The following is a 57,671-nucleotide window of genomic DNA, read 5'->3' on the forward strand; positions in this document are numbered from 1 at the left end:
GCCTTTATCAGCCACTGGGTGGTTACCGGCTTTGGGCCGGAGTTAATTCTTCCGGTTGTATTAATGATCATATTAGTAATCTCTTATTTGCAATTTCAAAAACTTCATGAAGCCAGGCTTGCTCTATGAAACCCAGTCCGTAGTTGAGGTATTTAAGACCAACGTTTCGGATATAAATTCTGCAAATGGGATTAAAGAATTGTTGAAGTCTACTTTTTCAAATTGCCAAGTCAATTTCGATTTAGAAGACTGTGACAATATTCTTCGTTTTGAAGGAAATCCATGTTATATTGAAGGTGTAATATCCACAGTTAGTAACCTGGGACATCAGATTGAAGTCCTTGAAGGATAAATAGGAAGGTTTCGAATCAAACAGAACTGAAATCGAATCTTATTTAAAACCTAAAAATGGGAAAACTAAACGCATTCAATTTCATTGCTCCCTATACACTTGATCAGGGATTAAATGATGGTATTTGTATTCACATCCACACAAAAGAAATCACATCTTTTACAAACTACATTTCGGGTGCCACATTAAAATGCAATGCCCCTCATGGAAGAGTTTGTATGATGTTAACCTCCAATTTAGAAGAATCATGAAGGTAAACATTAAAAACATCATCAAACTCGGACTGATCATCGGCATAGTGGATATCCTTCTTGCATTTACACATGCCTACATTTTTAATGGTGCAGACCCCATCAAGGTATTGCAGTTTGTTGCCAGCGGTGCATTAGGAAGGGATGCATTTGCAGGCGGTATAACCAGTGCTGCCTATGGACTATTATTTCATATGCTTATTGCCATGTGCTGGACATCACTGTTTTATATTCTTTACATGAATGTGAGAATGTTTTTTAAAAACAGATTTCCCTTTGGGCTGTCTTTTGGGTTATTCATTTGGCTGGTAATGAATTTGATAATTGTTCCGTTGTCCAGCACGCCTCCACAACAGGCCAAAGCCATGCTTCCCTTAATGATGATGATTGGCATTCACCTTTTTCTGGGCTATCTCATGGCCTATTTTTCAGGAAGGTTCAATCGGGATTAGAATAAGTGAAAAAATAGTTTTATTTGATTGTAACAAATTGATCAAAGTTGTATCCAAGGGGTAAATAATTGATTATTTACTAACCTCAGAAAATACAACATGAAAAAACTTGAATTAGACACGTTGAGAATTGAGCTCTCTGTTAAAGCTAAAAACGGTATCGATTTTATTATTGCCGCATCAATTATTTGGATTTCAATTGCATTTATTTGGACACTACCCTATACGTCCTACAGCAAAAGTGTATTCACCTTTATGATTGGTGGATTGCTACTTCCTATGGCCTTTATGTTTTCAAAAATGTTTAAAACCGACTGGAAAGTAAAAGACAATCCCCTTCAGCCATTAGGGCTCTGGTTTAATTTTGCACAACTGTTCTACTTCCCTTTTCTAATCTTTACCCTCATCAAATACCCGGACTATTTTGTGATGGCCTATGCCATTATCACTGGTGCACATTTCTTTCCCTACGCCTGGTTTTATATGGAAAAAAGCTATGCAGTTATGGCTGGTCTTATATCGCTAGGTGCACTAATAATGGGATTAAACCTATCTTCAGAATACACTTACCTCATACCTGCCTTGATGAGTATTTGTTTGATTACTTTGGCGGTGATCATCTTTATATCCTACAGAAAGAAAGAATTCAATTATCAGCAATAAATGGGTTATCTTGGTAGGTTGATCATTAATCCTAATAGAAATGAAAAAAATTGCCGTTGTTATTCTATCTGTATTAGTTATTGCTTGTCAGCAAAAAGAGCAGTTACATGAAGAAGTTAGTGAACAAACAACCGAAAGCTGGCATTTTGAGGGCTTCGAAAAGGTTGATAGTATTAATCCGATCTTAAAACCATCCCCCGAGCTGGAATTCACTGATCCCATTACCAAAAATATGGTGAAATGGGAAGAACGCAATGTGCTAAACCCCACCGCTTTGGTAAGGAATGATACTGTTTTTCTGCTTTACAGGGCGCAGGACTTAAACGGCACTTCAAGAATTGGAATGGCCATTAGTACAGATGGTTTACATTTTATAAAACAGCCAGAGCCTATCTTCTACCCTGATAATGATGATATGAAGGTAAATGAGTGGAACTACAAAAAATCAGAAGCCGAGCAGGTAAACTCAGAAGAATGCTATTTCTGCTATTTTGATGGTGTTGAAGACCCAAGAATAGTTATGAGTGAAAGTGGTGAGTATTTTATGACCTACACTTCATATGATGGAAAAACGGCTCGGTTAAGTATTGCCTCATCTAAAGATTTAAAAACATGGACAAAACATGGTTTAGTGCTTAGCAGTGAAGAACATAAAGATACTTGGTCTAAAGCCGGAGCAATTGTTAGTGAATTAAAAGGAAATCAGGTGGTAGCCAAGAAGATTAATGGCCTCTATTGGATGTATTTTGGTGATACCAATTTGTTTATGGCCTCCTCAAAAGATTTAATTAACTGGGATATTGCCGTCAATGAAGAGTCAAAGAAAATGTTTTCAGTTTTGCACCCAAGACCAGGCTATTTTGATAGTCGCCTTGTGGAACCAGGCCCGTATGCACTTTACACAGATATTGGGATATTGCTGATCTACAATGCGAGCAATGCGGCCAATTTTAATGATCCAAGCTTACCAAAATTCACTTACGCAGCAGCGCAGGCTTTGTTTGATAAAGAGGTGCCTTACAAATTAATAGACCGCACAGAGAGTTACTTCATCCATCCTGACAAGGACTATGAAAAAGTGGGTGAAGTAAATGAAGTATGTTTTGTTGAAGGCCTTGTTTATTTCAAAGATCAATGGTTTTTATATTATGGCACTGCCGATTCAAAAATAGCCGTGGCTGTAAGTCAGGATCCTATCAAATAACCAATTTCTATTCTCTGTTTTGGGATATAGTATTGAGCAGATTACCTATCAACTAACCTGGCCAATAAGGCATGAGGTTATGTGGCCAGATAAGGCTGTAGATTATATTAAGCTCCCTGATGATGAAAATGGAATCCATTTTGCTGTTTGGAAAAATAAAGAAATAGTAGCTGTAGTATCTGTATTTATTGAAGGGGACAAAGCACAATTTAGAAAATTGGCTACTCTGGTAAGTGAGCAAGGTAATGGATATGGTTCAGCACTAATTAATCATTTAATAGCACACTTGAAGCATGAAGATGTTTCTCTACTTTGGTGCAATGCGAGAGTTGACAAAACAGGTTTTTATGAAAAATTTGGTTTATCTAAAACCTCTAAGAAATTTAACAGAGGGGAGCAAGAATATGTAATTATGGAAATGAACCTTTAAGCAGTTTCCACTTCAGGTATTTCAAAGGACACTTTAGTTCCCTTACCTTCTTCTGATTCAATATTGATCTTGCCCTTAAGTTTATCTACCGTTTCTTTAACAATATATAAACCTAGCCCGGAGCCTGCACCATCATCAGTGGCACGGTAGAACATATCATAAACTTTGTCAATGTGTTCTTTAGAAATACCCCTGCCATTATCTTCAATCACAAGTTTGGCAGCATGATCCTTTATACTTACGTTAACTTTAATTACCGGATCGCGGCCATTACGATACCTGATGGCATTTGAAAAAATATTATTGAGGATAACCTTAATTCGCCATGCATCACAATAAAAAGGCTGATCTTGTTTTATATTAATGCTCTTTTCAACTTTCTCACCATCAGAAGTGGCATGCTTCAACTGATTAAAAGTCTCATCAATTATCGACTTAAATGATATCTCCTCACGCTTAACTTCAAGCCTCGAGTTTCTGGACTGATCAAGAATCTCCTTAATGAAGTTATCCTGTTGCAAAGCGCTCTTATTGATCATATCCAGATAAGCATCCTTCATGTTCCTATCCTCGTCCCTCTTAGCCAAATTGATAATACCTAAAACCGAGGCAATTGGAGCTCTAAGGTCATGAGAAACGCTATAGACAAAATTATCAAGCTCCACATTTCTCTTACTCAATTCTTCATTGGTGTTTTTAAGCTTATCTTCAGCTTTTTTGCGCGTTTCTATTTGGTCATTAAGCTCTTTGGTTCTGGCCTTAACCATATCTTCCAGGTTCTCATTAAACTTCACAAGCTTATTCTGAACTTCAGTTCTTTCCTTGACTGTGGCTGCCAAAATAATTGTGGATATACTTATCACGCTTACAAAAATTTGCAAGAGAAGCATGGTGCTGCTTGCCGTTTCAAGAACAAACGGCCCCGTATTATTGGCTGTTAAATAGATGGTAACCACTGACACAATAACCACTGCTGAAATGGAAATAATCAATTGAAACCTGAAAGCCAACCACAATAAAAAGGGTATTAAAAGGTATGGCAGGGCTCTGGACATGGTAAAGCTTAGTTCCTCGACCTGAAGCAATAAATATAACCCCACAGCAAGTACAGCGAAGATCACTATCTCTAAAATCTTGTCAGTATGAAATGAAAATTTATGCTTTCGGAATAATGATAAGATAAATGGAGTGAACAACAATATACCTACCACATTACCTACCCACCAACGAAACAAGGCCGTCATAAAGTACCCAGCAGAGATGCGGTCATTAACCCACAAACTAAAAGTGGCAATAGTTGAAGCAACTATCGCAATAACCATTGTTATAAAAAGAAACCTAAAAGTATTTTTTGTGTGATGGAATGGAAAATCATCCCTTACCCAGAGCTTAAGCAAAAAATTTCCTAAAACCGCTTCCAGCGTATTACCTATGGCCATAAAGCTGGAAATAGAAATTACATTTTGTGCTGATAAGTCAGGCGCAGTGGCTTTCATGGCCATGATACTGGCCAAAAGAGCTCCAATGGTAATGCCCGGCCAAGCTTTACGCCCCAGAAGAATAATTAAAGCAAATCCCAGACCTGAGGGAGGCCAGGTAGGTAACGAACTGGCATTTTCAAAAGCTAAAAAATACCCAAACCTTGCCGCCAGATAATATAAGACCGCTACTATTACAATCTTAAAATCCAGGTTATACTTAAGTAAAGGTTTTAGATTCATGTTACAATTAGCTCATTGCCAATTAAATATCAGTAAATAAAGTTATTTTTCTCACTGTATGTAAGGAATTATCGCTATTACGCATTTTTATTCGATGACATGAACCGTGCTCATGACTAAAATGCAGCCCTATTTAACACCTGACACATAAATTGCTTCTGATAAAAAGGTGAAAAATCACAGAATAATGGCTAAATTCCGAACTTGATTAGATTGTAGTTTTTTTTAAAATGAAAGAAGGAAAAAGACCTGTAATACGTATATTTTTTATTTATACTTTCTTTCTCCTAACACTTTCTGCTTTTGCTATAGGCATCTGGCTATTTAATGACATAAAGCGTGATAGATTAAAGGACTTAAACTACTCTAGTGCTGTCATCAAAAGGTATTACGAGTTGAGTTTCAGGCAGTGGAGTAATACGCTATTAAGTTTAGGACAACAATTGGCTGAAGTTAAAGGCGAAAATGCACAGGTTAGAAGGATTGATTTGGCCAGAAAAGCCAATTCCAATTATAAAGAGTTATTAGCCTTTGGCTTTGCGGACACTACAGGTCAAGTTTTAGTTTTTTCTGAGGCGAATGTTGGTGATTCTTTGCCCCACCTCATGCTTTCAGAAAATTCGAAAAGGTCATTTTTGAAAGCAAAACAAGTGGACAATATATCAATTGGGGAAGCATACTATTTTCCAAATGTTGTTGACTGGATACTGCCCATAAGAGTGCCAATACGTGATAGCTTAAATAATCTAATAGCATTAAACACCACAGCCTTACAGTACAATAGTTTAAATCAGGAACTGTTAAGTTTTGGTTTTGATTCCACCTACAGAATTCATCTTATTAATAAAGATTTTAATACTACGCAGCTTTATTACCCTTTACCAGTGAAGGATTATGTTGCTTTACTAAGAAAAGAAGCGTCCATTTACACAGAGCTCTCAGAGAATGAAATTGCGGATGTCAAATATTACAATGGCTTTAATACATTTGAAAACCATGCTTCATTTTTAATTAAAGCTGATTTAATAGGTCTAAATCATGAGTTGGTAGTATCTGTAAATCAAAATGTTTTATGGGCCGAAATGATCCCTTTAACCTGGATCATGCTGGCAATCTACATCTTGCTCAGTGCAATACTTTGGATAACTTATTTCTACACTGATAAAAAAGAAAAACAGTATTTCTTAAATATTGAAAAGGAAAAAAACTTTAGTTCAAATATCATTGATAGCTCTCCAATCATAATTCTAGGGTTGGATAAAAATTATGATTGTTCATTTATTAACCCTGCTGGCAAAGTACTATTAGAATATCAAAAGGATCAAATTAAAAAATCAAACCTGGCCAGCATCTTATTTCCAAATTTGTCGCAAGACAAAATTGAAATCTTTTGGAATACTGGTCTTATCAATAATAAAGACACTTATACTGGTACACTCCTCACATCAAGCGGTCAAGAAAAATCGATTAACTGGCAATTGGTTAAACGTCATGTAAGTGATGAAATTGAAATTCTATTTTTTGGTATAGACGAGACAGATAAAAAAATAGCCCAAAAGCAGCTAATTGAAAGAGAAGCTAATTTAAAAGCCATATTTGAAAGCACTCAGAGCCTGATAGCATTATTTGATAAAAACAAAATGTTGGTTGAGTTTAATCAGCCCTTTGCCCAATATGCTAAAGAGGTGGAGAATATAACCCTTACTAAAGGGATGGATATTTTTGCTGCAATGAACAGCCCTCTAGTAGAGGAATGGAAACGCTTTCAAGACAGAGCCCTTAATGGCGAAAAATTTCAAGAGACAGTAGAATACCCAACTGACACCGACACACTTTATTTCCTGTTCAGCTATAACCCAATCTATCAAAATGGTGAAGTAACAGGATCATCATTGTTTATTGAAGACATCACACTCCTCAAGCAAGCACAGGCTAAATTGGAGCGCTATACTGAAAACTTAGAAGAAATAGTTAAGGAAAGAACAGAAGCATTAGAAGAAAAAAACGTTGAGTTAAAAAAAGGTAATGATGAGTTGGCTAAAGCATTGGAGAATTTAAAAACCACTCAACAGCAACTCTTAAAAGCTGAAAAAATGGCGTCCTTAGGTGTGCTTGCTGCGGGCATCGGTCATGAAATAAACAACCCCCTAAATTTTATTCAAAATGGGCTTTCAGCACTTATTCAAGAGTTGAATAACTCGAAATTGAATAAAGAAATTGAAAACCTAAAGCCGTACATAGATATCATTAACGATGGCGTGAATAGAGCCGGAAAAATAGTTAAAAGCTTAAGTCATTTTAGCAGGCAACAAATGTCTATGGATGAGAAATGTGACCTTCATGAAATTATAGATAACTGCCTGGAAATACTTAAAAATAATCTTAAGCATAAGGTTTCAGTTTCTAAAGAATATCAAGAAGGTAATGCCATAGTTAAGGGCAATGAAGGCAGATTGCATCAGGCCTTTCTTAATATCCTTTCAAATGCTGAACAGGCTATTGAAAAAAGTGGTAATATCAGAATTATTACAAAGCAAAAAGGGGATATCTTAGAAGTAAGTATAATGGATGATGGGTCAGGGATTAGCGAGGAAAACTTATCAAAAATTGGTGATCCTTTCTTCACAACAAAAGATCCTGGAAAAGGAACCGGACTTGGATTATTCATTACAAATTCCATAATTGAAGAACATAACGGGGAAGTCTCTGTTAAATCTGAAATAAACAAAGGCACCACTTTTACAATAAGGTTCCATTAAATTAAAATTTGCTAAGAAAAATATATAAATGGCAAGTGACAAAAATATAACAATCCTTTATGTTGATGACGAGGATATCAACCTATTCTTATTTAAAGCCAATTTTCAATCGAAATTCAACATAATAACCTCGCTATCCGCAACAAAGGCCTTAGAAGAATTGGAAAATCATCATGACGAAATTATTGTGGTGATTAGTGATATGAGGATGCCGGTTATGAATGGAATTGAGTTTATTGAAAAGGCAAAAGAGAAGTATAACAACATATTTTATTATATACTTACCGGGTTTGATTACAACGAAGAAATAGAAAATGCCCTTAAGACCAACCTTATTCAAAAATTCTTCACAAAGCCATTTAATGTTGAAGAAATAGAAAAGGCCATATTTGAAGCGGTTAAAAAATTGAAATAAAATTACGCGCTTCGGTAACGTTTGAAATCACCTGAATTAACGCATCCATTTCTTTTAGAGGTTAACCCTCTCAATCCTTGTTTGCACAACCACTTTCTAAGCATTAGTTTTAATATTTAACTAAAATGTAATTACATGGCTAAGCGACACACTTACGACATGGGTTTAATTGGTAATTGCTCATTTCAAGCTCATATCAATAAAAACACCAGCATCGAATGGATGTGCTGGCCTCGGTTTGACAGCAGCTTCATTTTTGGCAGTCTCCTGGATGATAAAAATGGAGGTAAATTCACTTTACTGCCACATGGAGATATCAAAGAAAGCCATCAATACTATAAAGAAAACACAAACATTCTTTGCACAGAAATAACCTGTGAAGAAGGAAAGTACAGGGTGACTGACTTTGCTCCGCGCTTTTATCAATTTGATAGATATTACAAGCCCCTGATGCTAATAAGAAAGGTGGAACCACTGGAAGGAGCACCTAGAGTAAAGGTTAACTGCCAACCCGTGGGTAACTATGGTAAAATAAAACCTACACAATACGAGGCCAGCAACCATATAGAGTATTTGGGAATGGAAAAGGAATTAAGGTTAACCACTGACTTTCCTCTCTCCTATGTTGTCAATGACCAGGCAATAGTCCTAAACGAATGTAAATATTTAGTGCTGACATATGGTGCTCCTTTAGAAGCATCATTAAAGAGCACTTGCGAAGCGTTCCTTGAAAAAACTACACTTTACTGGCAAGGTTGGGTGAAAAACATGAGCGTAAGCAATTTTCACCAGGCCAAGATTAACAGATCTGCTCTGGCACTTAAAATTCACCAATATGAAGATACTGGTGCCATAATAGCAGCTGGCACTACCAGCTTGCCAGAAGCAGATGGCAGTGGCAGAAACTGGGATTACAGGTATTGTTGGATGCGGGACTCTTACTATACACTTACGGCTTTTAACAACATTGGTCACTTTGAAGAGCTTGAGCGCTATTTTAATTATATAGTCAACATTTCAGTTCAGGTTAAGGACAGGTTTCAGCCACTGTACAGCATTTCGGCCACCTCAAATCTAGATGAAAAAATATTAGACCTACCGGGCTATTTGGGCAATAAACCAGTAAGAATTGGAAATCAAGCTTACACGCATGTTCAAAATGACGTGTACGGACAGGTACTTGTTTCACTGCTTCCACTTTATATTGATAAGCGTTTTATCAATGACGAGCGCTCCGATTCCTTAAAGCTGGTGTTCGACCTTCTTCAAAAAATAGAAAGACTTATGGATGAGCCTGATGCAGGCCTTTGGGAGTTTAGAAACCTTGCCCAATATCATTCATATACCTACTTATTTCATTGGGCCGGAGCATCAGCAGCTAAGAAAATAGGCCGCATGTTTGGTGACAAGAAAATAGAACAGCTGGCCGAAAAATTAATTAAAGCATCCTCTGACAAAATTGAGTCTTGTTTTGACAAAAAAAGAGGCGTTTATACGCAAGCTATTGGAACACAAAACCTTGATGCCAGTGATTTACAACTGATAATGATGAACTACCTTGATGGCAACTCTGATGTAGCTAAAAAGCATCTGGAAGCCTTAGAGAAAGATCTTAAAACCAAAGAAGGACTATTTTTTAGGTACAAACACAAAGATGATTTTGGTGAACCTGAGACAACTTTCCTGATCTGCGCATTTTGGTATGTAGAGGCCCTCACTTGTGTAGGAAGAATGGATGAAGCCATAGAAACCTTTGAGCAGCTTTTAACTTATAGCAACCATTTGGGATTATTGAGTGAAGATGTAGATGCTACAAATGGAAGCATGTGGGGTAATTTCCCTCAGGCGTATAGCCATGTTGGACTAGTTAATGCCGCTTACAGGATCAGCAAAAAACTGGATACCCCTAACTTTCTATAAGGGCAGTTAGTAACTGCCTTACATCTTTGTAGTCTTCAACACTATATTTAGCGGCTGAATGGATACCTCCTACTTTTACAGTGAAGGCTTTATCAGGTAGCGCTTTAAAGGTATCTTCATCTGTCCAGTCGTCACCTAGAGACAGTATGAAATCTGGCTTATTCTTTTGAAGCCATTTAAGTGCGGCTTTTCCCTTATTTACTTCGATATTCTTAATTTCAACTACCTTATTACCCTCAAGCACCTGAAGGTTCATATTAACTGATAAGTACTTAAGGTGGCTAATAATCTCTCTCGCTCGTAATTCACCCAGTCCGGTCTCCACTTTACGGTAGTGCCATACCAGAGAATAGTCCTTTACTTCAATAAATGAACCTGGGGTTTTATTTACATAGATGTCTAATATCTTCTTGATTTCAGCCTTCCAGCGGTTATCAAGACCTTCAGCCATGTTCCAATCACCATCCTTATCTTTGAGCCAGACACCATGCTCGCCAATGAAGTCTACTGGTAAATGTCCAAGCCATTTTTCTAAAGTGCCCCTATCCCTGCCACTTATAATTACTACCCGGTTCTTAGGATTACTGCTCAGTCTGGTAATTATACTTAGCAATTCCTCATCAGGATTTACGGCCATCGGATCACTATGAAAAGGGACTAGTGTTCCATCATAATCAAGAAAAAGCATCCGATTTGCAGCAGCTGTATATTTGCTTACCATCTTCTCTTCCACTTTCTTGTCAAACACTTTAGTAGCAAGTTCATTTCTCTTTTTCGCAACCTCGTCAAGCTTACTCATAAACAGATCTACCCAATGGTGGATATTAAATTTCTTAAGTGTTTTCTGCATTATAGCAGTGTGCCTCACCTGCTCATCCTCCGGCATAGTAAGTGCCCTGTAAATGGCTTTCACCACCTGATGTTTATCATTCGGGTTTACAATCAATGCATCTGAAAGCTCTTTTGACGCACCTGCCATTTCGCTCAGGATAAGCACACCTTTTTGGTCCAATTTACTGGCCAAATATTCCTTGCACACCAGGTTCATGCCATCACGCATTGGTGTTACCATGGCCACATCGGCCATACGATAAAATGCCGATAAATCTTCTAATGGAAATGAGCGATAGAAATAATGTATCGGAGTCCAGTTGACAGTACCATACTTTCCGTTTATTCTGCCTACAAGCAGGTCAACTTCTTCCTTCAAATCCTTGTATTTACCCACTTTATCCCTGGAAGGCACAACCACCATCAGCAATGAAACTTTGCCTATATACTCCGGGTATTTTTCTAAAAATATATCAAAAATCTGAAGCCTTGCCGGAATGCCTTTAGAATAATCCAGCCTGTCAATGGACAAAATCAGCTTTTGGTTTCCCAGGGACGTTCTGTATTGCACTTCCCTGCTTAAAGTTTCAGGATGAGCAGCTTGTTGTGCATACTTATCATAATCAATACCTATAGGAAAAGAGTCAGTGGCAACAGAGCGTCTATCTTTGAGTATCTGTCCGTGTTGATTACTGATATAGCATACACGGCTTACGGCACTTAAAAAATGGCGCATGTCGTCATAGGTGTGAAAGCCTACCAAGTCAGCACCCAGCACTCCATCAAGTAGCTGCCTCCTCCAGGGTAACAATCTGAAAACCTCGAAAGATGGGAATGGAATATGTAGAAAAAAACCAATGCTCACGTCAGGATGAATGTCCCGGATCATTTTAGGCACCAGCATGAGCTGATAGTCGTGCACCCAAACTTTATCGCCAGGCTCAATTACCTTCAATATTTCATCACAAAACTTCTGATTCACCTGTTCATAGGCCTGCCAATAAGACTTTTTATATAATGCATATTGATTGAAATAATGAAATGTAGGCCACAGGGTTTCATTGCTAAAACCTTCATAATAAAGCTTGATCTCCTCCTGGCTTAAAAAAACAGGTGCCATATTCTGTTTTTCCAAAGCCTCTTTAGCTTCTTTCTTCTTTTCCTTATTAGTAAAGTACCTGCCAGGCCATCCCACCCAAAGGTTGTTGCCGCTCTTGTAAATAGAACTTAGTCCTGTGGCAAGCCCACCTTCACTGGGAACATAGCTGAGTTCCCCTTCTTTGTCCTTAAGTACTTTAACTGGTAATCTATTAGAAACTATTATGGTTCTGGGCATGCCAAGAAATTTAATTCAAATTCGATTGATAGCTATAATAACAACTACAAGGCTAATAAGAAAGTTATAGAAGGGTTATTTAATTACTCATCCCGCTCCATAACTCAATAGCCTCAATATAGTCTGGAATAACGATTGAAATTTTATTTAAAATTAATCTAAATAAAGCTTGTTATTATTTTCGAGGCATATAAATTTGTAGTCTATTTTTAATAAGTCTAAATAAGTTATAATGAACAAAGTATTTTTAAGTCTAATTTTTACAACCATACTATTAGCCTCGTGTAGCGATGATAGTGACAATGGCCCATCAATAGATAATCCTGAAACCTACTCATTTGAGAGAAATGGACAAAGTACTGTTTCGTTTACAGGTCAGACTACAAGAATACAAATGGCCGAAGAATTGATATCTGCCATGATGGACTTTTCTACATCAGAAGCATTGCAATTGGAAATGTACAGAAATGAGACTGCTGACGGTGGAGATGCCAATCCCTATTCAGATCCAGCTTTAAACGCGGACAACAAAAATATTAAAAGCAAAGTAGCCGCTTCAAGGGATTTCTTCTTTACCAATACCTCAACATCAAGCATAATAAAGGCTGACTTTGAAGAGTGGATTTCCGGGCAGGTTAACAAGGTTTTTCCTAATGAGAATACCGTGGCAGCTCCCGGTATTGCAGGTCAAATAGCTGATGGAAGTTCAACAAGGTTTGTTAATTCCAAAGGTTTGGAATACAACCAGCTAGTGGCCAAATCATTGATAGGCGCCTTAATGGCAGATCAGATGTTAAACAACTATCTGGGCACCGCAGTCCTTGATGAAGCGGACAATCGTGCAAGTAATGACAGTGAACTGTTGGAAGATGGCACCAACTATACCACCATGGAGCACAAGTGGGATGAAGCCTATGGCTACCTTTATGGCACATCAGCCGACAAAACCAACCCGAATGCCTCTATTGGCTCAGATGACAGCTTCTTAAACAAATATATCGGTCGCGCAGAAAATGATAATGACTTTGCCGGAATTGCAAACGAAATTTTTGAAGCCTTCAAACTTGGCCGTGCGGCCATAGTGGCGGGGGATTATACAATCAGGGACCAGCAAGCTCAAATAATCAGGGAAAAAATATCTGAAGTAATTGCTATCAGGGCTGTACACTACCTTCAGGCTGGCAAAAACGCATTGCCAGATGACCGTGATAACACTGCTTTGTACGGTTCAGCTTTCCATGGTTTATCAGAAGGCTATGGTTTTATTTATAGCCTGCAATTTACACGTCAACTTGGAACAGACCTGCCTTATTTTACCCATAACGAAGTAAATGCCATGCTGGAAAAATTAATGGGGGATGGTGACAATGGATTGTGGGATGTTGAGCCAACAACGCTTGACGAACTGTCCGAAGAAATTGTAGCAAAATTTCAATTTACCATTGATCAGGCAGCTAACTAGAAAAAGTATCACTCCATGTATTTGGATTAAATAGTAATCAATGAAGTTATTGAAGATTTGCACTTTACTGATATCTGGCCTTGTATTTTGGGCATGTTCCTCCGATGAAGAGCCTCAGGTTAACACTGATAACTTTGACAGGGGTGCAATGCTCGCCAACTGGGCCGATAATATTATAATCCCTGGCTATACATCATATACTGCTTCGCTCATTACATTAGATGAAGCCTCTGCTGTATTTGCCGAAACCTCAACTATAGAAAATCTAGAGGGTCTCAGATCTGCATGGCTTGATGCCTACACCCTATGGCAAAAGGTTTCTATGTTTGAAATAGGCAAAGCAGAAGCAATTGCGCTTAGGGATTTTACTAATATTTACCCAACAAATGTAGAAACCATTGAGTCTAACATTTCAACTGGAGATTACAACCTTGAACTCCCCTCCAGCAGAGTGGCTCAGGGATTTCCTGCCATCGATTATTTGATCAACGGGCTGGCTTCCGATGATGCTTTAATCACTGACAAATTCAATCAAGATCCTAAATATGGAACATACCTAAAGGCTTTAACATCACGGCTCAACACCTTGGCCCAAGAAGTGTTGCAAGATTGGGAAACTGGCTATCGCGAAGCTTTTATTTCCAATGACGGCTCAAGTGCAACAAGCTCGGTTAACAAGCTTGTAAATGACTATATGTTCTACTATGAAAAGTTTTTAAGGGCAGGAAAAATTGGTATCCCGGCTGGTGTGTTTTCCAACACCCCACTTAGCGATAATGTTGAAGCGTTTTATAAGAATGATGCTTCTAAAATATTGTTCTCTACTGCACTGGATGCAGCGCAGGGCTTTTTTAATGGCGATTTTTACGATGGATCTGGTTCAGGCATCAGCCTGGACGACTATTTGGAATTCATTCATTCAAATGGTTCCTCAGAGGACTTAAACACTCTTATCAACAATCAGTTTGAGATTTCCAGAAGCAGAAGTCAAATGTTAAACGATAGTTTCTTTCTTCAGATAGAAAATGATAACGCATTAATGCTTAATACTTATGATGCGTTACAAGCCAATGTTGTTTTACTTAAAGTAGACATGTTTCAGGCTTTAAACATTAAAGTTGACTTTGTAGATGCTGACGGGGATTAATGTCAACATTGATAAGTAACTATATCAAAAAAACTACGAGGGCTGCACCATTGGCAGCCTTTCGTATTTTATTTGGTTTGATGATGCTCATCAGCATCATCAGGTTTTGGAGCTATGGGTGGGTAGCCAAGCTTTATATAAATCCAAAATTCCACTTCACATATTATGGCTTTGAATGGGTGCAACCTATTGGGGAGTTCACCTACCTCCTATTTGTTATCTGTGCATTGTCTTCAATAGGTATAGCCCTGGGTTATAAGTACAAAATATCCATCATCACATTCTTTTTAACTTTCACTTACATAGAGTTGATGGATAAGACAACTTACCTAAACCATTACTACTTTATCAGCCTGCTCAGCTTTATCATGATCTTTCTGCCAGCAAGTGCTTATTTCTCTCTTGATGCCAAAAATGATCCGTCCAAAAGGTTTGAATACATTCCACAATGGACTACTGATGCTATAAAACTGCTTTTATGTATAGTCTATTTTTATGCAGGGCTGGCCAAGTTAAATTCGGATTGGCTGATTCATGCAATGCCATTGAAAATCTGGTTACCTGGTAAATATGATTTGCCTATCATAGGTGATCTTTTACATAAAACCTGGGTTATTTATGCCTTTAGCTGGTGTGGCGCTCTTTATGACCTAACTATCCCATTTCTGTTGATATACAAAAGAACAAGGTTAGTTGCCTTCATCCTTGTTGTTATCTTTCATGTGCTTACCAGGGTCTTATTTCCCATTGGCATGTTTCCTTATATCATGATTGTAAGTGCTTTAATTTTCTTTGATGCCTCTGTTCACCAAAAGCTCCTTAATCATTTAGCAAGCCTATTTAAAACAACTACAGGCAAGTTTAACAATGGTGCCACCCTACATTACAAACTGCTAACTTCTAAGCTTAAACTAGGACTGCTATCAATATTCTTTTTTATTCAGCTGACTTTCCCATTTAGGCACCTGGCCTATCCGGGTGAGCTTTTCTGGACTGAAGAAGGCTACAGGTTTTCATGGCGGGTTATGCTCATGGAAAAGGCAGGAATAGCGCAATTTAAGATTGTTGATAGTCAAACAGGGGAAACACAGCATGTTGATAATTTGGAGCACCTTACCGCCTTTCAAGAGAAGCAAATGGCTACACAACCGGATTTTATTTTAGAATACGCTCACTATTTAAAGGACTATTATGCTGCTCAGGGCAAAACTGACCCCAAAGTATATGTAGAGAGCTATGTTGCCCTTAATGGCAGAAGGAGCAAACCTTATATTGACCCAACAGTTAACCTTGTAAAACAACGCGATTCGTTTAAACCCAAGACCTGGATATTACCATTTGAAGATGAGATTAAAGGCTTTTAGCATATCATTAATTTTAATATTGGCTGCGTTTTCAGTGCATGCGCAGTTTACCTTATCTGGAAAAGTGCTTGATGGAGAATTAAGCAAGCCGCTTCAGGATGCCGAGGTTTTTATTAAGGAGACCAGCGATCTGAAAAGGACTTCCTTAAAAGGTGAATTTTCATTTAGCAATCTTTCTCAGGGAAAATACACGGTCATTGTTTTTGCAGCCGGATACAATACCCTGGAGCAGAGTTTTGAGATTGCCGAAAATGTAATCACCCAAATAGAACTTCAGCCTTTCAGCAATGAGTTATCCGAAGTAGTTATCAGCCAAAAAAGAGAAGAAGTGTTTAGTTTAAGTAGACTTAATCCGGTCGAAGGCACATCAATTTATGCAGGAAAAAAATCAGAGGTTATTCTTTTAGATCAGGCCGTGGCCAACATGGCAGCGAATAATGCGAGGCAGATCTATGCTCAAGTGGTGGGACTTAACATTTATGAGAATAATGACGCAGGCCTTCAGCTGAATGTTGGCGGCAGAGGCCTTGACCCCAACAGGACAGCAAATTTCAATACACGGCAGAATGGCTATGATATTAGTGCAGATGTGCTGGGCTATCCTGAAAGCTATTATACACCACCGGCAGAAGCACTATCTGAAATACAGGTAATTAGAGGGGCTGCGTCATTACAATACGGCACCCAGTTTGGTGGCCTCATAAACTTCAAACTAAAAAAGCCCAATGCCACCAAAAAGATAGAACTCACTTCGCGGCAAACAGTTGGGTCATTCAATCTTTTCACAAGTTTCAATAGCCTTTCTGGAACTTTAGGCAAGTTTAGTTATTACTCTTATTTCAACTATAAAAAAGGTGATGGGTTCAGGCCAAATTCAGAGTTTGACTCTAAGAATTTCTTTGCTCAATTGAACTACAATTTTTCAGACAGAACAAGGCTTTCATTCGAAGGCACATACTTGTCATACTTGTCAAAACAACCTGGAGGCCTCACAGACACGCAATTTAATGAAGACATAGAAGTAAGCAATAGGGATAGAAACTGGTTTGAAGTAGATTGGAAATTAGCAGCCCTGAAGTTTGAGCACAAACTATCCAATGCATCAAGTTTCAGCCTCAATCTATTTGGGCTAAATGCCGAAAGAAAAGCCCTGGGCTTTAGAGGTGACCCACAAAGGCCCGAACGTAATCCTATCACAGAGGTTGATGATCCATCGGCTTTTACAAGAGACCTTATCAAAGGCGAATTCGACAATTGGGGCGCAGAGGCTAAATACCTGACCAGATATCAAATTGCAAGTAAAAAGGCCGTTTTTCTTATTGGTTCTAAATACTATAAATCAGAAAATACTTCAATTCAGGGACCTGGCACCAATGGAGTGGATGCTAACTTCACCTTTCAAAATGAACAGTATCCCTCCTACCCAAACCAATCGGACTTCGAATTTCCAAATCAGAATATTGCACTCTTTGCTGAGAACATCATTTTCATCAACGATAATTTATCCATTACTCCGGGTGTAAGGTTTGAACATATAAAAACTGCTTCTGAAGGTAACTATACTGTAGTGCGTTACAACAATGCCGGTAATGAAATTTTCAGGCAAGACACTACCGATAATCGAAGCTTTGAAAGGTCTTTTGTACTTATGGGGCTGGGCATAAGTAATAATTTCAATGACAACCTGGAATTTTATGCTAACATTTCGCAGAACTACCGATCTGTCACTTTCAGTGATATCAGAGTGGTCAACCCTACTTTTATCATCGATCCTGACATTAGGGATGAAAAAGGTTTTACGAGCGATTTTGGTTTTAGAGGAAAATGGCAACAATATTTATCTTTTGATATAGGCGGCTTTATGCTCAATTACAATGACAGGATAGGAACAATACTTGTAGAACAAGGCCCCAACAAAGGTGATCGTGTAAGAAAAAACATAGGTGACGCTTTGATCTATGGAACAGAAATTTTTCTTGACTGGAACTTGGCCTCCTCGCTGGGAATGGATGTTCAAAAATTCAGCCTCAGTCCATTTATAAATCTGGCGGTTACGTCCTCATCCTACCGAAAGTCTGAAGAGAACAATGTGAAAGGTAAAGTTGTTGAGTTTATCCCTTTGGTGAATTTAAAAACAGGTCTGAAATATGGTTTTAAAAACTTACTTGCCAGTGTTCAATTCACTTATCTTTCACAACAATATACAGATGCAGAAAATACTAAAATTCCGGCCTCAGGTGATAGTAGGGAAGGTATTATTGGAGAAATACCCAGCTATGGCATAATGGACATCTCCTTTTCTTACAGGTACAAGTTCTTTAGATTGGAGGCAGGTATCAACAACTTGCTTAATGAAGAGTACTTCACAAGAAGGGCAACAGGGTATCCAGGGCCAGGCATTATCCCATCAGCTACCAGGTCATTTTATACTACCTTGCAGGTGAAACTATAAATCTAATTCTGAGCTGCTATCTGCATGAGCAAGCCACAAAGCCATGCACCATAAGTACCCAAAGCATAACCCATAACTGCCAAAAGTACACCTACCGGAGCCAGTGATGGGTGAAAGGCTGCTGCTAAAACTGGTGCTGAGGCTGCACCGCCAATATTGGCCTTAGAACCAACAGCAAGAAAGAAATAAGGGGCATGCGACAATCTTGCTGCTATGATCATAATGCCAGCATGAATTGCCATCCATATTAATCCCACCACAAAGAACCCAGGGTTCTCAAATATGGCGAGCACATCCATTTTCATACCGATAGTGGCTACCAGAATAAAGATGAATACAGTTCCTATTTTGGAAGCACCGGCACCTTCATACTGCCTTAGTTTAGTAAATGAAACTGCTATTCCAAAGGTCGTTGCCAGCACAATAATCCAAAAGAACTTGCTGTCCAAACTGAATTTGGACAACTGAGGCATACCGTTAGCAATTGCAGGGGCAATCCAATCGGCACCAGCATGTGCCAACCCCGTTATACCAAAACCAATCCCCAAAATCATCATCAGGTCAGTAACGTCAGGGATTTTGGCAATGCTCAAACTGTACGCTTCCATTTTGTCCCTAAGTGTGGCTATTGAACTATTGTCAGCCTTAAAAAATTTATTTATCTGCTCTTTACGCCCAATACCTAATAATAAAATCGCCATCCAAATTTCAGCAACAATAACATCTACCGTAATACTCACAGAATAAAGCTCATCAGAAGGTTTAAATACCTCATACATGGCCGCCTGATTTGCTCCTCCACCTATCCAGCTTCCTGCTATGGTGGACATGCCCCGCCATACCGCATCAGGCCCAATACCACCTACAGCATCGGGACTGATATATGACATTATGAGTATTGCTAATGGCCCACCCAGTATAACACCTATAGTAGCTGCGAAAAACATAATGAGCGCTTTGGGCCCAAGTTTGAAGATCTCTTTGAGGTCGATACTCAGTGTCAGTAACACCAGACATGCAGGCAATAAAAACCTTGATGCTACAAAGTAAAGCTGCGAAGCTTCTGCATCTACGAACCCAAAGGTGTTAAGTAAAGATGGTAGAAAATATGCGAGAAGAATAACAGGAATATAGGTATAGAACTTTTTCCAAAAAGGGGTTTTGAGTGCTGATGTTTTGAAAATTAGTGCCAGTAGAATCATTAATATTCCAAAAATCACAGCATCATTAGTAAGCAAAACCTCTTTATGTTCCATTTTTCAGCTTGGTTAAAAGAACAAACTAATAGATTTAAACATGAAATGACAAATTCATTTATTTTTGAATAGATGGCATACTTACCCGAAGAAATTCAAAAATGGCTGAATACCAGAATTGGAACTATTGATTCATTTCAAACTGTAGGTGGTGGCTGCATTAATTATACCGGGTCAATTATTACAAAAAATACTTCCTACTTTGTAAAATGGAATAAAGTCAAAGACTTTCCGAAAATCTTTCATAAAGAGGCTCTGGGTCTGAAGTTACTCAGCCGGGGCATTCTTCGCATTCCAGAGGTTATAGATAATTATGAAGGCGGAGAGTTTTCATGCTTGTTATTAGAAAACATTAAACCTGCCCCGAAGACAAAGAATTATTGGCAATTGCTAGGTGAAGGCCTGGCTCATCAGCACAAAATCACAAGTCAGAAATATGGGCTGACTCATGATAATTATATGGGTTCTTTACATCAAGACAATTCTCAATCGGAAAATTGGATCGGATTTTTTATTTCAAGCCGACTAAAACCACAGATTAAATTAGCTAGGGACAAAGGCTTAATGGATGAATATATTTCAAAAAGCTTTGATCAACTATATGATCAATTGGACAGCCTATTAGAAATAGAGCGCCCCGCACTTTTACATGGAGATTTGTGGAATGGCAATATTATGACCGATGATAAAGGAAGTCCTGTCCTTATTGATCCTGCAGTATATTTTGGTAATAGAGAAGTAGATCTGGCCATGACGCAATTATTTGGTGGCTTTGATGATGCTTTTTACGAGGCTTATCTTTCAACCTACCCTATCTCAGGTGATTTAGATGCTAGAATTGACATTTATAATTTATACCCGCTTCTTATCCATCTCAATTTATTTGGCCGAGGGTATCTTAGCCAGATTGTTCAAACTGTTAAACTTTTTACTAGCAACTAACACTTACCCGAAGATTCAAAATCAATTATAATTTGCTATTAAATTTTGCCTTTCCTAAATTTAAAACGATTGCAATGTGCCATGAGACACTTTTTACAAAACTAAATATCCCCCATAGTGTGTTAGACCATAGATTATTTTTTAAAGTACATTAGCAATTAAAACTTAAAACCAATTAAATTATATGAAAAAAATTTACAAGCTTACACTAGTGCTTGTCTTAGCCATTGTTAGTCCTTTGGCTTTACAAGCACAGCAGCAAATGAACGTGTCTGGAAAAGTCACGGACAACACGACTGGCGATCCAATTGCCGGTGTAAATGTTGTTATCAAAGGAACCAGTCAAGGTACTATTACTGACATTGAGGGTAACTACTCAATTTCAGCTAATAGCGGAGCTACACTGCTTTTTAGCTTTATTGGATTTCTAACTGAGGAAGTTGTAGTTAGTTCTGCAACCCTAAATATTTCGATGTCAGAAGATGTGACAAGTCTTGAAGAAATTGTTATTAGTGGTCTGGCATCTGGTGTTAAGAGGTCTAATTCTGCAAATGCAGTTGCGTCCATTGATGGAGAGGCCCTGGCAGGTAAAACAGGAATTCAGACTTTAGATGCTGGCTTACAAGGTAAAATTGTTGGCGCAAACATTCTCTCTAATTCTGGTGCTCCAGGTGGTGGTGTTTCAATGAAATTAAGAGGTATAACAACGGTTACAGGTTCTTCTGAACCTCTATATATTGTAGATGGTGTCTACTTTGACAATTCAGTCAACCAACCTGCAACAAATACGGTAACTGCCGCAGGTGGTGGTCTTCCCGCCTCTAATCAGGATAATGGCGCAAATAGAATTGCCGATTTAGATCCTTCAGATATAGAAAGTGTGGAAATATTAAAAGGAGCCTCTGCCTCTGCTATTTATGGATCAAGAGCCAATGCAGGTGTTGTAATTATTACGACCAAAAGAGGATCAACTGGTAAAACCAATATCACTTTTGGACAAGACTTTGGAACAGCTAAAATATTAAATCCTTTAGGAATAAGACCATTCACTTCAGCAAGTGTATTAGCTGATTTTGGTGCCACTGCTCAGTCTCAATTTGATGCTGCAAAGGCTGCAGGAAAGCTCTATAACTATGAAGATGAAATGTATGGCGAAACAGGTCTTTTGCTAAATTCAAGGCTAACTCTTTCTGGTGGAACTGATAAGACCAAATTTTTTATTGCAGCAAGCAGTAAAGATGAGGAAGGCATTATCAAAAACACTGGATTCAAAAGACAGTCTGTAAGAGCAAATATTGATCACAAAATATCTGATATGTTTGACTTTAACATATCAACCAATTACATCAAATCTCAAACAAATAGAGGGGTTACAAATAATGATAATGCTGGCGTTTCTTATGGCGTAGCCTTATCTGCTACACTTCCATGGCACGATCTTTATCCTAATGCACAGGGAATTTACCCAGATCACCCTGCAAACCCTTCTAACCCTTTGCAGACAAGGGATAAATCAGAAATTGGTGATGTTACTAATCGCTTTGTCATTGGAACCGGACTTAATGTTAACTTAATGAATAAGTCCAATTCATTCTTGCAAGTAAAGCTGACAGGTGGTCTTGATTATTATAACAATGAGTCTACTTTATATTTCCCTGAATTTTTACAGTTCACAATAGGAAATCAAGATGGATTATACTCAAGAGGAAATAACGTTACATTCAACACCAATCATTCAGCTTTCTTAGTTTACAATGTAAATGTTGGTTCAGTAAACTTAACATCTTCTGCAGGATACAATAGCATTAACCAAAATCGCGAATTGCTAACTGTTCAAGCTCAACAACTGGTATCTGGCCAAGCTAATCTTGAACAAGCAGGATCTCTAACTGTGTTTAATAGAAAATTAGCTGCCGAAGATTTTGGTTATGCCATCCAACAAGAAGCAAATTGGGATGATAAATTAATTGGAACCGCCAGTGTTCGTTTTGACAAGTCTACTTTGAATGGTGACCCTAATAAAATGTACGCCTTCCCAAAAGTTTCACTTGCAGCAAACATTGCAAACTTCGACTTCTGGTCGTTTACTCAAGTAAACCAATTAAAACTTAGAGCGGCTTATGGTGAAGCTGGTGGGGTACCTAATCCTAATTCAACAACATTGGCTCAGCCTCAATTTACAAGTTTAGGTTCCTTAAATACAGGTGGTTTAACTGGATCAGTGGTCGGGAATACTCAAGGTGACCCAGATATTCAACCAGAAAGATCAAAAGAGTTAGAATTAGGTTTAGACCTAGGGCTATTCTCAAACAGGGTTAGTTTAGCGGCAACCTGGTATAATAAGAAAGTTGAAGACTTAATTTTACAGGCTTCTTTACCTCCCACTTCAGGATTTACTACTCAAGTAACTAACCTTGCAGATTTAGAGAACAGAGGTGTTGAATTGTCCCTTGATGCAACAGTTATCAAAAACTCCAAAGTCACTTGGAATTCCATCCTAAACTGGTGGACAAATGAATCTGAAGTTACAAGATTAGATATTCCTGCATTTAACCCTCCGGGAGGTGGTTTTGGAACGGGTTTAGGAACCATTCGTATTGAAGAAGGAAAATCTTTAACTCAAATAGTTGGAACAAACGGCTCCTCAACACCTGAAGTTCTTGGTAACACAGCTCCTGACTGGGAAATGTCATGGAATAATAGTATCACATTTTTAAAAAATTTCTCATTCTCAATGCTTTGGCACTGGAAAAAGGGTGGTCAAAATGTTAACTTAACTGGTCTATTAACTGACTTCGGAGGTAGCACGTATAATTATGATGACATTCTAGCAGATGGCTCGAGACTAGGTGATGCCCGAATCGCAGCATTCTTTAGCGGTGAAAATGCAGCTATATTTGTTGAAGACTCAGAATACTTAAAGCTCAGAGAACTATCGCTCTATTATTCGATTCCTAGAAGCGTTTTATCTACTGCCTTTAATGGAACTCTTCAAAAAGTAAGAGTTGGGGTGTCAGGAAATAATCTATTACTATTTTCAGACTATACCAGTTATGATCCGGAAGTATCAAATTTCGGTAGTGGAGGAGTATTAGGTGGTGTTGAGGTAACCCCTTTCCCATCATCAAAAAGAATGTTTTTCCACCTTGAAATCGGATTTTAATCGAAAAAAATATAATTATGAAATCTAAATACATATATATAATTACTATGTCGATCGCAATGATATTCTCATCATGCGAACTGGACGAAAAAGTAGATCCTAACCAACCAAGTTTGGATGGTGTGCTCTCAGGTGCGAGTAAAGGGCAACTTAATGAACTTGTTGTTGGAATTTTGGCTAGGGCTAGCACGTCTATGGGAAATTACTATGATGTTGCAGGTGTAATTGGCCGAGATATTTATCGATTTGATGTTTCTGATCCCAGGTGGGTTGGTGACCTGCTTGGAACCGGCAACTTGGATAATAGCGCATTTTATACTGCAACCAATTTTGCTGCCAGATACAATAGCGTGAAAACTGCTAATACTTTAATTACAGCAGCACAAAATACATCAGAATTAACAACTGAGGAGACTAATGGATATTTGGCATTTGCTAAAACCTTTAAGGCCTTTGAGTTATTAAATGTTCTAAATCATCAATATGATAATGGTATAAGAATAGATGTAGAAGATCCTAAAAACTTAGGCCCATTCACTAGTAATGCTGCTGAATCATTAACGGCCATTGCAGGTATTTTAACAGAAGCCGCTGCAGATAATGCTGCTGCTGGATCAGCCTTTGGTTTCGCACTTACCTCAGGGTTTGCCGGATTTGATACTCCAGCTACTTTTGGAACCTTCATCAAGGCCTTACAGGCAAGGGTGGCGGTATACAGAGGCGAATATAACGCTGCATTAACCTTTGTTGATCAGTCATTCTTAGATGAAACAGGAAATTACGATCTTGGTGTGTACAGAGTATTCGCTAATGCCTCAGGAGATAGAGTTAATCCTTTATTCTTCCCACTAAACACAAACGGGACAACCCGGCTAGCTCATCCTGATTGGATTAATGATGCGATTCCTGGTGATGCAAGATTAAGCAAAACTCAATTAAGAGATGCACCAATTACTACAGCTAATTTAACTTCCAATTATGACGCATGGAGATATCAGTCAAATACAGACGATATTGCGATTATCAGAAATGAAGAATTGATTTTAATAAAAGCTGAAGCATTGATTCAAACGGATAAATTGCCTGAAGCCGTTGCATTAATTGATCAAATACGAACTGATGTAGCTGAAGTAGGCCCATATTCTGGTGCCATAAGTAAATCAGCATTAATTGACGAAATGTTACTTCAAAGACGATATTCTCTATGGGATGAAGGACATAGATGGATAGATATGAGAAGGTATAATAAGCTGAATGAAATCAGTACTGATAGAGCTGGAGATACTGTCATCAAACAGCTACCTAGACCCTTTAATGAAATAGGAGTTCAAGGGGGTTGATTTTATAAATCTATTAGATAAAAAAAGGGGCCGATGCCCCTTTTTTTATCTAATTACCTTAACAACATTTAAGAGTGCTTATTAACTTCCACCACATATTAGTATGTTTGTAGGATTGGCCAATTCATAATTTCTTATGCTGAAAATTGACATGCACACCCACATTATTCCAGAGCATATGCCTAACTGGACTGATAAATTTGGGTATGGGGATTTCATCTATTTACAACACCATAAACCCGGTTTTGCCAAAATGATGAAAGGAAATCAATTTTTCAGGGAGATAGAAGCCAATTGTTGGGATCCAGAGCTTAGAATTGAAGAGTATAAGCAATTCAACACTCAGGTTCAGGTGGTTTGTACCATCCCTGTCATGTTTTCTTATTGGGCCAATGCAGATGACTGCCTTGAGCTTAGCAAATTTTTAAATGACCATATTGCAGGTCTTGTTACAAAATATCCTAAGAATTACATCGGGCTTGGCACCATACCAATGCAGGATGCTGATTTGGCAATTGAAGAGCTTGAGAGGTGCAAAGAAATCGGGTTAGTGGGCATCCAGATCGGCTCCAACATAAATGACGAAAATTTAAGCGAGGATCAGTTCTACCCTATTTTTGAAGCTTGTGAAGCTTTAGGAATGGCAGTAATGGTTCACCCATGGAACATGATGGGCTTTAAAAACATGACCAAATACTGGTTGCCATGGCTGGTAGGCATGCCTGCAGAAACCTCTAGGGCAATGTGCTCGATGATCTTCTCAGGCATATTTGAAAGGCTCCCAAATTTAAGGGTGAACTTCGTTCATGCTGGAGGCTCATTCCTTCCGACTATAGGTAGAATAGAGCACGGTTTCAATTGCAGGCCCGATCTGGTAGCCATTGATAACCCTATCAACCCAAGAGAATACCTTTCTAAATTCTGGGTGGACTGTATTACTCATGACCCTAAAATGCTGAACTATGTGCTGGATGTTCAGGGTTCTAAAAAGGTGACGCTGGGTTCTGACTACCCGTTCCCATTAGGGGATTTGGAAATTGGCAAGTTTATTGAAGAAATGCCGTTGTCTAAGGATGTTGTAGAAGATATATTTTGCAATTCAACAATGGAATGGTTGAACTTAGATAAGAAAGATTTTATTCAATGAACAAGATAGTACTTACCCTTTCATTATTGGTGATAGCGATAGCTGTTCGAGCTCAAACTCAGGAAGAGAAAGTGAGGCAGCTTGAGATGGATCAGGTACAGGCTAAAAATGCCGAGATAATGCGAACCATGGATCAGGGAGTTGATCTTATGAATGAAGGCAATTATGAAGAGGCAAATAATAAGTTCAAAGATGTATTGGCAAAAGCCAAAGTTGTACCCTCAGACCTGACCTTTTATTTTGGTAAAAACTCATTCTATATGGGTAAGTACAAACAAAGTATTGACTGGCTAAATAAATATATTCAGTTAAAAGGTACAGCTGGCAGATTTTATGATGAGTGTACCGATTTACTGGAAAAGTCAGAACAAGCCTTTTTACTCGTCAGGGAAGATGACCGTAAAGAAGCACAATCAATACTTACATCCAACTACGAAATAGACTGCGGGCCTTCAGGAAAAGTGTCTTGCCCGGTATGCTCAGGCACTGGTGTTATTATCCAAAAAGGCGCCTTTGGCGATGTGTATAAAACCTGCCCGTATAGCGATGAACACGGATATCTTACATGTGAAGAGTATAACCAACTGCTCAGAGGTGAGTTAAAACCTAAATTTTAGTTAGTTTTGCATGTTTTATAAATCATTCATGCAAAATGATATTACACAACAGAGTTAACAAAGACGTACTCAAGGAGAAGCTCCAAAACAGTACGGAAAAGAGGATCACGCTTTCATTTTACAAATATGTGCACCTCGAAAATCCAGCAGCCTACCGGGATCAATTGTATGCCGACTTTTTCAAGCTAGGTGTTTTTGGCCGTATCTATGTCGCTGAAGAGGGTATTAATGCTCAGATAAGCGTTCCTGATGCCAATTTTGATGCTTTCGAAGAATATGTGGACAATAGCCCCGAACTGAGTGGCGAGAGATTAAATATTGCGATTGATGACAATGGCAAGTCCTTCTTTAAGCTTAAAATTCAGGTGCGTTCAAAAATTGTGGCTGATGGTCTCAATGACTCCACCTTTGATGTAACTGATAGAGGCATTCACCTTAAGGCTGAAGATTTTAATAAACTGGCCAATGATCCTAATACAATCATTGTGGACATGAGAAACCACTATGAAAGTGAAGTGGGCCATTTTGAAAAAGCCATTTGCCCTGATGTGGATACTTTCAGGGAGGCGTTGCCAGTGGTTGAGAGTACCCTTGAAGATAAAAAAGACAAGAATATTGTAATGTATTGCACAGGTGGCATCAGGTGCGAAAAAGCAAGTGCATATTACAAGCATAAAGGTTTTCAGAATGTATTTCAACTTGAAGGGGGTATTATAGAATATGCCCGTCAGGTGAATGCCAAAGGACTTGAAAATAAGTTTAAAGGAAAGAATTTCGTTTTTGATGAAAGGCTAGGTGAACGTATTTCAGATGATGTAATCAGTGTATGCCATCAATGCGGGCAGAAATCTGATTCACATACCAATTGCAAAAATGATGGCTGCCATCTCCTTTTCATCCAATGTGAGAAGTGCGCAGAACAGTACGAAGGATGTTGCTCAAGTGAATGTCAGGAAGTCATACATCTGCCTGAAGAAAAGCAAGCCGAGATAAGAAGAGGGAAAAATTTAGGACGTCAGGTGTTCAAAAAAGGTCGTTCAGAGAAATTAATTTATAAAAGTTAATGGCAGTAGCTAAAATTGGTGTTATCAATGTCTCTGACAGGGCGAGTAAAGGTATTTATGAAGATATTCCTGGTAAAGCCATAGTTGACACTTTAAATGACTACCTTGTTTCTGAGTGGGAAACCGAATACCTGGTATTGCCTGATGAGCAGGATGAATTAGAAGCTGCTATGATAGAGATGGCTGATAAAAAAGGCTGTAGTTTAATAGTAACTTGTGGTGGCACCGGACCTGCTCCAAGGGATGTTACTCCAGAAGCAACTGAAGCCGTATGCAACAAGATGATGCCCGGTTTCGGAGAGCTTATGCGGCAGGAAAGTATGAAGTTTGTACCAACGGCAATACTCTCAAGACAAACTGCAGGTATAAGAAACAAGACACTTATTGTTAATTTACCAGGGAAACCAAAAGCAATACGCGAATGTTTAGATGCAGTATTTCCAGCTATCCCCTATTGCATAGATTTAATAGGTGGGCCATATCTGGAATGCAACGAAGAGGTCATAAAAGCGTTTAGACCTAAGAATAGCTAGTAGATGGCAAGAATAAAATATTATTACGACACTGAGACCTGTAAATACGAACGTGTAAAGGTTAAAACCCAAGATGTTATCCTCAACTTCCTGGGGTTGGCCTCACTTATTATAGCTTGTGCTGTCGGCTTATTGATGCTCTACAACAACTACTTTGAGTCCCCGAAAGAGCTAAAGCTTAAGAATGAGGTAGCCGACCTTCAGCATTATTACAATACATTAAGTGATGATGTCGCTAAAATGGATCAGATCATTACTGCCCTTGAAAACAGGGATGACAATATCTATAGAATTGTGCTTGGTGCTGAGCCTATAGACACTGAAATAAGAAATGCGGGAGTAGGTGGTGCTGAGCGATATGCTGATATCAGGTCATCATCTACAGAGTTTAAAGATGAGATATTAAAGATTGCTGAGAATGTAGACAAGCTAAAGCGACAGATTTATATCCAAAGTAAATCGTATGATGAAATTGTAGAACTGGCAGAAAACAAAGAGAAACTTTTTGCAGCCATACCTGCAATTCAGCCTGTGTCGAATGAAGAGTTGATCAGGCTTGCCTCCGGTTTTGGATATAGGGTTCACCCTGTTTATAAAGTGAAGAAACTTCATACAGGCATCGACTTTTCAGCCCCAATTGGTACGCCAATTTATGCCACTGCCGATGGTACTATTGAAGAAGTTAATGTCTCCTTTAGCGGTTATGGAAAGACATTAATTATCGAACACGGCTTTGGGTTTAAGACCAGATATGCACATATGCATCAGTTTGCTGTAAAGGAAGGAGAAAAAGTTAAACGTGGTCAGGTGATTGGTTATGTTGGTAATACTGGCACATCCACAGCTTCACACCTGCATTATGAAGTGATCAAAAATGGGTCTAAAATTAACCCTGTGCATTATTTCTTCAACGATCTTAATCCTGACGAGTACGAAAAAATTGTCGAGTTAGCAAGTATAGAAAACCAGTCGCTTGGTATGTAATTGTAAATTCTTAACAAATAAATTTTGGATAGTAAATAATTTATATCATACTTTGCCCACGAATGAAATTATTCAGCACAACATATAACCATCATCACCATCATCATGTTAACCACCTGATGCATGGAAGTTATATGTTTTAATTAGAATCAAAATACTATTTATAAACAAAAAGGCTTGTCATGCGACAAGCCTTTTTTCGTTTAAACCCTTTTTAAAAAAATGAGCAAAAAATTAAAAATAGCAATTCAAAAGTCCGGCCGACTCCAAGAGCAGTCCATTAAGATGCTAAAAGAATGTGGGTTGAGTTTCGCCAATGGATCAAGCAGGTTAAAGGCTGAGGTTGACAACTTTCCTGCAGAGATATTATTTCTCCGTGATGATGACATACCTCAATACATTGAAGACAATGTAGCTGATATTGGCATTATTGGTGAAAATGTTTTTATCGAAAAGGAAAAACAGGGGGAAGTAATCCTGAAATTAGGATTTGCAAAATGCAGGTTATCAATAGCTGTTCCTAAGTCAGCAGAATACATAGATGCCAGCACTTTAAACGGAAAGAAAATCGCCACCTCCTACCCTGTTATCGTTCAGCAGTTTTTAGATGAAAATAATGTAAATGCAGAAATTCACGAGATCAGCGGGTCTGTGGAAATTGCACCTGGCATAGGTCTGGCCGAAGCCATTTGTGATATAGTAAGCACCGGCAGTACATTATTGACCAATGGCCTTAAAGAGGTTGAAACTATCATGAAGTCAGAGGCTATTCTAGTCGCTAACAATAATTTGGACGCTGAAAGTAAAGCTATTCTCGACCGTTTAGTTTTTAGAATTAATGCTGTTAATGCTGCTAAGTCAAACAAGTATCTACTTTTGAATGCCCCCAATTCAGCCATTGAAGCTATTACTAAGGTGTTACCCGGAATGAAAAGCCCAACGGTAATTCCACTAAAAGAAGAAGGCTGGTCATCACTACATTCAGTAGTCAATGAAAATGACTTTTGGGGTAAGATTGATGAGCTTAAATCTTTAGGAGCTCAGGGAATATTGGTTATACCTATTGAAAAAATGATCCTTTAAAATCACTGCCATGCAAGTAATTGAAAACATATTCAACAAAGACATTTCGAAAGAACTTAAAAGACCTGAGCTAACAACGGACTTTCTTGAAAGTACTATTAAAAACATACTGCAACGTGTAAAAACATCCGGAGATGATGCATTGCTAAGCCTGACAGAACAATTTGATAAGGTGAAACTTAGCTCACTAAAATTATCTGATAAGGAAATACAAAATGCTGAGCAGCAAATTAGCCCAGAACTAAAAAGAGCAATAGGTGTAGCAAAGGTAAATATTGAAAAATTCCATGCTGCTCAAAAACGCAGCACAGCGGTAATTGAAACCATGCCTGGTGTCAGCTGCTGGAGAAAGTCAGTGGCCATCGAAAAAGTAGGCCTTTATATTCCAGGGGGTTCTGCTCCTTTATTCTCCACAGTATTAATGTTGGGAATTCCTGCAAAAATAGCTGGATGTAAACAAGTTGTCCTTTGCACCCCTCCTGACAAATCCGGCAAAGTTGATCCTGCTATTATTTATACTGCCAGTTTGGTGGGTATTACTGATATTTATACTGTTGGTGGAGCTCAAGCTATTGCCGCAATGGCCTATGGCACGGATACTATCCCTAAAGTAAATAAGGTTTTTGGCCCTGGAAACCAATATGTAACCAAAGCCAAACAAATGATCAACCTGGAAGGTGTGGCCATCGATATGCCAGCTGGTCCATCTGAGGTAGCTATAATAGCAGATGAGACAGCAAACCCTGCATTTATAGCCGCTGACTTACTATCTCAGGCTGAGCATGGGGCAGATAGCCAAGTGGTTTTGATTACCGATAGCAACAACTTGCTTGAGGACGTACTTAAGGCTATCGAGAATCAGGTGAATGACCTGCCAAGGAAGGAGATTGCTAAAGAATGCCTTTTACAAAGCAAAGCAGTGTTGGTTAAGGATATAGAAGAAGCCATTCAGGTCTCAAACATTTATGCCCCTGAACATTTGATAATTAACTGTCATGATGCGGAGTCTGTTGCAGAAAAAATAACTCAGGCAGGTTCCGTATTCATAGGGGCATATACTCCAGAATCGGCTGGTGACTATGCCTCAGGCACTAATCATACTTTACCAACCAATGGAGCTGCAAGTGCTTATAGTGGTGTATCACTGGATTCCTTTGTTAAGGAAATTACCTTTCAAAAAATAACTGAAAACGGCTTAAAAAATTTAGGCCCTATAGTAGAAATAATGGCTGAAGCTGAGCAATTGGTGGCACACAAAAATGCCGTTAGTATCAGGTTAAAAGAACTGCAACCATGAATCTGGAAAAGTTAGTTAGACCAAATATATTGGCCATGAAGGCTTATTCATCCGCTCGCGATGAATTTGAAGTGAACAACGAAGTTGTTTTGCTTGACGCCAATGAAAACCCATTTGCCTCTGATTGGAACAGATATCCTGATCCATATCAGAGAAAATTGAAAAAGGCCATTGCCGAATTAAAAGATATCAATGTCGAAAATATATTTCTTGGCAATGGAAGTGATGAGGCCATCGATTTGATATTTAGAATCTTTTGTGAGCCTGGCAAAGACAATATTATTGTTACTGATCCAACATATGGCATGTATGAGGTTTCTGCTGCCATCCAGAACATTGAAGTTAAAAAGGTACCATTGACTAAAGCCTTTGAGCTAGAAAGCGATAAAGTGCTTTCCGCTGTTAACGAAAATACAAAGTTGATTTTCCTGTGTAACCCCAATAACCCAACTGCCAATTTGCTCGATGAAAAACAGATCAAATATGTAGTTGATAATTTTGAGGGTATCGTGATTTTGGACGAAGCCTACATAGATTTCACTGATATGGAATCAAGTATTCAATGGTTAAATGATTACCCTAACCTGATCGTATTGCAGACTTTTTCCAAAGCATGGGGCATGGCTGGTATGCGATTGGGCATGGCATTTTCCAACCTTGGAATCATTCAGTTTTTCAATAAAGTAAAAGCACCTTACAACTTGAGCATACTCACTCAAAACAAGGCTTTGGAGCTAATCAAAAATAATAAGGAGAAAGTAAAATCGAACCTACAGGTGTTAGTTCAGGAGAGAGCAAAACTGATTGAAGCTCTTAACAAGTTCTCAATGGTAGAGCACATCTACCCTACTTCGACTAACTTTATTTTGGTGAGATTTACCAATCATAGCAGGGTTTTTAAAACCTTAGTTGAGGCAGGGTTAATTGTTAGGGATAGATCGAAAGCCCTGAATTGCGGGAACTGCTTAAGAATAACCGTTGGCACACCAAACGAAAATGAATTGTTAATTGATGTACTTAGTAAAATATGAAGAAGGTATTATTTATTGATAGAGATGGCACCATCATCTTAGAACCAGAAGATGAACAAATTGATAGTCTTGAAAAACTGGACTTCTACTCTGGGGTTATAAATTGGCTCAGGAAGATAATTGATTTGAAAGAATTTGAGATTGTAATGGTCACTAATCAGGATGGTTTGGGTACAGATTCTTTTCCAGAAGACACCTTTTGGCCAGCCCATAATAAAATGCTATCCATCTTAAAAAATGAAGGCATCTCTTTTGATGAAATCTTCATTGACAGATCATTTGAAGCAGATAAATCTCCTGACAGAAAGCCTGGCACCGGTATGCTGACAAAGTACCTCAATGGTTATGATTTGGAAAATTCCTTTGTTATTGGCGATCGACTTTCTGATGTACAATTAGCTAAAAACCTTGGCGCAAAGGGTATTTTGATTGACAATGGAAATAAAGAATTAAATGATTTAGATGAACACACTGCGCTGGTTACTGAAGATTGGTCAGACATCTATAAACTGCTTACTGAAAGAAAAGCTTCGGTTGTTAGAACCACAAAAGAAACAGATATTAAAGTAGCAATTAACCTTGATGGAAAAGGTCAGTCTTCTATAAATACAGGCCTGGCTTTCTTTGATCATATGTTGGACCAGCTCTCAAAGCACGGAATGATTGATCTTGATATAAATGTGAAGGGTGATTTGGAAGTTGATGAACACCATACCATAGAGGATACTGCCATTGCACTCGGTGAAGCATTTTACAAGGCGCTAGGCAATAAAAGAGGGATTTCAAGGTATGGCTTCACCATTCCTATGGATGACAGTCTGGCTCAGGTAGCCATTGATTTTGGAGGTCGTAACTGGATAGTTTGGGATGCGGAATTTAAAAGGGAAATGATAGGCAGCATGCCAACAGAGATGTTCTTTCACTTTTTCAAATCCTTTTCAGATGCCTCGAAAAGCAATTTGAACATTAAAGTAGAAGGCACCAATGAGCACCATAAGATTGAAGCCATATTCAAAGCATTTGCCAGGGCGATAAGAATGGCCATTAAAAGAGAAGAAGGAAATGATCAGTTGCCAACTACAAAGGGAGTTATTTAGAAAATAGACATGAGATTTAAGATATGAGACTTATAAGTTCTTCTAATACTATAGTATCAACATCTCAAATCGACTTTCTTGAGTTTTAGTCTTATGTCTAATTTCTAGCCTCTTACATCTAATTAAAAAATGAAAATAGCAATCATAAAATATAACGCAGGCAATACGCAGTCGGTGATATTTGCATTAAACAGGTTGGGCATTGAGCCAATATTGACTGATGATTTCGAGGAATTAAAGTCAGCTGACAAGGTGATTTTTCCAGGCGTAGGTGAAGCAAGCACAACTATGAAACACCTCAAGGAGCTACACTTGAACGAACTAATACCAGACCTCAAACAACCAGTATTGGGCATCTGCCTTGGCATGCAGTTAATGTGCAAGTACTCAGAAGAGAATGACACCGAATGCCTCGGAATATTTGACGCTCCCGTAGTTAAGTTCAAATCTGAAGATCATAAAATCCCGCATATGGGTTGGAATAATCTTGTTGATGCAGACAATGAGTTGTTCAAAACACTTCCTGACGATCATATGTATTTTGTGCATAGCTACTATGTACCTGTGTCAGCATATACGATAGCCAAAACAGATTACATTAATAACTTTTCAGCGGCCATTAAGAAAGATAATTTCTATGCCGTACAGTTTCACCCAGAGAAATCCGGAGCTCAAGGCTCACAAATTCTCAAGAACTTTATCGAATTATGAGGCTAATACCAGCAATTGATATTATTGATGGGCAGTGTGTCAGACTCTCCCAGGGACGCTATGCTACAAAAAAGGTCTATGAAAACAACCCTGTAGAAGTTGCCAAAAGATTTGAAGACTCAGGTATTAAATACCTGCATTTGGTAGATCTGGATGGTGCCAAAAAAGGGCAAATAACCAATTGGAAAGTATTGGAAAGCGTTGCAAATGAAACCAGCCTGACCATAGATTTTGGAGGTGGCATAAAGACTGATGAAGATATTGCAATTGCTTTTAATGCAGGTGCCGCTCAAATTACCTGTGGCAGTATTGCTGTTAAAAATCCACAGCAGGTGCTGGATTGGATATCAAAATATGGAGCCGATAAACTGATACTCGGTGCTGATGTAAAAGACAGAATGATTGCCACAGGTGGATGGATTGAAACTTCAGCCATTCAACTTGATGATCATATTGCTACATACCTTAAACACGGAATCAAAAGTGTGATTTGCACTGACATTGCCACAGATGGAATGTTGCGAGGGCCTAACCTGAATTTATATCAAGAGCTACTGACTTCATTTCCACAGCTTAAGTTGATAGCCAGTGGTGGGGTAAGTTCTATTGAGGATTTAAAAAACCTGAAAGAGGCCGGCTTATTTGGAGCCATCATAGGTAAGGCTATCTATGAAAATAAGATTAGTTTGAAGGAGTTAACAGATTTCAACAATGCTTAAAAAAAGAATAATTCCCTGCCTCGACATTAAGGATGGTCGCACGGTCAAAGGGGTCAATTTTGTTAACATCAGGGATGCTGGTGACCCTGTTGAGCTAGGTAAGCAATATGCTGAGCAAGGTGCCGATGAGTTGGTGTTTTTGGATATAACCGCCACTAATGAAGGTCGTAAGACCTTCATTGAACTTGTCAGGGACATTGCCAGGAATATTGATATCCCCTTTACAGTTGGTGGCGGAATATCGTCTGTTGAAGATGTTGGGCCATTGCTCACTTCTGGTGCCGATAAGATATCAGTTAATTCATCAGCCGTTAAGAACCCTGAACTCATCAACGAACTTGTAAATGCTTATGGCAGTCAATGCATTGTTGTTGCCATTGATGCTAATTTGATTGATGGTGACTGGGTAGTGCATACACATGGTGGCCGAAAACCAACAGATAAGAAACTCTGCGATTGGGCGAAAGAAGTTGAAAAGCGAGGTGCCGGAGAAATACTATTTACAAGCATGAATAATGACGGCACTAAGCAGGGCTTTGCCGTAGAAGCACTTCGGCAGCTCTCCGAAGTAGTAAGTATACCCATAATCGCATCTGGTGGTGCCGGCACCATGGGGCACTTTACTGAGGCCTTCATTGACGGGAAAGCTGATGCAGCTCTAGCTGCCAGTATCTTTCATTTCGGTGAAATACCTATCCCAAAACTAAAATCATATTTAAAAGAACAAAACATCCCTATCCGATGATTCAAATAAATAAAAAGCCAGATTTTTCAAAAGGACTTCTACCTGCTATTATTCAGGACTACTATTCTAAAAATGTGCTGATGCTTGGCTATATGAATGAAGAATCTTTTCAGCTCACCTTAAAAGAGGAAGTTGTCACCTTCTTTAGTCGCTCAAAAAACAGGCTGTGGAAGAAGGGCGAAACCTCTGGAAATTTCCTAAATGCTATATCTGTTGATATTGATTGCGATGCGGATACTATACTCATTAAAGCTATCCCGGAAGGGCCAACTTGTCACACTGGTACGGATACCTGTTTTGGGGAATTTAAAAATACATCCACCGATCTGGGTTTTCTAGAAAAGACCATTCAGGACAGGAAAAACAACCCTTCCGAAAGTTCATATACCAATAGTCTTCTTCAAAAAGGGATCAATAAAGTGGCCCAAAAGGTAGGTGAAGAAGCCGTTGAATTAGTGATTGAGGCAAAGGATGATAATGATGACCTATTTCTTAATGAGGGTGCTGACCTGATGTATCATTATTTGGTTTTGCTTGCCGCAAAAGGGTTTGAGTTGAATGATGTGATTAGTGTTTTGAGGGAAAGAGAGAAGAATTAGTCTACACTCTCTTCCTGCTGGTCCATAACTAAAACCCTTTAATTCCAAATAAAAACTATGTTTTAATCGATGTTACCTTACTTAAAAAAATAAATATTCCTCAATGAAAAAAACATAGGAATAATGTGCTGAAAATGTATCTACATTTGCAATTGCTTCCATTCTCAAGGAAGTACAAAACCCATGAAACATGTATTGGTCTTAGGACTAAGTCTTGCCATTTCTTTATTAGGATTTTGCCAGGAAAATATCACCATTGCCGGAGGAGAAAAACTTGTTTTTAACGCCTCTTATAGCATGAGTGGTTTGATGACCCAACTTGCGCAGGTAACAATGGAAACAGCTGATATCAAGACATCTTCGGCTACCCTTCTACATTTAAAATGTACAGCCGTTACTTTTAGCAAATGGGATTCCTTCTTTAAAATTCGGGATCTATATGAATCTTATGTAAATCCTAAGAACCTAAAGCCAGTGATGCATAAGCGAGACATTGAAGAAGGCACTTATAAAAAGCAAATGAAATATGTTTTTAATAGCAAGACTGGAACAGTGAAGATCACATCCTCCAAGCCCAATAAGCCAACAAAAGAAACTCAACCGAAAATCACCCCTTCTACTATTGATGTTGTGTCATTGCTTTATCAAGTAAGAACTACTGATTTTTCAGCAATACCCGTTGGCGGCACTAAATCTTTTACCCTTCTTTTCGATGAGAAAGAACTTGCCGTTAACATCAAATTACTTGGGAAAGAGGTGATGAATTCTGGGCCATTAGGCAAAAAGGAATGTTATAAATTATCAGTATCTGCCAAAACCGATAAGCTTAAAGGAAAAGATCAGAACCTGATGTGGTTAACCACTGATAGAAGCAGAATGCCCGTTTATATGAAATTTAATATTCCTGTAGGCACAGGCGAGTTAATACTTAAATCTGTAGCGTCTCCTAAATAAAACTTTACCATCATGAAAAAATTCCTATTCGTTACCAGTATCATTTTTATTGCAATAAGTATTGCATTTTTATACCTGCCATTAGGAACTATAGGCCTTATTCCTTCAATCATAGCACTAATATTAAGTCTGATAGTATTTTTTATCTCTGCAAAAGGTGAAGAACAAAAAAAGCCAAAAGTTTTATTGGCAATATCCATCTTGACTATTGCCATCATTATCGGAAAATCAACATTTATTGAAGAAGAAATAGCTGTTGATAAGGCCTTTGAAGAAAAGATGGAACAATCAGAAGAGGAAAATATCCAAGAATTAGAGAATGAGTTGGAAGACCTTGATCTTGAAGGATTTGACCTTGAAGAAGATAGTCTTGAAATACAAGAGTAATCAGAAAGCCACATTTGTCTCGTCTCTTACAACTTACTTTTTAAAGAAGTCAGTATTATTGTGACATGGCAAAAACTAAGATGATTGATGGCTTTGAATATGAAGCTTATAGCAAAGAAACTTATGATGAAAATGAGTGTGTTGCTAGAAGCAAACGTTTTCTAGATTGGATTGATAAAAGACGGACCGTAAGGGAATTCTCTGACAAGCCCATACCTAAAGAAGTCATTGACAATATCTTAAAATCTGCCTCCACTGCCCCATCTGGAGCGCACAAGCAGCCCTGGACTTTCTGTGTGGTAAGCAACCCTGAACTCAAGCAAAAGATAAGAGAGGCGGCTGAAAAAGAAGAGTTTGATAGCTATAATGGGCGAATGAGCGAAGACTGGCTTAAAGACTTAGAACCGCTTGGCACTGACTGGCACAAACCATTCCTCGAAATTGCCCCTTACCTGATCATAGTTTTTAAGAAAGCCTATGACTTTGATAAAGATGGTAAGAAAAAGAACAACTACTATGTCAATGAGTCAGTTGGTTTGGCTGCTGGGTTTCTACTTACAGCCATTCACGATGCAGGTTTAGTGGCACTTACTCACACGCCAAGTCCCATGAACTTTCTCACTAAACTTTTGGAGCGACCTGAAAATGAAAGGCCCTATTTATTGATACCAGTCGGCTATCCTGTTGAGGAAACCTATGTGCCTAAACTAGGGCGTAAGCCTTTAAAAGATATTGCAGTATTTTATGAGTAATTAGAGGTCCAACAAATCCCCAAACTCCTCAACATCAAACTTGATATCATCTTCACCGATCTGGTCAAATGGATTTTCTAGGTGACCTTGGATATTATCAAGACTTACCAGAATAAAACTGAAAATCACAGGCATTACATATTCAAGTCCGTGAGAGTATTTCTCGGCTACTGAAACAAAGTATGGCGCATAAATAAGTGGGAATGTATATATAAAAACCTTGCTGTAGGCGCGCAGTGTGATTGGTGTTCTATAATGCCAGAAAACCTTGAGATTCTCAACGGATGTTAAAATTTTACTAGAATATTGATTAATCCTCGACATTTCACCAGCCTGCAGGTCATAGTCCCTGAGCTTTTGAAGCAAGGCTGACAGTTCTGACATTTTAATGTAAATGTTCTTCTCTGCGCTATTTTCCTTATCATGTTCAGCAACAAAAAATTCCCTGATAGAGGAATATACATCGAGCAAATGTGCTTTAACATCTGCCTTATAGGCCGCATCGTTAGGTGTCCAGTCTTTTACAGCATGATAAATTGACATGGCATGCGCCTTAAAATCACCCAATAAACCAAGGGCACGCTCCCTCCTTTTATAGGCGCTGTCAATGGAAAACACAACAGGAAAAACTATAGCTATGGCTACAAGTGTTAATGGAAATTCAGCTTCAATGTTATAATAATCACAAAGCCAGGTACCAGCAACAGCTAAAAAAGTAATGATAAAAGTTTTGTAATTAATAATGAGCGCGATGCTCCTGAATACTCTCATAAACCCATTTTTATAGGCGAATATAGAAAATATTGCCATGTTAAGAAATTGTTAAGTTGCTCAAATAAGAGTAAAAAATGGAAATAACTTTATCCTCTACAATAGGCTTACATAAATGAGGGGATTTATATATTTTTGTCGCACATTAAATTTTGATTATGGGAAGAGCATTTGAATATAGAAGAGCTGCAAAAGAAAAGCGTTGGGACAAAATGTCTAAGATATTTCCAAAATTGGCAAAAGCGGTAACTGTTGCTGCCAAAGAAGGTGGAACGGATCCCGACATGAATGCCAAGCTAAGAACTGCTATTCAGAATGCGAAGGCTGAAAACATGCCTAAAGACAATATTGAAGCAGCTATTAAAAGAGCGGAGGGCAAAGATGCAGCAGCTTACCTTGAAATCAACTATGAAGGCAAGGGCCCGCACGGAGTTTTGGTTTTTGTAGAATGCGCCACTGACAACCCAAACAGAACTGTGGCTAATGTAAAGTCTTACTTCAGTAAAGCTGGTGGTGGATTGGTACCTACTGGCTCATTGGAGTTCATGTTCTCAAGAAAAGCTGTATTCGAATTTGATAAACCTGAAGGCATAGACCTTGAAGAACTGGAGCTGGAGCTTATTGATGCCGGAGTGGAAGAAATAGAAGTGGATGGAGAAACTGTTTATGTATATGGAGATTATACTAACTTCGGTAATCTATCTACTGCATTGGAAGAGAAAGGTATAGAGCCAAATAAGTCTACGCTAAAAAGATATGCCAACTCTCCTGTGGAATTCACAGAGGAACAGCTGGAAGAGATTGAAAAGATGATAGACAAAATAGAGGATGATGACGATGTGCAGGCAGCTTATACTAACATAGCCTAACTATGGAAAACTCCTCAGCCAAACAAAAATTTAAAGTAATTCAACTGGTATACATGGCCATGCTGGTGCCCATGATTGTTTTTTCTGGATTTGTCTATTACACCAACTTCACCTCAGGAAATATTGCCAGTCAGGAGCCTGACATCTGGCTTTATCTTCCTTTTGGGCTTATGCTTATTGCAATTCTTATGGCAAGGCCATTATATACAAAAGCCCTTCAGAAGACTGAGGAGAAAACGCTTGATCAGAAACTTTCTGCTTTGATGACGGCACTAATTATAAGAATGGCGCCCTTTGAAGCAGCAGGGTTATTGGCCGCTGTCAGTGCATTTATTACTGGTAACAATACCATACTGCTACTTGTACTGATCATATTAATCCAGTTTTATACTAACAGGCCTACGCTCTTAAAAGTAGAGAATGACTTGAAAATCAGCAGGGAAGAAATAGATAGTATTCGTTAGAAAATTATGTTTTCATAAACCCCTTCACAACAGGTTCTGCATGACAGCTGACCTGTAAGCGCACTTGGCTTAAACATGGATTTACCCATCAGCATTCTCACACATTCCTGAATACCTTCTGTAATGGAAGGATGAGGATGAACACATTCTGCTAATTCTTCAATGCCTTTGTCCATACTTATTAATAATGCCACCGCTTGTATTGCACTGGAGGCGTGATTACCAACCACACGCATACCAAGAATCTTCATATCATCATCATTGGTCACCAGCAGCTTAATAAACCCTTGCGTGTTACGCTTTGCTATAGCCCTGGGTATGCATGAATAATCAAGAGTTACCACTCTGTAAGCTAATTTTTTTTCCTTTGCCTGGTTCTCATTAAGCCCCACCCCGGCAACTTCGGGGTGCAGAAACATGATGGTAGAAATATTCTCATAAACCAGCTTGCGCTGAGGTTTGCCAAATATCTTTTCTACGGCATGGCGTCCTTCCAACTCCCCAACATTAACCAATGCAATATCCGCTGTGATGTCCCCTACCGCAAAAATGTTAGAAACACTGGTTTGGGTTTCATTATCCTCAATCCCCCTTTTGTTCAATGTTATTGGCACTGCATCCGACCAAAGCTTTTCATAGTTTGGCACTCTACCTACCGATACAAGCGCCTTTTCTACATTAAAAACCTCTTTACTGCCATCATCATATTCAAGTTCATACCTTACTCTGCCATCTACAACTTCCATTTTTATAAGCTGCGAATTGCGATGTATGAGCACTCCTTTACTTTCCATATTCCGCTCAATGACACTTACTACATCATCATCCTCAAATGGAAGTATTCTATCCCCTTTATCAATCAGGTGAACTTTTGTTTTACCAAAGCCGGAAAATATAGTAGCGTATTCACAACCGATAACACCAGCACCGAGTATCACCATGCTTTCAGGAAAGTCGTCCATCCTTTCAATACCCTCGCTGGTCAATATTACCTTCTCATCAATAGGTATTTCAGGGAGTTTTCTTGGCCTGCTACCAGTGGCTAGAATTATATAATCGGCATATACTGTTGTTGTGCCATCTTTACTTTCAATTTCAATCTCGTGCTCATTGATTAGCTTAGCACTGCCAATTTTAAATTCTAACAAATCAGCAAATTGTGAGGATTGAATAAGATTCATATGCTCCATGAGCATTGTCTTTCGCTGCTCTACCGCACTGTTGACTTCAGCTTGTATCTCCTTAAAGTTTACATCTGGTGCCTTTAGGTTAAAGTTTTTTAACCGCTTATTAAAAGATTGAGTCTCTCGGGAAATCTCCCACCAGGTTTTAGACGATAATGCCCCATTGGTCACCCCCGCTCCGCCTACGACATTTCTTTCTACCAGTAATACCTTTTTCTTAAAATCAAGTGCTCGCATGGCAGCTGCATAACCTGACGGTCCAGCTCCTATAACAACGAGATCATATTTATTCATAACCTAAAGCCAATTTGTAGATTTTAAATATAACCAATATTTGGGCAATTCCTAAGTCCTTAAATAGGATGAATTATACTCTTTTTCCTGATGATGGACTCAGTATTTAGAATGGTTAAAAAGGGTAAGTTTAAAAGTAGTCTTACCACCTTTCAAAGCGTTTTGTGTCAGTTCAATAGTGCTTTTTAAAACTTTTGTAGCGGTTCTTACTGTGTACAATCCCAACCCGGCACTGCTGATATTGTCATTGCCCACAAAAAACATATCAAAGATTCGCTGTGTCTGATCTTCTTTAATGCCAATGCCCCAATCAGTCACATTGAGAATCAAAGTGCCATCTTCTTCTTTATATCCCTCCACCAGAATGTCTGCCTTTTTATCAGGGTGTCTGAATTTAATGGCATTGTCAAACAACTGATAAAGAATAATCTCCAAAGTGTCCTGACTGCTAACAACACCCAGACCTTCGGGTATCTTTACTGACACATTGTATAAATCCTTAAGAGGTGAAGTTTTGAATTTATGAAGTGCATTGTTTATGGCAATTTCAATATTCACATTTGTATAAATCAGGTCCGAGGTTTTGAGTCTTACCACGTTAATTAGCCTGTAGAAGATATCGTTCATTTCCTCGGCCGTTCCGTTAAGCAGACCCACAAGATTCAATACATTACTGTCATTGGTCTGCATTTTAATGAGATGGCTCAGCCCTTGTAACCTTGCTATTGGCCCTCTTATATCATGCACAGACCGGTAAATGAAAGTATCAAGCTCCTTATTAACATCCAACAGTTCGTCATAGGTTTCTTTAAGCTCATGGGTACGCTGCTCAACAATTTCCTCAAGTTTAGTATTCACCTTTTTAAGCTCATCATGCTGCTTTTCTATTTGTAACCTTTGCGCATCTATTTCCTCGTTCTGAGTCTCAATCTCCTCTTTCTTCTGCAATATTTCCATGGTACGCTCGGCCACCAGCTTTTCAAGCCTTGCCCTGGTTCTTTTTAAGGAAGATACCCTGAGATTATAAATCAGCACAACAATTGCGAAAACCGTTAGAATAGAAAAGACTATGAACCAAGTGGTTTGATAGAAAGCGGGTTTTATCCTAAAACTCACTATTGCACCTTCCTCATTCCAGATCTTATCATTGTTGGCAGCTATAACCTTAAACACATAATCTCCTGGCGGCAGGTTGGTATAGCTGGTTTCACGCTCACCTTTCGATATTATCCAGTCGTCATCATACCCTACCAACTGATATTTATATTGATTTTTTGAGGGGTAGCGATAGCTCAAACTAGCGAAGCTAATGCCAATCCTATTCTTACCTGCCGGCACCACTATGTCTTTATCCAGATTATAGGGCTCATCATTGACTTTAAAGAATTCAACCACAACTGGAGGCCTTATCTCATTTACTTTAATCTGATTAGGATCGATAACTTCCACACCAAATTGTGTGGCAAACCACAGTTTACCATCATTTGCTCTGATACTGGCAGCAGAAGAAGTGGCAGCGGTAGCTTTTATACCATCACTGCGATCATAAGCGATTGAGTTTACAGACCCAATTTTACCATCGCAAAAGTCATCCAGCTCTGACTTGAGCACTTTAAAAACACTTACATTCTTCTGATTGGTTGTAAACCAAAAGTAGCCGTCATCATCTTCAAGTATTTGAAAAACAGTATTACTGTTAAGGCCATTCTTGGTGGTTATAATCTTAAATTCACCATTCTTAAAACGGGTAATTCCGGCATTTCCTAAAATCCACAACGTGTTCTCTTTATCTGTGTAGGTCTTAAATACAAAGTCTCCTACCAGGCCGTCTTCATAATTGTATTTGGTAAACTTACCATGATCATAATAATTCAAGCCGCTTCTTGTGCCTATCCAAAAGTTGCCCTTTGCATCTTCACTAATGCTCATGATATACCCATGACTCAGGCCTTCTTGAGCGGTTAGGTTAAAGTGAGTACCATTCTTAAAGTCAAAAACGGTGATACCATTGACCGTTCCAGCCCAAATTCTTTCCTGAGAATCTTCAAAAAGTACCCGGACATTGTCATCGATGAGTTCCTGCTCTGCTGTGATTACTTCATATTTGCCGCCCTTATATATGATTAAACCTCGTTGCGAGCCAACGTACAAGGTGCCATCGCTACTTAATATTCCGGTCTTTAGTTTACTCGAAACTTCCTTTATTCGATCATCGAAAGTTCTCAGCTTATTGGTCTTGGTATTTACTTCGCTTACCCCCTCCTCATAAACTAAAATGTAATCATCACTGGTTTTCTGAATAATTGAATGAACGGTATAAGGCTCAGTTGGGCCAATAGAGTAATCGCAATAATTGGTGAATTTTCCTTCCCAGAATTTATAAAGGCCACCCCTGTAGGTCGATGCCCAAATATTCCCTTCGCTGTCTTCAAGAAGCGAAGTTATGTCCCTGCCGGAAATAGGGTGTTGATCTGAAAAGTATTCTACCTTGCCATTTCTCGTTCGGCAAAAGCCATTATAGCTCCCAATCCACAACCATCCATTATCACTCATCTGTGAAGAGTTAACTACCTTGCCTTTTAGGCCATCCTTTTGAGATATAGTGGAAATACGACCATCATCAATAATATTCAAGCCTTCAGTTCCACCTATATAAATTTTGCCTTTTTGAAATTTTACATAATTGTTTTGGTTACTTAACAGACCACTTTCAACAGTAAAGTGATTAAGTATTGTATTTTGGTAAAGCTCATAGACACCATCTTCATTGGTAAGCACCCAAAGGTGATTTTTAGCATCGACAGTGAGGCTAACAAGGTACTTGTTTTTCAGGACTCTTGGTAAGCCGTCATTGGTAAAAACAGAATCTCTTTTATAGACCAAACCTTCGCTGGTTGCCACATATAAAATGCTGTCAGCTCCTTGAGCAAAACTCTCCGCGAAATTGCTGGGCAAGCCATTTTCTACGGTGTAAATATTTACCTGTTCATTCTTAATAGAAACAATTCCATTACCACTGGTGGCAGCCCAAATGGCACCATCCAAATCTTCATAAATGAAGGTGAAAGAGTTGTTTACAATTTGAGCATGTGTGTACGAACTGTAGGTATAAAACTCAACACCATTGAAGCGTGTCACCCCACCATAGGAGGCAAACCAAATGTAACCATCCCTTGATTGAAGCAGATTGATTACCGCATTATCAGGAAGCCCTTCATCACTCGACCAATGTTCATAATTGTACTGATCTGGCGTCTTATTTGGGTTAAGAAATAGCTGGGAATAAACGGGTGTTGCTGAATAAAAATAGAGCAAAAAAGCAACGGCTATATAGGTCCTAAATTTTGTCAAAAGTTCAGCTAACCATGATAAGGAGTTTAATGAATATAATATTAAAATATCAATAAGAGAACAGTTTATTGATGATTATGCTCATTTATTTCAGCCATCTTGATTTAGCCTAATTATATATAAATTAATTTATTAAAAATATCAAGCTGTCAAATTTCATTGAAGTATTACTTTTATATAAGAAATTAATCCACTGATTTTCAGTAGAATAAATATTAAGTGCTATTAACATCACAACTTTTACGTAATTAATTACGTAATTTGATACCTATATGGAATACATGGATGAATTAGGCCTGCTGGCACTGGGCAGCAGGTTAAGAAGATTGAGTGATCAGATCATGGCCGATGGTGCCAAAGTCTATGCTCAATCGGGTATCGACTTTGACCCAAAATGGTTTCCCATTTTCAGGTTACTATCTACCTCAGCGCCACTGGGAATTATGGAAATATCTTCAATGCTGGACATCTCCCACCCCTATGCTATACAGCTGGTAAAAGCACTTGAAAAAAAAGGATTGGTAGTGAATGTTGTCAATAAAAACGATGCCCGAAAACGGGCCATCGGACTGTCAGAAAGAGGTAAAGAAGTGCTGACAAAACTTGAGCCGCTATGGAAAGATATTGAAGGTGCCATGGAAAATATGTTCCGCGAAACCAACAATAACCTCTTCACGAATATTATACAATTGGAAAATACCTTTAAAGAAAAACCCTTCTATCAAAGAGTAATGGAAACAACAAAACAGCGCCAAAATAAGACCGTGGATATCGTCAATTTTCTACCAGATCTTGCCCACTATTTTAAGTCATTAAATGTAGAATGGCTGGAGAAATATTTTACGGTTGAGCCTATTGATGAACAAGTTTTAGGCAACCCGACTGACTACATTATTAAACCTGGTGGCGTTATAATTTTTGCCATTCTTGACGGTGAAGTTGTAGGCACCTGCGCACTCAAACTTAAGGAGGGCAAGACTTATGAACTCACAAAAATGGCCGTGACAGAGAAAGCCCAAGGCTACCAGATTGGTAAGAAGCTGGGGCAGAGAATTATTGAAATTGGAAAAGAAAGAGGGGCCGAAAAAATCTACCTGGAGTCTAACCGCAAGCTGGTGCCGGCTTTAAGTTTATACAGAAAGCTTGGGTTTATAGAAGCGGTGAATCCTACCCCCTCGCCTTATGAGCGATCAAACATTTACATGGAACTTAAAGAAGGTATTTAATGACAGCTAAATTTAAAATCAGGGATGCGCACCCTTCCGAGTTTGAAGAAATAGGTCGGCTGGTGAGCACTGTTTATTCACAACTGCCAGACTTCCCAAAAGAAGAAGAACTCCCTACTTATTATGAACAACTCCGCAATGTTGGGCAGATGACCACTAACCCGGCCATTCATCTGTTTGCGGCTGTGGATGATGACAATACCATTTTGGGTGTAGTGGTTTACTTTGATGATATGCAGTTTTACGGCTCCAAAGGTGTGGCCAGCACCGTGAAAAATGCCGCTGGTTTTAGATTCCTGGCTGTTGACCCCAAGGCACGAGGATTAGGAGTAGGCAAAGCGCTCAGCATGTATTGTATTGAACTGGCGAAATCCACCGGTCAGGAGAAGCTCATTATCCATTCTACTAAGGCCATGGCCGTTGCGTGGGAGATGTACCTCAAGATAGGCTTTAAAAGAGCTGATTATCTTGACTTTGAAGGCAATTCAATTAATGTTTATGGATTTGAGTATGTTTTTGACGATCAGCGAGCCTAAGCTAAAGATAAAGTCATTCTGAGTGAAACGAAGAATCTTACTAAGTTGAATGACCTCAAATTACTTAGTTAGATGCCTCCAAAGTTGGCATGACAAATCCTTTTAGAACATAAGATTCTCTAAAACCCCTTCTTCATCCGCTCCACAATCTCCAGCACTGCGGGGCACACCAGCGTATTTTTGTACGTGAGGCTCAATATACCAGCCATCTTCTTCCTATCAGTGTGCGGGTACTCCCTGCAAGCCCTGGGCCTATGCTCATACACCGAGCAGATATTGTCATCCATTAAAAACGGGCAAGGGGCAACATTCAACACATAATCATTTTCACCATCCAGATGCAGGTACTGCTCTATAAAATCACCGGGCTTCATTTTTAAATGAGCCGCCAAGCGATCAATGTCACGGTCCTTGAATATGGGGCTGGTGGTTTTACAGCAGTTGGCACAGGTGAGGCAATCTATTGCCTCAAACACTTCCTCATGCAGGGTGTGGAAGGCATTATCCAGCTTTCTGGCATCCTTCTTTTTTAGCGACTGGAGATACTTTTTATTCTCTTTGGCTTTAGCAGTACTCTCCGTTTTGAATTTACCGAGATCCATCAGGACAAAATTACAAAGCCCAATAAAAACTGCCAGCCTCCGCCAAACAGAATTTACTTAATTCAAATAAATGCTGAATTATTGCTATTTTAGGTTTTAGTTAACTTAGTATAAACATTTACAAGCGTTTCAAACGGCAAAGTGTTGATATCTGGTTGTTAACTGCAATAATCGAGATTGAATTATGGTATCCAAAATTCTCATAGTGATGAACATAATTGGGATAATTGGAACCCTGCTTTGGTTAAAAGTTGAACAAGGATGGGAACCTATTGTCACGTCAATTGGACTTATTGGAACTCTTATAGCTCAAATATTTAATCAAAAGGGGAAAGGGAGTAGCACTGTTTTCAAGCAAAAAGGAGGTAAAAACTCTTCCAATTATCAATCAGGCGGGGATATCAACATAAGCACCAATGATAAAGGACAAGATAACTAGACAAGAAGGTGGAGAGAAATCTACAAACCTACAGGGACAATCAATTGTAATTAACCAAGGCATAAGCTATAAAGATGCTAAAGAAATAGCGACTGACGTTTTCAAGTCTAATTACCTTGAACTATCCTCCAAGGCTGCAGCGACTGCTAGGGAGAGGGCTGAAGAACTAATTGACGATTTTCTCAAAGAAGTAAAAGGTCGAAATCCAGAAGCTATAAAAACAATGGAGGATCCTGGGATGCAGCATGCAATCTTCTTGGCTCAAAAGGATTATGCCCGAATTGGTGACAAAAATTTATCTGATATGTTGGTAGACATTTTAGTTGATCGAGCCTCACAAACTGAAAGGAACTTAATACAAATTGTTCTAGATGAAAGCCTAAATATAGTCCCGAAGTTGACAAATAGTCAACTTGATACCCTGACGGTTGCTTTTATACTAAAGTATTCTCGAAACCATAACGTGAATAACCTGAACACCTTTAAGAAGTATTTAATCTCCCATTTGAAACCATTTACTTCTTCCTTATCAAAAGAAAACTCATTATATCAACATCTTGAATTTACTGGATGTGTATCAGTAAGTATAGGATCAAGTAACATTGAAAATATTCTTTCACAGACTTACAAAGGAATATTTTGCAAAGGGTTTACAGAAGAAGAATTTGACATGCAAGAAGGAAACTTTGAAAAATTTAAGCCTCTATTGGTTCCTTGTTTGCAGGATAAAACTAAGTATCAACTAAATGCAATTGATGATGACACATTAGATCAAAAAGCGAAACAATTGAAGTTGACAGATTTTGATATTATCACCTTGAAGCCTTTTTTGAATAGTCATCAAATGAACGGTAAAGAATTGAAAGATATAATAATCGATCAAGGCAAGTTCATGAATACACTCTTTGATGTGTGGGACAACTCTTCGTTAAAAAGCATTACATTAACAAGTGTTGGAATTGCAATTGCTCAAGCTAATTTGAGAAGGAAGACTGGAATAACAGTAGATTTAGGGATTTGGATAAAATAAAAGCAGTTAACAAACGCTAAAAATGAATATACGGACTGAGCTTAAAAAACTATCTGCGAACTCGAAACTCAATCAAATCTAGCAACTGTGGCGCATACTCATTTTAGCTAAGCGTTATACCCCAACACATCCACATACATCCAGTTCTAGTTCTCTATCTAAGAATTCAATACTTCTATCTGAAGCAGTAACAGGACTGTTTATGGTATCGTAACTTCAACTATGATCAGAACGATCTTCTCTGCTGTGCTCTGCCATACCGCTTCAAATCATATGAAGAATCTTAATTTCTGAATTTTCGTTATCTTAGGGCAAATGGCTGGTACTATGAAAACTGAGAATATAAAAATAGCCGACAATTTTGTTGACATGATCAAAACACTTAGTGACGATGTCAAACTTGACATTATTGCTAAAATTAAGGCTTCACTTGTAACAACGAAAAAAAAACAAGCTGACGACTCCTGGAAAGATTTGTTTGGAGCATTTAAATCAAACCAAAGTGCTGAAGAAATAATCAATGAAATCCAATCAAGCAGATATACTAACCGACAAATCGAAGATATTTAATGAAATTTCTGCTAGATACTAATATCTGCATCTATTTCTTAAAAGGTAAATACGGACTCAAGGATAAATTTGAGGAAGTTGGTTTTGACAGTCTTTATATATCTGAAATAACCGTTGCGGAACTCAAATACGGTGCTGAAAAGAGTGACTATCCTGAAAATAATCGTAAAGTAATTCAGAAACTATCCAGTCAATTTAAACAAATCCCTATTTTTAACGCTTTGGACATTTTTGCCAAAGAAAAGGCCAGACTGAAGAAGGAGGGCAAACCCGTAGATGATTTTGATTTACTAATTGGCGCAACTGCAATAGCTAACGATATGACATTAGTGACCAACAACGAAAAACATTTTGATCGGTTAAAGAAAATTAAAATCGACAACTGGACAAAACAGTAAAATATTAGCTCATCGTTGAATAAAGTTTAAAATCATTTTTATTCAGTAAATTAAAATCAACATAAAATTCTATTTCGATGAAAATTGCCCTAACCCTGGTTTTTCTTAGTTGTTCATTCATCTCTTATTCACAAAGCGATGACACCATTGCGCTTGATAAATTGTGGGATAAGATTAGCCAAACAGTGAACACCGGAGATTTTGAAGGGTATAGTGCCCTTTTTCATGAAGATGCAGTCCTTGTATCTTCAACTAATCCGGAAAATTCCAGGGCAATTCTTATCTCAGAGGCTTTAATCAACTGGAAACAAAATTTTATTGATGTTAAATCCGGGAAAATGAAGGCTGGTGCAGAATTTAGGTTCAGTGAGCGCATCATTAGCACTTCAGCCGCAAATGAGATTGGAATATTTAAATTTTCGTCAACTGATGCAAATGGTGATACTCAAATAGCGTACGTTCACTTTGAGGCACTGTCAATCAAGAAAAATGGTCAATGGCTAATGATCATGGAAAAGCAGAAAGCCTTGGCATCAGAGAAAGAATGGGAAACGCTAAAATAGAAATCTCAGCCATAAAAACGGATAGACTATTATTAAGACCAATAGTCAAATCAGATATTGGCAATATTTACAATGGGCTTTCCAATCCGGAAGTAATAAAGTATTATGGCGTATGCTTTGATAGCCTGGAAGCCACAAAAGAGCAAATGGAGTGGTTTGAGAAATCAAGTCAATGCTGGTGGGCCATATGCTCGCTTGACAACACACAATTTTATGGTGCCGGAGGGCTCAACGATATATCAGTGCCTCATAAAAAAGCAGAAATTGGGTTTTGGTTACTCCCCGATTATTGGAGGCGAGGAATTATGACGGAGGCGATACCTTTGATATGTGACCACGGTTTTGATCAACTTGAACTGCACCGCATTGAAGGCTTTGTAGAAACGGAAAACCAGAGCAGCAAACATACTTTGGAAAAACTAGGCTTCAGATACGAAGGCACAATGAAGGACTGTGAAATAAAGAATGAAAAATACATTAGTATTGACATGTACGCTATTTTAAACTAATCGCAAAAAGTGGCTAAAAGGCTCAACGAAGAGCAAAACTGAAAACCTACAGGATTTTGCATTGGCCAATTCGGATGCTCCTGATCAAGCCACAAAAGTTTAGTTCACCCGTAGCCACCCATTCCATTTCACCAGTTCTCCATCTAAGAATTCAATACTTCTGTCTCTAGCAGTAACAGGACTGTTTACGGTATCGTAACTTCAACCATGATCAGAACAATCCTCCCATTGCTGCTTGCTACTGTATTGGCCTGTAAAGAGCAACCAAACAATCAATCAACAGAGGTCATTGACCTAAGAGCGACAATTGCCTCTCTAAACAACCAACTTATAGCGGCAGCAAAAGCCAGGGACTTTGCTCAGGTGGATAATCTTTATCTCAATAATGCAATCCTGCTAGCAGAGTATAATCCACTTATTGCTGGCAAACAGGATATTGAAAAATACTATACTGAAATGTTTAAGCGGCAAGAGGTTACTGATTATCAAAAAGAGACCACCGAGCTATTCGATTTTGGAGAAAACATATTGGAGATAGGAGATTTTAAAAAGAGCTTTAACAATGCTCAACAGCAGGAAGGCAAGTATTTTAATGTTTGGCAAATGTCAGATGCTGGCACTTTACATCTAAAATCCGAATCTTTTGGCTACTATCACCCTATCGATTCACCAGCGGCTTTAAGGGTTTATCTTCCAGAAAAAATGCTGACGCCAAGAAAGACCTCGCTTGAGCTGGAGGCTTATCATGCACTTAACGAAAACTGTGTTCGTGACCGTGACACAGAAAAGCTACTCACCTCCTATACCAATGATGCCATTTATTATCCCTTTGCTGACACCAAAAAGGCCGGCATTGAAGTGCTTACAGAACACTTCACAGCTTACCACGCTCCTCCTGTAAAAATAGATTCGATAGAAATAGAAACCTTTGACTTCATTCCTGCTGATGATGGCATCATTCAATATTCACAATTCTTTGTCAAATGGACAGTACCTGGTTTTTCTGGCACAACAGAAGGCACAGGCCAAATCTATTTAAAAAGACAGGCAGACAACTCCCTGAAAATGCATCGCCAATTAGGGATGCATGTCCATAATGAATAAAACTGGCTATATTAGTCCAGATACCAAAAACCAATGTTATGTGATGAGGTTAGTATCATCAAACGGAAAATCAAATGAGCTCAAAGCAATTTGGCGGCAAGGTTAAGAAAGAACACCTTGCGCTGTATCAACAATCTCCCAACTGGAAAGATGGCCAGTTTAAAAACCTGGAGGAGACCAAGCTTGCCATCAGTCTGTACAAGATACCAGGACTAATCTGCAAGCAGATAAAAGGCCGCAAGGAGCGCGAACCCAAAAGGCCGCTACCGATTATTCCATTTGACAAAGCAGCTTTTCTGGCACCATCAGACAAAATGAAATTTATTTGGTATGGCCATTCGGTAATACTGATGCGTATGAATAACCAAACCATCTTGATAGACCCCATGTTGGGGCCTGACAGCTCCCCTATCGGGCCAATAACAACCAAGCGTTATTCTGATAACACACTGGACCTGATTGACCAGTTTCCTGAAATAGATTTACTGATGCTGACGCATGACCATTATGACCACCTGGACTATGACAGCATCCAGAAGCTAAAGACAAAAACCAGCAAGTATTTTGTGGGCATGGGTGTGAAAAGGCATTTGGTAAACTGGGGTGTTGATGCAGATTTGATCACAGAATTTGACTGGTGGGATAATGAAGCGCATGAGGATATTTCTATCACCTATACCCCAACACGCCATTTCTCTGGCCGCGGACTTACAGACAGGGCAAAATCTATGTGGGGTGGTTGGGTATTTAACACTGCAAAGGAAAGCCTCTGGTTTAGCGGTGACAGTGGCTATGGCCAGCACTTTAAGGAGATCGGCAAAAAGCTAGGCCCTTTTGACTTCGCCTTTATGGAATGCGGTCAGTATAATGAAGAATGGCACCAGATCCACATGTACCCTGAAGAAACGGTACAAGCGGCCTTTGATGGCAGAGCCAAAAACTGTATGCCTGTTCACTGGGCAGGTTTTACATTGTCCCCTCACAAATGGACTGATCCACCCAATCGATTTGTAAAAGAGGCAGAAAGTAAGAAGCTAACCTATATGCTTCCTAAGCTTGGTCAACTGATGACTGGTGATATGGAGCAGAAGGAGCATTGGTGGGAGGAGTTGTAAACTTTTGTATTTTAGTCATTATAAAATTCGCTTTCTAAAGCCAAGGCTCGTGTCTCACGAGCCTTAATAAAAATTATCAGATTGTTTTGTGAGAACACAAACTAAAAGTGAGTGCTATTTTAACGCACTTTGTCGTCATCTGTCAACTGAAATAATTCATTTACAGGCAATTTAAAGACCTCTGACAATCGCAATGCAAGAACAGTGGATGGAACATACTTATTCTTCTCCATAGAGTTTATAGTTTGACGAGATACGCCTATTAATTCAGCCAATCGGTCTTGTGTCATGTCATGCCTCGCGCGCTCCACTTTTAGACTATTTTTCATCTTTAAAAAGTTTCCTTTTAAGATACCAATAAGAGATATTCGCATACAAAAGCAGTAAGGAGACTATTGCCAAATTACCACCAACATTTATAGTCTTAAGCTCATTGCCAAAGCCAAAAGCACTAATCATAGAAATTATAGGCAAAAATAGTACTGCTGAGAAAATGAACCTGATGCCATGAAAGGTAGCCTTGAGTCTTAATGATAAAAACATTTCGTCCTCTTCTCGTTCAGAGGCAAACAAAATCCAAAAAAGACCTAACGATATGGGGATATGCAAGACGTAGCCACTCCATTCACGCCAATAATTCATTACTTCATCATTATCATAATTGATAACAAGTAATGACATTACCAAAAAAACTAAAGGAAGTCCGGCACCCATTAACACAAACCCACGCTTTCTATAAGCATATGGCAAAAGGAATTTTTCAATTTGATCTAGATTCTTCATGGTTTAAATATTTTACAATATGTAAAGTATATTTTACAATATGTCATATTAATACGACAATAGTAAATAAAGGTTGCTTTTTAATTATTCAAAGCCCTGGCTCATGTCTCAAGAACCTTACAAAAATTATCAGATCGTTTTGCGGGGACACAAAACAAGGGTAGAGGTTTTTCTATTGCAGATAGACAAAAAGCATGTTTTCAGCCAAAATTTATTAGTTTAAGGACTGATTGAAAACACACTAAAACATGAAATCCCTTAAACCTGCATCATATTGTTGGATATTGTGAGCAGTGGGCATATAATCAAAGAAGTAAAAAGTCTATTTGATTTTGTAATTAAATAAGATTAATAATTATAAAATAATATATTTTATAATTATTTTAGATTGCATATAATTGTATTATAATATTTAGAGTTTTTTAGACACTAAATATTGATTTCCTGATGCATTTTGCATTGGAAAATTGTTTAATTTTATTCACAATCTTAAAATTTTTATTAATGAAAAAATTACAAACTGTTTTCTTGGTATTGATCCTATCAATGTCAACTCATGTATTAAGCGCACAAAGTTACCAGCAAGGCTTTAGTTTAGGTCAGGGGGACGCTCAAGAAACAATGAATATGCATTTCAGAAAAAGTAGATGTCTAAGCTCATCTTCAGGGCCGGGATCACCGATTGTTTATGAGGAGTGTTATGTACTGACAACTAGTGAGCAAATTTTTATCAATTTTTGGCAAGATTATTTAGCTAATGTAAAGACGTCTCACTGTAATGCTGTCCCATCTCAAAAGGAATATTTCAAAGGACAAGTCAATGGTTACCACTCTCAAATGTTAATACTTTCCGCTCAATACTCCGCTAACTATTATGGTTCAAATGCTTTGCTCTGTCCAAACTAAAAAGTTTATGAATTAACAGTTATTAGTCTCAGTAGAAAAGTAGGAAGAATATTGTGCAATACTCTTCCTACTTTTAATGGATCTGGGACACAAAACAAGGGCAAGGAAATAAACCAGGGCAGAGGTTTTGTTATTGCAGATAAACAAACAGAATGTTTTCAGTCAAAATTTATTAGTTTAAGGTCTGATTGAAAACACACTAAAACATGAAAACCTTTAAACTAACCTTCATCATATTGTTGGGTATTATGTGCACTGCTAAAGCCCAAACCAAACCTGCCTATCAACTTTTCGATAACTCAGGCAAAGCCGCTGATTACGATAAAATGATCAGTGATCTGGCCAATAGCGATATGGTGTTTTTTGGTGAATACCATAACAATCCCATCTCCCACTGGTTACAACTGGAAATGAGCAAAAGCTTCTATGAAATCAAAGGTGAAAAGCTATTCTTTGGAGCTGAGATGTTTGAGAATGGCAATCAGCTGGTGCTTGATGAGTACCTAAAGGGTTTTTATACCGAAGATAAAATGCTGCCAGAGATCACTCAGCTATGGAGCAACTACAAGACCGATTATAAGCCTTTGGTTGAGTTTGCCAAGGAAAAGGGACTGCGCTTTATTGCCACTAACATTCCCAGAAGATATGCCGCCATGATCAATAAAAAAGGCATTGAGGTTTTAAAAGAATTGAGCCCTGAAGCATTAGCAATGATTGGTCCCGATTTAGAGAAGCACTTTGACCCTACCGTAAAAGCTTATGCTGAAATGGCAGACATGATGGGTGGGCATGTGCCTCCAAACATGCTAAACATCCAAACCGCTCAGGCCGCTAAAGATGCCACCATGGCGCATTTCTCTTTAAAGAACTTTAATAAAGGTGATTTCCTTTTCCATTTTGAAGGTTCTTATCACTCCAACTACAATCAGGGCATCATTTGGTGGATCAATAAAATTCAGCCGGGACTTAATATCAAATCCATCACTACGGTCATGCGGTCAGAATGGGATGAAATGACAGAAGAAGAAAAAGCAACGATTGCTAATTATACTATTGTGGTGGCAGACAACATGACCCAAACCAAGTAAGGTTTTGGAAAGCGATTTAGATCACTTCTACCTCAACCAGCCAGAGCCCAACAAAAGCTGTTTACTGGCTCTGAGAAGTGTCATCTTGCGGCAAGATGAACATGTGACAGAGACAAAAAAGTATGGTATGCCCTGCTTTTGTTATAAGAAAAAGATGTTCACCTACCTGTGGACAGATAAGAAAACCACCGAACCATACATTTTACTCGTAGAAGGCAAGCTACTCGACCATCCTGATCTTGAAGCTGGCAGTAGGGCAAGGATGAAGGTTTTCCGGGTAAATCCAAATGAGGATTTGCCTTTAGAGACTATTAATGAAATACTAAACATGGCTCTGAACTTAATAAAGAAAAGTAAATAGATTTTCTCTTATATTGGCTCTTTAGAATTTTATTATGATCATAGTCTTATTAGCCTTTATTGTTGGTTTCCTTTACTTATTATGGATTAGAAAGAAGGACCAATTTGAAAAAGAACCCTTTGGGAGGTTACTGATCGCCTTTTTAGTGGGCGGTACACTTTCTGTGGTTTTTAGTTTAACCATCTATAACTACATTCCCGCTGAGCACACTTTTATTGATTCTATTTTAAAAATTGGACCCATAGAAGAGATCAGTAAGCTACTGGCTCTTGCGGCCTGTTACAAATTCTTCGAAAAAGATTTTAATGAACCCGCAGACGGCCTAGTG

58 protein-coding genes (2 of these 58 running past the window's edge) are annotated in these 57,671 nt (G+C 38.5%); 49 read left to right on the forward strand and 9 right to left on the reverse strand.

The window, feature by feature from the left end; genetic code table 11:
• The 7 genes from RIB54_RS09455 to RIB54_RS09485 all read left to right on the forward strand — a co-directional run.
• Positions 1-129, forward strand: partial view of a DoxX family protein gene (locus RIB54_RS09455; protein ID WP_350100680.1) — the final stretch only. 249 nt of this gene lie to the left of the window's left edge; the window shows 129 of its 378 coding nt (coding positions 250-378); the start codon falls outside the window, past its left edge; the stop codon is at positions 127-129.
• A complete protein-coding gene (locus RIB54_RS09460) occupies positions 107-352 on the forward strand; it encodes a hypothetical protein (protein ID WP_350100681.1) in 246 nt (81 codons plus the stop codon). Before RIB54_RS09455 ends, RIB54_RS09460 begins: the two co-directional genes overlap by 23 nt.
• Positions 353-408: 56 nt before the next feature.
• Positions 409-603, forward strand: coding sequence for a hypothetical protein (locus RIB54_RS09465; protein ID WP_350100682.1), 195 nt, complete (start codon positions 409-411; stop codon positions 601-603).
• A complete protein-coding gene (locus RIB54_RS09470; protein WP_350100683.1) occupies positions 600-1,055 on the forward strand; it encodes a hypothetical protein in 456 nt (151 codons plus the stop codon). Before RIB54_RS09465 ends, RIB54_RS09470 begins: the two co-directional genes overlap by 4 nt.
• Positions 1,056-1,154: 99 nt before the next feature.
• The gene (locus RIB54_RS09475; RefSeq protein WP_350100684.1) at positions 1,155-1,718 is read left to right on the forward strand and encodes a DUF7010 family protein; all 564 of its coding nucleotides are present in this window, start codon (positions 1,155-1,157) and stop codon (positions 1,716-1,718) included.
• Positions 1,719-1,758: 40 nt separating this feature from the next.
• A complete protein-coding gene (locus RIB54_RS09480; RefSeq protein ID WP_350100685.1) occupies positions 1,759-2,922 on the forward strand; it encodes a glycoside hydrolase family 130 protein in 1,164 nt (387 codons plus the stop codon).
• A 19-nt stretch (positions 2,923-2,941) separates the two neighbouring features.
• Positions 2,942-3,352, forward strand: coding sequence for a GNAT family N-acetyltransferase (locus RIB54_RS09485; protein ID WP_350100687.1), 411 nt, complete (start codon positions 2,942-2,944; stop codon positions 3,350-3,352).
• Here the strand turns inward: RIB54_RS09485 and RIB54_RS09490 are convergent.
• Entirely contained in the window at positions 3,349-5,073 is a 1,725-nt protein-coding gene (locus RIB54_RS09490; RefSeq protein WP_350100688.1) for a sensor histidine kinase, read from the reverse strand. The genes RIB54_RS09485 and RIB54_RS09490 overlap by 4 nt on opposite strands.
• Positions 5,074-5,303: 230 nt before the next feature.
• Between RIB54_RS09490 and RIB54_RS09495 the strand changes: the two genes are divergently transcribed.
• The 3 genes from RIB54_RS09495 to RIB54_RS09505 all read left to right on the forward strand — a co-directional run bounded on the left by RIB54_RS09495 (position 5,304) and on the right by RIB54_RS09505 (position 10,167).
• Positions 5,304-7,832, forward strand: a complete 2,529-nt coding sequence (locus RIB54_RS09495) for an ATP-binding protein (RefSeq protein WP_350100689.1) — start codon at positions 5,304-5,306, stop codon at positions 7,830-7,832.
• Positions 7,833-7,860: 28 nt separating this feature from the next.
• A complete protein-coding gene (locus RIB54_RS09500) occupies positions 7,861-8,247 on the forward strand; it encodes a response regulator (protein ID WP_350100690.1) in 387 nt (128 codons plus the stop codon).
• A 135-nt stretch (positions 8,248-8,382) separates the two neighbouring features.
• Positions 8,383-10,167, forward strand: coding sequence for a glycoside hydrolase family 15 protein (locus RIB54_RS09505; RefSeq protein WP_350100691.1), 1,785 nt, complete (start codon positions 8,383-8,385; stop codon positions 10,165-10,167).
• Here the strand turns inward: RIB54_RS09505 and RIB54_RS09510 are convergent.
• Entirely contained in the window at positions 10,154-12,334 is a 2,181-nt protein-coding gene (locus RIB54_RS09510) for a bifunctional alpha,alpha-trehalose-phosphate synthase (UDP-forming)/trehalose-phosphatase (protein ID WP_350071712.1), read from the reverse strand. The genes RIB54_RS09505 and RIB54_RS09510 overlap by 14 nt on opposite strands.
• Before the next feature lie 232 nt (positions 12,335-12,566).
• On the opposite strand from RIB54_RS09510, the gene RIB54_RS09515 reads away from it, so the two are divergent.
• From RIB54_RS09515 to RIB54_RS09530, 4 genes are read left to right on the forward strand one after another with little or no spacing between them, the layout of a single operon-like run.
• Positions 12,567-13,796, forward strand: a complete 1,230-nt coding sequence (locus tag RIB54_RS09515; RefSeq protein ID WP_350100693.1) for a DUF4856 domain-containing protein — start codon at positions 12,567-12,569, stop codon at positions 13,794-13,796.
• A 40-nt stretch (positions 13,797-13,836) separates the two neighbouring features.
• A complete protein-coding gene (locus RIB54_RS09520; protein WP_350100694.1) occupies positions 13,837-14,943 on the forward strand; it encodes an imelysin family protein in 1,107 nt (368 codons plus the stop codon).
• Positions 14,943-16,307 (forward strand): HTTM domain-containing protein, encoded by a 1,365-nt coding sequence (locus RIB54_RS09525; protein ID WP_350100695.1) that lies wholly within the window; start codon positions 14,943-14,945, stop codon positions 16,305-16,307. The genes RIB54_RS09520 and RIB54_RS09525 overlap by 1 nt, the downstream gene beginning before the upstream one ends.
• A complete protein-coding gene (locus RIB54_RS09530) occupies positions 16,288-18,759 on the forward strand; it encodes a TonB-dependent receptor domain-containing protein (protein WP_350100696.1) in 2,472 nt (823 codons plus the stop codon). The genes RIB54_RS09525 and RIB54_RS09530 overlap by 20 nt, the downstream gene beginning before the upstream one ends.
• A gap of 2 nt (positions 18,760-18,761) precedes the next feature.
• On the opposite strand, the gene RIB54_RS09535 is transcribed toward RIB54_RS09530, so the two are convergent.
• Positions 18,762-20,015 carry a DUF819 family protein gene (locus RIB54_RS09535; protein ID WP_350100698.1) on the reverse strand — a complete coding sequence of 418 codons (1,254 nt, stop codon included), beginning with the start codon at positions 20,013-20,015 and terminating at the stop codon, positions 18,762-18,764.
• A 72-nt stretch (positions 20,016-20,087) separates the two neighbouring features.
• On the opposite strand from RIB54_RS09535, the gene RIB54_RS09540 reads away from it, so the two are divergent.
• The 19 genes from RIB54_RS09540 (at position 20,088) to RIB54_RS09630 (ending at position 39,180) form a co-directional block, all read left to right on the forward strand.
• Positions 20,088-20,957, forward strand: coding sequence for a fructosamine kinase family protein (locus tag RIB54_RS09540; protein WP_350100699.1), 870 nt, complete (start codon positions 20,088-20,090; stop codon positions 20,955-20,957).
• Positions 20,958-21,141: 184 nt separating this feature from the next.
• Positions 21,142-24,120 carry a SusC/RagA family TonB-linked outer membrane protein gene (locus tag RIB54_RS09545; RefSeq protein WP_350100700.1) on the forward strand — a complete coding sequence of 993 codons (2,979 nt, stop codon included), beginning with the start codon at positions 21,142-21,144 and terminating at the stop codon, positions 24,118-24,120.
• Between the two features lie 17 nt (positions 24,121-24,137).
• Positions 24,138-25,460 carry a RagB/SusD family nutrient uptake outer membrane protein gene (locus RIB54_RS09550; RefSeq protein ID WP_350100701.1) on the forward strand — a complete coding sequence of 441 codons (1,323 nt, stop codon included), beginning with the start codon at positions 24,138-24,140 and terminating at the stop codon, positions 25,458-25,460.
• A gap of 136 nt (positions 25,461-25,596) precedes the next feature.
• Entirely contained in the window at positions 25,597-26,607 is a 1,011-nt protein-coding gene (locus tag RIB54_RS09555) for an amidohydrolase family protein (RefSeq protein WP_350100702.1), read from the forward strand.
• Entirely contained in the window at positions 26,604-27,224 is a 621-nt protein-coding gene (locus RIB54_RS09560; RefSeq protein ID WP_350066754.1) for a tetratricopeptide repeat protein, read from the forward strand. The genes RIB54_RS09555 and RIB54_RS09560 overlap by 4 nt, the downstream gene beginning before the upstream one ends.
• Positions 27,225-27,259: 35 nt before the next feature.
• The gene (trhO, locus tag RIB54_RS09565) at positions 27,260-28,288 is read left to right on the forward strand and encodes an oxygen-dependent tRNA uridine(34) hydroxylase TrhO (protein ID WP_350100703.1); all 1,029 of its coding nucleotides are present in this window, start codon (positions 27,260-27,262) and stop codon (positions 28,286-28,288) included.
• Positions 28,288-28,821, forward strand: coding sequence for a molybdopterin adenylyltransferase (gene mog, locus RIB54_RS09570; protein ID WP_350100705.1), 534 nt, complete (start codon positions 28,288-28,290; stop codon positions 28,819-28,821). Before trhO ends, mog begins: the two co-directional genes overlap by 1 nt.
• Positions 28,822-28,824: 3 nt before the next feature.
• Positions 28,825-29,805, forward strand: coding sequence for a M23 family metallopeptidase (locus RIB54_RS09575; RefSeq protein WP_350066748.1), 981 nt, complete (start codon positions 28,825-28,827; stop codon positions 29,803-29,805).
• A gap of 222 nt (positions 29,806-30,027) precedes the next feature.
• Positions 30,028-30,888 carry an ATP phosphoribosyltransferase gene (hisG, locus tag RIB54_RS09580; protein ID WP_350100707.1) on the forward strand — a complete coding sequence of 287 codons (861 nt, stop codon included), beginning with the start codon at positions 30,028-30,030 and terminating at the stop codon, positions 30,886-30,888.
• Positions 30,889-30,898: 10 nt separating this feature from the next.
• Complete coding sequence (gene hisD, locus RIB54_RS09585) at positions 30,899-32,185, forward strand: histidinol dehydrogenase (protein ID WP_350100708.1); 1,287 nt, start codon at positions 30,899-30,901, stop codon at positions 32,183-32,185.
• The gene (gene hisC, locus RIB54_RS09590) at positions 32,182-33,216 is read left to right on the forward strand and encodes a histidinol-phosphate transaminase (protein ID WP_350100709.1); all 1,035 of its coding nucleotides are present in this window, start codon (positions 32,182-32,184) and stop codon (positions 33,214-33,216) included. The genes hisD and hisC overlap by 4 nt, the downstream gene beginning before the upstream one ends.
• Positions 33,213-34,313: a bifunctional histidinol-phosphatase/imidazoleglycerol-phosphate dehydratase HisB gene (hisB, locus tag RIB54_RS09595; protein WP_350100711.1), complete on the forward strand. Its 1,101-nt coding sequence runs from the start codon at positions 33,213-33,215 to the stop codon at positions 34,311-34,313. The genes hisC and hisB overlap by 4 nt, the downstream gene beginning before the upstream one ends.
• 129 nt (positions 34,314-34,442) lie before the next feature.
• On the forward strand, positions 34,443-35,024 hold the full coding sequence (hisH, locus tag RIB54_RS09600) for an imidazole glycerol phosphate synthase subunit HisH (RefSeq protein ID WP_350100712.1): 582 nt from the start codon (positions 34,443-34,445) through the stop codon (positions 35,022-35,024).
• On the forward strand, positions 35,021-35,743 hold the full coding sequence (hisA, locus tag RIB54_RS09605) for a 1-(5-phosphoribosyl)-5-[(5-phosphoribosylamino)methylideneamino]imidazole-4-carboxamide isomerase (RefSeq protein WP_350100713.1): 723 nt from the start codon (positions 35,021-35,023) through the stop codon (positions 35,741-35,743). Before hisH ends, hisA begins: the two co-directional genes overlap by 4 nt.
• Positions 35,736-36,488, forward strand: a complete 753-nt coding sequence (gene hisF / locus RIB54_RS09610; RefSeq protein ID WP_350100714.1) for an imidazole glycerol phosphate synthase subunit HisF — start codon at positions 35,736-35,738, stop codon at positions 36,486-36,488. The genes hisA and hisF overlap by 8 nt, the downstream gene beginning before the upstream one ends.
• Complete coding sequence (gene hisIE / locus RIB54_RS09615; RefSeq protein ID WP_350100715.1) at positions 36,485-37,087, forward strand: bifunctional phosphoribosyl-AMP cyclohydrolase/phosphoribosyl-ATP diphosphatase HisIE; 603 nt, start codon at positions 36,485-36,487, stop codon at positions 37,085-37,087. The genes hisF and hisIE overlap by 4 nt, the downstream gene beginning before the upstream one ends.
• Positions 37,088-37,270: 183 nt before the next feature.
• The gene (locus RIB54_RS09620) at positions 37,271-38,041 is read left to right on the forward strand and encodes a DUF3108 domain-containing protein (RefSeq protein ID WP_350100716.1); all 771 of its coding nucleotides are present in this window, start codon (positions 37,271-37,273) and stop codon (positions 38,039-38,041) included.
• Positions 38,042-38,053: 12 nt separating this feature from the next.
• Positions 38,054-38,428 carry a hypothetical protein gene (locus RIB54_RS09625; protein ID WP_350066729.1) on the forward strand — a complete coding sequence of 125 codons (375 nt, stop codon included), beginning with the start codon at positions 38,054-38,056 and terminating at the stop codon, positions 38,426-38,428.
• A 65-nt stretch (positions 38,429-38,493) separates the two neighbouring features.
• Positions 38,494-39,180, forward strand: coding sequence for a nitroreductase family protein (locus RIB54_RS09630; RefSeq protein ID WP_350100717.1), 687 nt, complete (start codon positions 38,494-38,496; stop codon positions 39,178-39,180).
• On the opposite strand, the gene RIB54_RS09635 is transcribed toward RIB54_RS09630, so the two are convergent.
• On the reverse strand, positions 39,181-39,990 hold the full coding sequence (locus tag RIB54_RS09635; RefSeq protein ID WP_350100719.1) for a hypothetical protein: 810 nt from the start codon (positions 39,988-39,990) through the stop codon (positions 39,181-39,183).
• A gap of 119 nt (positions 39,991-40,109) precedes the next feature.
• On the opposite strand from RIB54_RS09635, the gene RIB54_RS09640 reads away from it, so the two are divergent.
• The gene (locus RIB54_RS09640) at positions 40,110-40,820 is read left to right on the forward strand and encodes a YebC/PmpR family DNA-binding transcriptional regulator (protein ID WP_350100720.1); all 711 of its coding nucleotides are present in this window, start codon (positions 40,110-40,112) and stop codon (positions 40,818-40,820) included.
• 2 nt (positions 40,821-40,822) lie between these two features.
• Positions 40,823-41,284 (forward strand): hypothetical protein, encoded by a 462-nt coding sequence (locus tag RIB54_RS09645; RefSeq protein WP_350100721.1) that lies wholly within the window; start codon positions 40,823-40,825, stop codon positions 41,282-41,284.
• Here the strand turns inward: RIB54_RS09645 and RIB54_RS09650 are convergent.
• The gene (locus RIB54_RS09650) at positions 41,281-42,762 is read right to left on the reverse strand and encodes a dihydrolipoyl dehydrogenase family protein (protein WP_350063194.1); all 1,482 of its coding nucleotides are present in this window, start codon (positions 42,760-42,762) and stop codon (positions 41,281-41,283) included. The genes RIB54_RS09645 and RIB54_RS09650 overlap by 4 nt on opposite strands.
• A 99-nt stretch (positions 42,763-42,861) precedes the next feature.
• Positions 42,862-46,113, reverse strand: coding sequence for a ligand-binding sensor domain-containing protein (locus RIB54_RS09655; RefSeq protein ID WP_350100723.1), 3,252 nt, complete (start codon positions 46,111-46,113; stop codon positions 42,862-42,864).
• 272 nt (positions 46,114-46,385) lie between these two features.
• Here RIB54_RS09655 and RIB54_RS09660 point away from each other — a divergent pair, with 272 nt between their 5' ends.
• Positions 46,386-47,339, forward strand: a complete 954-nt coding sequence (locus tag RIB54_RS09660) for a bifunctional helix-turn-helix transcriptional regulator/GNAT family N-acetyltransferase (protein ID WP_350100725.1) — start codon at positions 46,386-46,388, stop codon at positions 47,337-47,339.
• Entirely contained in the window at positions 47,339-47,875 is a 537-nt protein-coding gene (locus RIB54_RS09665) for a GNAT family N-acetyltransferase (protein WP_350100726.1), read from the forward strand. Before RIB54_RS09660 ends, RIB54_RS09665 begins: the two co-directional genes overlap by 1 nt.
• 119 nt (positions 47,876-47,994) lie before the next feature.
• Here RIB54_RS09665 and RIB54_RS09670 read toward each other — a convergent pair whose 3' ends face one another.
• Positions 47,995-48,477 (reverse strand): YkgJ family cysteine cluster protein, encoded by a 483-nt coding sequence (locus tag RIB54_RS09670; protein ID WP_350100727.1) that lies wholly within the window; start codon positions 48,475-48,477, stop codon positions 47,995-47,997.
• A gap of 208 nt (positions 48,478-48,685) precedes the next feature.
• Between RIB54_RS09670 and RIB54_RS09675 the strand changes: the two genes are divergently transcribed.
• The 8 genes from RIB54_RS09675 (at position 48,686) to RIB54_RS09710 (ending at position 54,205) form a co-directional block, all read left to right on the forward strand.
• Positions 48,686-48,916: a hypothetical protein gene (locus RIB54_RS09675; RefSeq protein ID WP_350100728.1), complete on the forward strand. Its 231-nt coding sequence runs from the start codon at positions 48,686-48,688 to the stop codon at positions 48,914-48,916.
• Positions 48,894-49,946 (forward strand): LPO_1073/Vpar_1526 family protein, encoded by a 1,053-nt coding sequence (locus RIB54_RS09680; RefSeq protein ID WP_350100729.1) that lies wholly within the window; start codon positions 48,894-48,896, stop codon positions 49,944-49,946. Before RIB54_RS09675 ends, RIB54_RS09680 begins: the two co-directional genes overlap by 23 nt.
• 327 nt (positions 49,947-50,273) lie before the next feature.
• Positions 50,274-50,516 (forward strand): hypothetical protein, encoded by a 243-nt coding sequence (locus tag RIB54_RS09685; RefSeq protein ID WP_350100730.1) that lies wholly within the window; start codon positions 50,274-50,276, stop codon positions 50,514-50,516.
• Entirely contained in the window at positions 50,516-50,914 is a 399-nt protein-coding gene (locus RIB54_RS09690) for a type II toxin-antitoxin system VapC family toxin (protein WP_350063184.1), read from the forward strand. Before RIB54_RS09685 ends, RIB54_RS09690 begins: the two co-directional genes overlap by 1 nt.
• A gap of 77 nt (positions 50,915-50,991) precedes the next feature.
• Entirely contained in the window at positions 50,992-51,477 is a 486-nt protein-coding gene (locus tag RIB54_RS09695; RefSeq protein WP_350100731.1) for a Cif family virulence factor, read from the forward strand.
• Positions 51,411-51,986: a GNAT family N-acetyltransferase gene (locus RIB54_RS09700; RefSeq protein ID WP_350100732.1), complete on the forward strand. Its 576-nt coding sequence runs from the start codon at positions 51,411-51,413 to the stop codon at positions 51,984-51,986. Before RIB54_RS09695 ends, RIB54_RS09700 begins: the two co-directional genes overlap by 67 nt.
• Positions 51,987-52,193: 207 nt before the next feature.
• Positions 52,194-53,090, forward strand: a complete 897-nt coding sequence (locus RIB54_RS09705; RefSeq protein WP_350100734.1) for a YybH family protein — start codon at positions 52,194-52,196, stop codon at positions 53,088-53,090.
• A gap of 74 nt (positions 53,091-53,164) precedes the next feature.
• Complete coding sequence (locus RIB54_RS09710; protein WP_350100735.1) at positions 53,165-54,205, forward strand: MBL fold metallo-hydrolase; 1,041 nt, start codon at positions 53,165-53,167, stop codon at positions 54,203-54,205.
• A gap of 119 nt (positions 54,206-54,324) precedes the next feature.
• On the opposite strand, the gene RIB54_RS09715 is transcribed toward RIB54_RS09710, so the two are convergent.
• Complete coding sequence (locus RIB54_RS09715) at positions 54,325-54,534, reverse strand: helix-turn-helix transcriptional regulator (RefSeq protein ID WP_350100736.1); 210 nt, start codon at positions 54,532-54,534, stop codon at positions 54,325-54,327.
• Positions 54,524-54,988, reverse strand: a complete 465-nt coding sequence (locus RIB54_RS09720) for a hypothetical protein (RefSeq protein ID WP_350100737.1) — start codon at positions 54,986-54,988, stop codon at positions 54,524-54,526. Before RIB54_RS09720 ends, RIB54_RS09715 begins: the two co-directional genes overlap by 11 nt.
• A gap of 504 nt (positions 54,989-55,492) precedes the next feature.
• Here RIB54_RS09720 and RIB54_RS09725 point away from each other — a divergent pair.
• The 4 genes from RIB54_RS09725 to RIB54_RS09740 form a co-directional block, all read left to right on the forward strand.
• Positions 55,493-55,894, forward strand: a complete 402-nt coding sequence (locus RIB54_RS09725) for a hypothetical protein (RefSeq protein ID WP_350100738.1) — start codon at positions 55,493-55,495, stop codon at positions 55,892-55,894.
• 206 nt (positions 55,895-56,100) lie between these two features.
• Complete coding sequence (locus RIB54_RS09730; RefSeq protein WP_350100739.1) at positions 56,101-56,982, forward strand: ChaN family lipoprotein; 882 nt, start codon at positions 56,101-56,103, stop codon at positions 56,980-56,982.
• 4 nt (positions 56,983-56,986) lie between these two features.
• Positions 56,987-57,343, forward strand: coding sequence for a DUF1801 domain-containing protein (locus tag RIB54_RS09735; RefSeq protein ID WP_350100740.1), 357 nt, complete (start codon positions 56,987-56,989; stop codon positions 57,341-57,343).
• Between the two features lie 34 nt (positions 57,344-57,377).
• Positions 57,378-57,671: the 5' end (the start) of a PrsW family intramembrane metalloprotease gene (locus tag RIB54_RS09740; protein WP_350100741.1), read on the forward strand. It continues 777 nt past the right edge of the window; 294 of the gene's 1,071 nt are visible here — the first part of the coding sequence; its start codon is at positions 57,378-57,380; its stop codon lies beyond the right edge, outside the window.

The sequence above is a fragment of the Fulvivirga sp. genome (genome assembly GCF_040218215.1).
Classification (GTDB): domain Bacteria; phylum Bacteroidota; class Bacteroidia; order Cytophagales; family Cyclobacteriaceae; genus Fulvivirga.

What these genes read in the sequence shown, in the direction of transcription:
- RIB54_RS09460 (WP_350100681.1), top strand. Translation starts at nt 107, where the DNA reads ATGAAGCCAGGCTTGCTCTATGAAACCCAGTCCGTAGTTGAGGTATTT.
- RIB54_RS09465 (WP_350100682.1), top strand. Translation starts at nt 409, where the DNA reads ATGGGAAAACTAAACGCATTCAATTTCATTGCTCCCTATACACTTGAT.
- RIB54_RS09470 (WP_350100683.1), top strand. Translation starts at nt 600, where the DNA reads ATGAAGGTAAACATTAAAAACATCATCAAACTCGGACTGATCATCGGC.
- RIB54_RS09475 (WP_350100684.1), top strand. Translation starts at nt 1,155, where the DNA reads ATGAAAAAACTTGAATTAGACACGTTGAGAATTGAGCTCTCTGTTAAA.
- RIB54_RS09480 (WP_350100685.1), top strand. Translation starts at nt 1,759, where the DNA reads ATGAAAAAAATTGCCGTTGTTATTCTATCTGTATTAGTTATTGCTTGT.
- RIB54_RS09490 (WP_350100688.1), bottom strand. Translation starts at nt 5,073, where the DNA reads ATGAATCTAAAACCTTTACTTAAGTATAACCTGGATTTTAAGATTGTA.
- RIB54_RS09495 (WP_350100689.1), top strand. Translation starts at nt 5,304, where the DNA reads ATGAAAGAAGGAAAAAGACCTGTAATACGTATATTTTTTATTTATACT.
- RIB54_RS09500 (WP_350100690.1), top strand. Translation starts at nt 7,861, where the DNA reads ATGGCAAGTGACAAAAATATAACAATCCTTTATGTTGATGACGAGGAT.
- RIB54_RS09505 (WP_350100691.1), top strand. Translation starts at nt 8,383, where the DNA reads ATGGCTAAGCGACACACTTACGACATGGGTTTAATTGGTAATTGCTCA.
- RIB54_RS09510 (WP_350071712.1), bottom strand. Translation starts at nt 12,334, where the DNA reads ATGCCCAGAACCATAATAGTTTCTAATAGATTACCAGTTAAAGTACTT.
- RIB54_RS09515 (WP_350100693.1), top strand. Translation starts at nt 12,567, where the DNA reads ATGAACAAAGTATTTTTAAGTCTAATTTTTACAACCATACTATTAGCC.
- RIB54_RS09520 (WP_350100694.1), top strand. Translation starts at nt 13,837, where the DNA reads ATGAAGTTATTGAAGATTTGCACTTTACTGATATCTGGCCTTGTATTT.
- RIB54_RS09525 (WP_350100695.1), top strand. Translation starts at nt 14,943, where the DNA reads ATGTCAACATTGATAAGTAACTATATCAAAAAAACTACGAGGGCTGCA.
- RIB54_RS09530 (WP_350100696.1), top strand. Translation starts at nt 16,288, where the DNA reads ATGAGATTAAAGGCTTTTAGCATATCATTAATTTTAATATTGGCTGCG.
- RIB54_RS09535 (WP_350100698.1), bottom strand. Translation starts at nt 20,015, where the DNA reads ATGGAACATAAAGAGGTTTTGCTTACTAATGATGCTGTGATTTTTGGA.
- RIB54_RS09540 (WP_350100699.1), top strand. Translation starts at nt 20,088, where the DNA reads ATGGCATACTTACCCGAAGAAATTCAAAAATGGCTGAATACCAGAATT.
- RIB54_RS09545 (WP_350100700.1), top strand. Translation starts at nt 21,142, where the DNA reads ATGAAAAAAATTTACAAGCTTACACTAGTGCTTGTCTTAGCCATTGTT.
- RIB54_RS09550 (WP_350100701.1), top strand. Translation starts at nt 24,138, where the DNA reads ATGAAATCTAAATACATATATATAATTACTATGTCGATCGCAATGATA.
- RIB54_RS09555 (WP_350100702.1), top strand. Translation starts at nt 25,597, where the DNA reads ATGCTGAAAATTGACATGCACACCCACATTATTCCAGAGCATATGCCT.
- RIB54_RS09560 (WP_350066754.1), top strand. Translation starts at nt 26,604, where the DNA reads ATGAACAAGATAGTACTTACCCTTTCATTATTGGTGATAGCGATAGCT.
- trhO (WP_350100703.1), top strand. Translation starts at nt 27,260, where the DNA reads ATGATATTACACAACAGAGTTAACAAAGACGTACTCAAGGAGAAGCTC.
- mog (WP_350100705.1), top strand. Translation starts at nt 28,288, where the DNA reads ATGGCAGTAGCTAAAATTGGTGTTATCAATGTCTCTGACAGGGCGAGT.
- RIB54_RS09575 (WP_350066748.1), top strand. Translation starts at nt 28,825, where the DNA reads ATGGCAAGAATAAAATATTATTACGACACTGAGACCTGTAAATACGAA.
- hisG (WP_350100707.1), top strand. Translation starts at nt 30,028, where the DNA reads ATGAGCAAAAAATTAAAAATAGCAATTCAAAAGTCCGGCCGACTCCAA.
- hisD (WP_350100708.1), top strand. Translation starts at nt 30,899, where the DNA reads ATGCAAGTAATTGAAAACATATTCAACAAAGACATTTCGAAAGAACTT.
- hisC (WP_350100709.1), top strand. Translation starts at nt 32,182, where the DNA reads ATGAATCTGGAAAAGTTAGTTAGACCAAATATATTGGCCATGAAGGCT.
- hisB (WP_350100711.1), top strand. Translation starts at nt 33,213, where the DNA reads ATGAAGAAGGTATTATTTATTGATAGAGATGGCACCATCATCTTAGAA.
- hisH (WP_350100712.1), top strand. Translation starts at nt 34,443, where the DNA reads ATGAAAATAGCAATCATAAAATATAACGCAGGCAATACGCAGTCGGTG.
- hisA (WP_350100713.1), top strand. Translation starts at nt 35,021, where the DNA reads ATGAGGCTAATACCAGCAATTGATATTATTGATGGGCAGTGTGTCAGA.
- hisF (WP_350100714.1), top strand. Translation starts at nt 35,736, where the DNA reads ATGCTTAAAAAAAGAATAATTCCCTGCCTCGACATTAAGGATGGTCGC.
- hisIE (WP_350100715.1), top strand. Translation starts at nt 36,485, where the DNA reads ATGATTCAAATAAATAAAAAGCCAGATTTTTCAAAAGGACTTCTACCT.
- RIB54_RS09620 (WP_350100716.1), top strand. Translation starts at nt 37,271, where the DNA reads ATGAAACATGTATTGGTCTTAGGACTAAGTCTTGCCATTTCTTTATTA.
- RIB54_RS09625 (WP_350066729.1), top strand. Translation starts at nt 38,054, where the DNA reads ATGAAAAAATTCCTATTCGTTACCAGTATCATTTTTATTGCAATAAGT.
- RIB54_RS09630 (WP_350100717.1), top strand. Translation starts at nt 38,494, where the DNA reads ATGGCAAAAACTAAGATGATTGATGGCTTTGAATATGAAGCTTATAGC.
- RIB54_RS09635 (WP_350100719.1), bottom strand. Translation starts at nt 39,990, where the DNA reads ATGGCAATATTTTCTATATTCGCCTATAAAAATGGGTTTATGAGAGTA.
- RIB54_RS09640 (WP_350100720.1), top strand. Translation starts at nt 40,110, where the DNA reads ATGGGAAGAGCATTTGAATATAGAAGAGCTGCAAAAGAAAAGCGTTGG.
- RIB54_RS09645 (WP_350100721.1), top strand. Translation starts at nt 40,823, where the DNA reads ATGGAAAACTCCTCAGCCAAACAAAAATTTAAAGTAATTCAACTGGTA.
- RIB54_RS09650 (WP_350063194.1), bottom strand. Translation starts at nt 42,762, where the DNA reads ATGAATAAATATGATCTCGTTGTTATAGGAGCTGGACCGTCAGGTTAT.
- RIB54_RS09660 (WP_350100725.1), top strand. Translation starts at nt 46,386, where the DNA reads ATGGAATACATGGATGAATTAGGCCTGCTGGCACTGGGCAGCAGGTTA.
- RIB54_RS09665 (WP_350100726.1), top strand. Translation starts at nt 47,339, where the DNA reads ATGACAGCTAAATTTAAAATCAGGGATGCGCACCCTTCCGAGTTTGAA.
- RIB54_RS09670 (WP_350100727.1), bottom strand. Translation starts at nt 48,477, where the DNA reads ATGGATCTCGGTAAATTCAAAACGGAGAGTACTGCTAAAGCCAAAGAG.
- RIB54_RS09675 (WP_350100728.1), top strand. Translation starts at nt 48,686, where the DNA reads ATGAACATAATTGGGATAATTGGAACCCTGCTTTGGTTAAAAGTTGAA.
- RIB54_RS09680 (WP_350100729.1), top strand. Translation starts at nt 48,894, where the DNA reads ATGATAAAGGACAAGATAACTAGACAAGAAGGTGGAGAGAAATCTACA.
- RIB54_RS09685 (WP_350100730.1), top strand. Translation starts at nt 50,274, where the DNA reads ATGAAAACTGAGAATATAAAAATAGCCGACAATTTTGTTGACATGATC.
- RIB54_RS09690 (WP_350063184.1), top strand. Translation starts at nt 50,516, where the DNA reads ATGAAATTTCTGCTAGATACTAATATCTGCATCTATTTCTTAAAAGGT.
- RIB54_RS09695 (WP_350100731.1), top strand. Translation starts at nt 50,992, where the DNA reads ATGAAAATTGCCCTAACCCTGGTTTTTCTTAGTTGTTCATTCATCTCT.
- RIB54_RS09700 (WP_350100732.1), top strand. Translation starts at nt 51,411, where the DNA reads ATGGCTAATGATCATGGAAAAGCAGAAAGCCTTGGCATCAGAGAAAGA.
- RIB54_RS09705 (WP_350100734.1), top strand. Translation starts at nt 52,194, where the DNA reads ATGATCAGAACAATCCTCCCATTGCTGCTTGCTACTGTATTGGCCTGT.
- RIB54_RS09710 (WP_350100735.1), top strand. Translation starts at nt 53,165, where the DNA reads ATGAGCTCAAAGCAATTTGGCGGCAAGGTTAAGAAAGAACACCTTGCG.
- RIB54_RS09715 (WP_350100736.1), bottom strand. Translation starts at nt 54,534, where the DNA reads ATGAAAAATAGTCTAAAAGTGGAGCGCGCGAGGCATGACATGACACAA.
- RIB54_RS09720 (WP_350100737.1), bottom strand. Translation starts at nt 54,988, where the DNA reads ATGAAGAATCTAGATCAAATTGAAAAATTCCTTTTGCCATATGCTTAT.
- RIB54_RS09725 (WP_350100738.1), top strand. Translation starts at nt 55,493, where the DNA reads ATGAAAAAATTACAAACTGTTTTCTTGGTATTGATCCTATCAATGTCA.
- RIB54_RS09730 (WP_350100739.1), top strand. Translation starts at nt 56,101, where the DNA reads ATGAAAACCTTTAAACTAACCTTCATCATATTGTTGGGTATTATGTGC.